The sequence below is a fragment of the Klebsiella sp. BIGb0132 genome, from assembly GCF_024810075.1.
Lineage (GTDB): Bacteria > Pseudomonadota > Gammaproteobacteria > Enterobacterales > Enterobacteriaceae > Klebsiella > Klebsiella terrigena.
Genome location: NZ_JANUDW010000020.1, coordinates 1 through 40,574, shown reverse-complemented (window position 1 = coordinate 40,574; position 40,574 = coordinate 1). Strand labels below are relative to the sequence as shown.

The window sequence follows — 40,574 nt, the reverse complement described above, 5'->3', positions numbered from 1 at the left end:
CCCTGAATGACCTGACGCCGGAGGAGTACCGGCTGATGGCTGAAAAAACGGAAATCTCAAAAAGTGTGTGGAACTAAAACGGGTATGCTTACAACTTCATCAGGGGTTATGTCAGACAGTGAAGTTTATCAGGATGATCATGTATCCGAAGGAGCGAGGCCGAACCGCTGGTGTGGTATGCAAGTACCTTGCTCCGCTGCACTTCGCAAGAAGCGTACCACCATAAAACCTGTTTATTCCCTGCGACGTCATCGGCGACGTGTGGCATGTGGGAGCATCGGCAAAAAATGCGCTTCATTGTAAGGTGATGAGAATCAATGCCCGGATCAGGCTTTGCCTTCACGTTGTGCTATCGCGGTGTGAGATTGGAACTGCCGCCGCCGAATAGTTATATTCTCATTTCCATAGTAACTATCCGTGACCACTAACAGTGAAATCCCCGTTGGTACTTCGCCGTTCATTGGTAGAACGATCGCGACAACTTATCTAAGGTAACTTGTTGAAAGAAAAATGAGTTTTATCGAGGTTTTGCCACAAGGGGGGAGATCTGGAGCGGGCGAAGGGAATCGAACCCTCGTATAGAGCTTGGGAAGCTCTCGTTCTACCATTGAACTACGCCCGCAAAGAGGTGCGAGGGTCATTATAGACCTTACGCACCGTCTGACAAGACTGAACCATGCTAACTGCTGATAAAATAACCCGTTAGCACTTAGGCTTACTGCCCTGCGGCGGTAAATAGCGCTGCGGATCGATGGCCGTGGCCCGGTAGCGTATCTGGAAGTGCAGACGCACGGAGTCAGCATCGGTGCTGCCCATCGTGGCGATCTGCTGGCCTATCTTCACGCTCTGGCCGTTATTGACCATCATTTTATCGTTGTGCGCGTAGGCGCTGATGTAATCATCGCTGTGCTTAATCATGATCAGATTACCGTAGCCGCGCAGCTGGCTGCCGACGTACACCACCTTCCCCGCTCCGGCCGCATACACCGGCTGGCCGCGCGTACCGGCGATATCAATGCCCTTATTGCCGCCATCGTTTGAGGAATAAGGCAGTATCACCTTACCGCTGGCCGGCCAGCGCCAGCAACGCTGCCCCACCGGCGGCCACGACACCTGCGGCAGAGCGGCCGGCGGCTTAGCCGCTGCGGTGCGGGTCGCGCTGCTTTTCTTCGCGCTCTTTCCGCCGCTCGTCCCCGAGGCGCTGTTCAGCTTCAGACGCTGTCCCACTTCGATGGTATAGGGAGGCGAAAGATTATTCAGCCGGGCCAGATCTTTGACGCTGGTGCCGGTGGTGCGGGAAATACGGTACAGCGTATCACCGCGTTTAACGGTATAGGCGGAACCAGAATCAGATGAACTGGAGCATCCGGCAATCACCAGGCTGCTAACCAACATCATCGTGATATAAAAGCGTTTTCTCATCAGGCGTCCTGCACTCAACACAAACTTTCACCTCGTCAGAATGGACGAATATCATACCAGCCCATAGCCGGATCCCCAATCGATACGCCTCTTATCCTTAAGGATTAAACACCCCGCTGACAGCCGCCAATATCGCGCCCTGCCGCTGTTCGCCAGGCTCCTGGGCTTGTTTTGGTAATGCCTTTCGTCCGCGAATGGTCTACCCTAACGGCCTGAGTACATGGCCCGGCGGGTTTGTACCGGGTCATTTATTATTTTCAGGAGTCGTTATGACCGGGGAACACGTCATTTTGCTGGACGAGCAGGATAAGCCTGCCGGCATGCTGGAAAAGTATGCCGCCCACACCTTCGATACCCCACTGCACCTCGCGTTTTCCTGCTGGCTGTTTGACGAACGGGGCCAGCTGCTGGTCACCCGGCGCTCGCTGGAGAAGAAAGCCTGGCCGGGAGTCTGGACGAATTCGGTCTGCGGACACCCTCAGGAGGGCGAAACCTTCGAGCAGGCCGTCACGCGGCGCAGCCGCTTTGAGCTCGGCGCCGAAATCACCGCTATCGCGCCGATCGCCCCGCGGTTCCGCTACCGGGCCGTGGCCCCCAACGGCATCGTCGAGAACGAAGTCTGCCCGGTATACGCCGCGCGGGTCACCGGCCCGCTGCGGCCGAATAGCGATGAGGTCATGGACTATCAATGGTGCCCGCTGCAGGACCTGCTCAACGCGCTGGCAATAACGCCGTGGGCCTTCAGCCCGTGGATGGTGCTGGAGGCCACGGATGCGGGTGCGGCACTGCAGAACTACGCCGCGTCGCTGCGCTGACGGCCGCCCTGACGTACTCCAGCGCCTCCTCATGCGGCCATCGCACAGGATCGCGGCGGCACCCATAAAAAAGCCCCGGCACGCAGGCCGGGGCTTTATCGTTCGCGGTGGTCGCGGTCGGTCTTATTTAACCGGGCGCATCGCCGGGAACAGGATCACGTCGCGGATGGTGTGGCTGTTGGTAAACAGCATCACCATACGGTCGATACCAATGCCCAGGCCAGCGGTCGGCGGCAGGCCGTGCTCCAGCGCGGTCACGTAGTCTTCGTCGTAGAACATCGCTTCGTCGTCGCCGGCGGCCTTAGCGTTCACCTGGTCGAGGAAACGCTGCGCCTGGTCTTCAGCATCGTTCAGCTCGCTGAAACCGTTACCGATTTCACGTCCGCCGATAAAGAACTCAAAGCGATCGGTGATTTCCGGGTTGTCGTCGTTACGACGCGCCAGCGGAGAAACCTCAGCCGGGTACTCGGTGATGAAGGTCGGCTGAATCAGGTGCGCTTCCGCCACTTCTTCAAAGATCTCGGTCACAACGCGGCCCAGACCCCAGCTCTTCTCAACCTTGACGCCGACGGCGGCAGCAATCGCTTTCGCAGAGTCGAAGTTATCGAGATCCGCCATCTCGGTTTCCGGACGGTATTTCTTGATAGCCTCACGCATGGTCAGCTTTTCAAACGGCTTGCCGAAGTCAAAGGTCTGATCGCCATAAGGCACCGCGGTGTTGCCGAGAATATCCTGCGCCAGGGTGCGGAACAGGGATTCGGTCAGCTCGATCAGGTCCTTATAGTCCGCATACGCCATATAGAGTTCCATCATGGTGAACTCTGGGTTGTGGCGGACGGAGATGCCTTCGTTACGGAAGTTACGGTTGATCTCGAACACGCGCTCGAAGCCGCCGACAACCAGACGCTTGAGGTACAGTTCCGGCGCGATACGCAGGTACATGTCCAGATCCAGCGCGTTGTGATGGGTGATGAACGGACGGGCTGACGCGCCGCCTGGGATCACCTGCATCATCGGGGTTTCAACTTCCATAAAGCCGCGACCGACCATGAACTGGCGAATGCCGGCCAGGATCTGCGAGCGCACTTTAAAGGTGTTGCGGGATTCGTCGTTGGAGATCAGATCCAGGTAGCGCTGGCGATAGCGCGCTTCCTGATCCTGCAGGCCGTGGAACTTGTCCGGCAGCGGGCGCAGAGCTTTGGTCAGCAGACGCAGCTCGGTGCAGTGAATAGAGAGCTCGCCGGTTTTGGTTTTGAACAGCTTGCCGCGCGCCGCGAGGATATCGCCGAGGTCCCACTTCTTGAACTGCTCGTTGTAGACGCCTTCCGGCAGATCGTCACGCGCCACGTACAGCTGAATGCGGCCGCCGACGTCCTGCAGAGTGACGAAGGAAGCTTTACCCATGATACGACGGGTCATCATGCGGCCAGCCACGGAGACTTCAACGTTCAGCGCTTCCAGCTCTTCGTTTTCTTTTGCATCGAAGTCAGCGTGCAGTTGGTCAGAGGTATGGTCACGACGGAAATCGTTCGGGAACGGGATACCCTGCTCGCGCAGCGCAGCCAGCTTTTCACGACGGCTTTTCAGTTCATTATTAAGGTCAATTGCCGCGTCAGCGCCCTGTGCTTGTTGTTCAGACATGTTGGTTCCTCATAACCCTGCTTTCAGACTTGCTTCGATAAATTGATCCAGGCTGCCATCAAGCACCGCCTGAGTGTTGCGGGTTTCCACCCCGGTGCGCAGATCTTTAATGCGGGAATCATCCAGCACGTAAGAACGGATCTGGCTGCCCCAGCCGATGTCTGATTTGGTATCTTCCATCGCCTGTTTCTCGGCATTTTTCTTCTGCATCTCCAGTTCATAAAGCTTGGCTTTCATCTGCTTCATGGCCTGGTCTTTGTTTTTGTGCTGCGAACGGTCGTTCTGGCACTGCGTCACTAACCCGCTTGGAATGTGGGTAATACGCACCGCGGATTCGGTACGGTTAACGTGCTGACCGCCCGCGCCGGAGGCACGGTAAACGTCAATACGCAGGTCCGCCGGGTTGATCTCGATGTCGATATCGTCATCGACTTCCGGGTAAACGAACGCGGAGCTGAAGGAGGTATGACGACGGCCGCCGGAGTCGAACGGGCTCTTACGCACCAGGCGATGGACGCCGGTTTCGGTACGCAGCCAGCCGTAGGCGTAATCGCCGATAATCTTGATGGTCACGGACTTGATGCCCGCCACTTCACCTTCAGACTCTTCGATAATTTCGGTCTTAAAGCCGCGCGCTTCGGCCCAGCGCAGATACATGCGCGTCAGCATGCTGGCCCAGTCCTGCGCTTCGGTGCCGCCGGAGCCGGCCTGAATATCGAGGTAGCAATCGGCGCTGTCGTACTCACCGGAAAACATGCGGCGGAATTCAAGCTGAGCCAGCTTCTCGTCGAGCACATCCAGCTCGGCGACGGCTTCGTTGAAGGTCTCTTCGTCTTCGGCTTCAACGGCCAGCTCCAGCAGGCCGGAAACGTCTTCCAGGCCCTGGGACATCTGATCGAGGGTGTCAACGATGGCTTCCAGTGAAGAACGCTCTTTGCCCAGCGCCTGTGCGCGCTCGGGCTCGTTCCACACGTCCGGCTGTTCCAGCTCGGCGTTTACTTCTTCCAGACGCTCTTTCTTGGCATCATAGTCAAAGATACCCCCTGAGAACGTCGGAGCGCTCCGTGAGGTCCTGAATACGGTTTTTTACCGGATTTATTTCAAACATGATCGATTTTCTTTTAATGGATTGGTCAAAATGCGGTGATAAGAGCGGAATTGTACCGGATCCCCGCTCTCTTTTATAGCCACTTCAGCCCTCAGGCGGCCTCTTTGTTGCCGGTTTTTTCGTCACACCGGCCAAAGATGGTCAATGATAAGCTGCAGGCTGCGGTTGCCGCGAAACTCGTTGATATCGAGCTTATAGGCGAGGGTCACTTCGCGCACGCCGTTATCCGGCCACATCGAGGTATCGACGTTAAAGGCAATCCCGTCCAGCAGCGGGCCGCCGCCAACCGGCTCGACCATCACCTTGAGGTGCCGCTCGCCCACCAGACGCTGCTGCAGCAGGCGGAAGCGGCCGTCGAACAGCGGCTCAGGGAACATCTGCCCCCACGGCCCGGCGTCGCGCAGCATCTGTGCCACCTCCATGCTCATCTCCCCGGCGTCCAGCGGACCATCGGAAACCACTTCCCCCTGCAGCAGCGCGGGATCCAGCCACTCGGTCACCAGCTCGCCGAAGCGCTGCTGGAACTCCTCGAAGCGGGCCTCCTCCAGCGACAGTCCTGCCGCCATCGCGTGGCCGCCAAACTTGAGGATCAGCCCCGGGTTGAGCGTGTCGAGACGCTCCAGCGCATCGCGCATGTGCAGCCCCTGAATAGAGCGGCCGGAACCTTTTAACAGCCCGTCTCCCGTCGGCGCGAAGGCGATAACCGGACGGTGAAAACGCTCTTTGATTCGCGAGGCCAGAATGCCGACCACGCCCTGATGCCACTGCGGGTGATACATCGCCAGCCCGCCCGGCAGCGCTTCGCTGCTGCGTTCAAGCTGCTGGCACAGGGTGAGCGCTTCCGCCTGCATCCCCTGCTCTATCTCTTTGCGCGTCTGGTTCAGGGCATCCAGCTCGTTGGCCAGCACCCGCGCTTCGCCGGCGTTATCGCACAGCAGCAGCGCCACGCCGACCGACATATCGTCCAGCCGTCCCGCCGCGTTCAGCCGCGGGCCAAGGGCAAAGCCGAGATCGCTGGCCGCCAGCTTCTGCGGGTCGCGGTTGGCAATCTCCAGCAGCGCCTTAATTCCCGGGCGGCACTTGCCCGCCCGAATGCGGCTCAGCCCCTGCCAGGTGAGGATGCGGTTATTGGCATCCAGCGGCACCACGTCGGCCACCGTTCCCAGCGCCACCAGGTCCAGCAGCTCAGCGAGGTTAGGCGCGGCAATCCCGCGCGTTTCAAACCAGTTTTTATCGCGCAGGAAGGTGCGCAGCGCCAGCATCAGGTAAAACGCCACCCCGACTCCAGCCAGCGATTTTGACGGGAAGCCGCAGTCGCGCAGGTTCGGGTTGACGATAGCCTCCGCCGCCGGCAGCGTATCGCCCGGCAGGTGGTGATCGGTAACCACCACCGGGATCCCCAGATCGTGCGCGCGATCGACGCCGCTATGCGAGGAGATGCCGTTATCGACGGTCATGATCATCTGCGCGCCGCGGGCGTGGGCCTGATCGACCACTTCCGGGCTCAGGCCGTAGCCATCTTCAAAGCGGTTCGGTACCAGATAGGAGACGTTGCCGTAGCCCAGCGCACGCAGCGCCAGCACGCTCAGGGCGGTACTGGTGGCGCCATCGGCGTCAAAATCGCCGACGATTACAATATGCAAATCCTGCTGGAAGGCGTCGTAGAGCATCTCCACGGCTTTGTCGATGCCGTTGAGCTGCGCCCACGGCAGCATGCCCTTAACGCCGCGCTCCAGTTCCTGCGCGCTGCGTACGCCGCGGCTCGCGTAGAGCCGCTGCAGCAGCGGCGAAAGGTCGGCGGGAAGCTCCGCGCCATCGACCGCCTCACGGCGGCGTAGTTGTGTCTGTTGTTTCACGCGAATTATTTACCGCTGGTTTGTTTTTGATGCTCATCGAGGAAGGCTTTCAGCTCTTTCGGTCCCTGATAGCCCGGCAGCACGTAGCCGTTGCTCAATACCATTGCCGGCGTGCCGTTGACGCCGAACTGCACGCCGAGCGTGTAGTGCTTGCTGATATCAACCTTGCAGCTGGCCGGCTGTACGCCTTTGCCGCCCATCGCGTCATCCAGGGCTTTGTTGCGATCTTTGGCGCACCAGATGGCCTGCATATCCTGCTCGGTCTGGCTCTGCAGCCCCTGGCGCGGGAAGGCCAGGTAACGCACGGTGATGCCGAGGGCGTTGTAGTCGCTCATCTCCTCATGCAGCTTGTGGCAGTAGCCGCAGGTGATGTCGGTAAAGACGGTGATGACATGCTTTTCCTGCGGCGCCTTGTAGACGATCATCTCTTTTTCCAGCGCGTTCAGCTTACCCACCAGCAGCGAGTTAGTGACGTTAACCGGCTGGGCGCCGCTGACGTCGTACATCGGCCCCTGAATAATGTGCTTACCGTCGTCGGTCACGTACAGTACGCCGCCGTCGGTCAGTACGGTGCTCATACCGCTAACCGGCGAAGGCTGAATGTCGGTGCTCTGCACGCCCAGCTTGGCCAGCGACTGCTTAATCGTCGCGCTATCGGCGTGCGCCGCGCCGGAGAGCGTTGCCGCCAGCAGGGTGAACATCAGTAAACCTTTTTTCATACTCAATCCTTTTTATTCAGCACTCACGCCCGCGGGTGGTGCTGTTGATGAAGTTGTCGCAGACGCTCGGTCGCCACGTGGGTGTATATCTGCGTCGTCGAGAGATCGCTGTGTCCTAACAGCATCTGCACCACGCGCAGATCGGCGCCATGATTTAGTAGATGCGTCGCAAACGCGTGGCGTAAAACGTGCGGGGAGAGCTTCGCGCTATCGATCCCCGCCAGCACCGCGTAGTGCTTAATGCGGTACCAGAACGTCTGCCGGGTCATTTGCTGCGCGCGCTGGCTGGGAAAGAGCACGTCGGAGGCGACGCCGTTCAGCAGCCAGGGGCGGCCGTACTCAAGGTAGTTCTCAACCCACAGCACCGCCTCTTCGCCAAGCGGCACCAGCCGCTCTTTGTTGCCTTTCCCCACCACGCGCAGCACGCCCTGCCGCAGGCTGATATCGCTCATCGTCAGGCCCACCAGCTCCGATACGCGCAGGCCGGTGGCATACAGCACCTCCAGCATCGCCTTGTCGCGCAGCTCCAGAGGCTGCTCCACCAGCGGCGCCTGTAGCAGGCGGTCCACCTGCGCTTCGCTGAGATCTTTCGGCAGGCGCTGCGGCAGCTTTGGCGACGCCAGCAGCGCGCTGGGATCGTCGGTGCGGATTTTTTCCCGATACAGATGCTGGAAAAAGCGGCGCACCGCGCTCAGCAGCCGCGCGGTGCTGGTGGCCTTGTAGCCGCCGGTTTGCCTTTCGGCCAGCAGGGACTGGAGATCCTCTCCGCTGACGCTGCCAAGCGTCAGCCCGCGATGGTGCAGCCACTCCACGACCATCGTCAGGTCCCGGCGGTAGGCGCTCAGCGTATTTTCCGCCAGGTTGCGCTCCAGCCACAGGGCATCAAGAAACTGCTCGATTTGTGCCAGATCCTGTTCCACATCGGCCTCTTTGCTCGTTAAATCGTCCCCAGTATACCCAAATAAGCCGCACGACTGGACAAAAACGGCGGCGGCGGGCTGCCTGAAGTATGACGGGTATCATCACCTTTCTGGTAGACTAGCCGCAAAGTCACAGCATGAATTGAGATGTTTACGTCATGAACATAGGCCTTTTTTACGGTTCCAGTACCTGCTACACCGAAATGGCTGCGGAGAAAATCCGCGATATTATCGGTCCTGAATTAGTGACCTTGCACAATCTGAAAGACGACTCCCCTGAGCTGATGACCGGCTACGATGTGCTGATCCTCGGCATCCCGACCTGGGATTTCGGCGAGATTCAGGAAGACTGGGAGGCTATCTGGCCGCAGCTCGAGACGCTGGATCTGCAGGATAAAATAGTGGCGCTGTACGGCATGGGCGATCAGCTGGGCTACGGCGAGTGGTTCCTCGACGCGCTGGGCATGCTGCACGACAGGCTGGCAACCCGGGGCGTGAAGTTTATCGGCTACTGGCCGACCGAAGGCTATGAGTTCACCAGCCAGAAGCCGATCGTCGCCGATGGCCAACTGTTCGTTGGCCTCGCGCTCGATGAAACAAACCAGTATGACCTAAGCGACGATCGTATCCAGAGCTGGTGCGAGCAAATCCTTGGGGAGATGGCCGAACAGTTCGCCTGAGTCGCCTGAGCTTAAGCAAGAGCCTGACGCTCCAGGCTCTTAGTCCTGCTAGTCCTGCGCTGGTTTGTTCAGCACCAGCCGGCGCAAATCGCGCCACTCCTTCGCATCCATGCTATCAGCCGCCACCCACAGGTGCTGGCTGCGACGCGTTTGCGGATGGCGCAGACGCAGCAGCATCCCGCTGTTAATGACCCACGGCATGCCGACTATTTCCCACTCCGCTTTTTGCCAGCGCAGTCGGGATTCGGTCATCAGCTTTATTTCTCCCTGGCAGGCGTGGATCCGCCGCTGGCTGCGTACGCTGTCAAACACCACCAGCGAGAGCAGCAGCAGCCATAGCGGGGTGTAGCTGAGCGGCCAGGGCATCAGCAGGACGATGGCCGCCACGACGCCGTGGAGCAACAGCGAAAACCACTGCGAACGCCAGGAAATGCGTAAATCAGATTGCCACAGGACCACGTTCCCGATTCCGAGTCTGGATTAATTTTACCATCCGCTGCAGCTGGGCATCGGAGGGTTCGCCGTGGTTCATCAACCAGTTGAACAGATCCGGGTCGTCGTTTTCTAACAACCGGATGAACAGCTGCTTGTCTTCATCGCTGAGCGTATCGTACTCATACTCGAAAAACGGCATGATGGAGATGTCGAGTTCACGCATACCCCGGCGGCATGCCCAGTGGATGCGGGCTTTATTAGTAATGTCCATGTTATCCTTCCAGCGTAAAGGGATATACCCGTCATACTTCAAGTTGTATGTGCGTTAGCCGCGTTCGTTCCCCCCAGCCACTTACCCGAGTAAGCTCCTGGGGACTCGCTCGCTTGCCGCCTTCCTGCAACTCGAATTATTTAGGCTATAGGTTAGTTTAACCCGTTTTTAGCACTTACTTTACAGCATTATCGAGAAGCGCGAGCAGCATTCCATAAAAACCACAAATTTATTATGGCTTTATCCGTTTCATTCGTTCACCCGTCTGCGCCCTTAGGGCACAAATGGCCTGCCGAAAGCGCTTGCATTGCACCATAGCTCTTTTACCATTAGTCATTCACTCTGCGTTAAGCTATTCAGGACATGACTATGGCTTTTACACCTTTTCCTCCACGTCAGCCCTCTTCTTCCGCGCGGCTGCCGTTAACGCTGATGACCCTCGACGACTGGGCGCTGGCGACAATCACCGGTCAGGATGCGGAGAAATATCTGCAGGGACAGGTCACCGCTGACGTCAGCGCGCTGGCTGACGATCGCCACCTGCTGGCCGCGCACTGTGACGCCAAGGGTAAAATGTGGAGCAACCTGCGCGTGTTTCGCCGCGACGGCGGCTTCGCGTGGATTGAGCGCCGCAGCCTGCGCGACGCGCAGCTGACCGAACTGAAAAAATACGCGGTGTTCTCTAAGGTGGCCATCGCCGCGGACGATGAACTCGTCCTGCTGGGCGTCGCCGGCTTCCAGGCCCGCGCCGCGCTGGCACCGCTGTTCAGCAAGCTGCCAAATGCCGACAAGCAGGTGGTGACCGACGGCGCGACCAGCCTGCTGTGGTTTGAACATCCGGCAGAGCGCTTCCTGCTGGTCACCGACGCTGACACCGCCGCCCGGGTGACCGAAGCCCTGCGCAGCGATGCCCAGCTGAATAACAGCCAGCAGTGGCTGGCGCTGAATATTGAAGCCGGCTTACCGGTCATTGATAGCGCCAACAGCGCGCAGTTTCTGCCGCAGGCCACTAACCTGCAGGCGCTGGGCGGCATCAGCTTTAAAAAGGGCTGCTATACCGGGCAGGAGATGGTCGCACGGGCAAAATTCCGCGGAGCCAACAAGCGGGCGCTGTGGTCTCTGACCGGGAAAGCCAGCCGCGTTCCGCAGGCCGGGGAAGATCTTGAGCTGCAGATGGGCGAGAACTGGCGCCGTACCGGCACCGTGCTGGCCGCCGTACAGCTAGATGATGGTCATCTGCTGGTACAGGTGGTGATGAATAACGACATGGAAGCGGACAGCGTGTTCCGCGTTCGCGATGATGCCGGCACGTTAAGCATCGCCCCGCTGCCTTACTCGCTGGAAGAAGAGTAGCTCTCCGCGAGCGAATAATGGCGCCAGCGCTCTGCCCTCAGGCGGCGCTGACGCTGCTATCCACGCCACGTAACCCGCGCGACAGGCCATCGCCGCGCGCCGGTTATTTAAACCTGCCCAACGTACAGATAGATCGCCAGGAAGTGACAAACGCTGCCGCCGAGCACGAAGCCGTGCCAGATAGCGTGGTTGTACGGTATCCGCTTGCAGACGTAGAAGATAACCCCCAGCGAATAGACAATCCCCCCGATCGCCAGCAGCGTTACCCCGCCAGCCGCCAGCTTAATCGCCAGCTGATAGACCACGATAAGCGACAGCCAGCCCATCGTCAGATAGGTCACCAGCGACAGAACTTTAAAGCGGTGTGCGATGGTCAGCTTAAACAAGATCCCCAGCAGCGCCAGGCTCCAGATAACGATCATCAGGCCGCGCGAAAGCGGCGAGTTGAGCCCCACCAGCAGAAAAGGGGTATAGGTACCTGCAATCAGTAGATAGATGGCGCAGTGGTCGAATTTTTTCAGCCATAGCTTTGCCCGCTGATGCGGAACGGCGTGATAGAGCGTAGAGGCGAGGAACAGCAGGATCATGCTGCCGCCGTAGAGGCTGTAGCTGGTAATCGCCATGGCGCCGGCGTTAGCGTCCACCGCCTGCACCAGCAGCAGCACCAGGCCGACGATACCAAACACCAGCCCGATCCCGTGACTGATGCTGTTGGCAATTTCCTCTGCCAGAGAATATCCCTGGGTGATTAATGGTTTGCGAACCATATTTGACTCCAAAAACGTGAAATCTTTCAACGCCCACCTAGGGTAACTGAGAATGATTCCAGTGAACACATGTTAGCTAAAATAAAACGATGAATATTTGTAATCATTTTAAAATCAAAATGTTACAGTTAAATTTCACCTAACAGTCGTTCACTATTTTCAAAGCAGTTTGAATTCAATCACATAAAACTGCTCTTCGTCCGGGTAGATCTCCGTGATGACCTGCCGCAGCTGCGCAAGGGTCATATTTTCCTGCTGCGCGTGCCGTTCACTCAGCGTGGCGAGGGTTACCGTGGAGGTCGCGACCACGCTAATCGTGCAAAAATAGCCGTCATCTTCATAGCGCCCGACGCGCAGCACGTCGCCGACCTTAAAATGCGACTCCGCGGCGTTGCGGATGGTGATCGTTTTGCGGCCGCTGAGGATGTCGTCCTGAAAGCGCTGAAAAAAGGTTATGTCATTCGGCTGCATGATATCATTCCGTCCTGGTCATTCTGAATTGTGAGTTATTACCGTGAGTATGTTCTCCCACGCCGCTATTGCCAGTCTCAATAATCTTGAGATGATGGTCTACCACTACGTCATTAAGAATCGTGACAAAGTGATGTATATGACCATCCGCGAGCTGTCGGAAGCCGCCGGCGTTTCCACCACCACCGTGCTGCGCTTCTGCCGCAAGCTGCAGTGTGAGGGATACTCAGAGTTTCGCGTCCGCTTTAAATTATATCTCGAGCAGAACCAGCCTCAACAGGCAAATATCGGCGCCAGCGAAATAATGAGCTTTTTTAAAAGCGTCAATAACGATGAATTTGATGATTTACTCGAGCGCGCGGTGGATATTATCCTCGCCTCGGAGCGTATTATTTTCGTCGGTGCCGGAACCTCCGGCGCGCTGGCGAAATATGGCGCGCGCTTCTTCTCGAACGTCGGGAAATTCAGTAATCACATCGACGATCCCTATTTCCCGGTGACGAACGATATGGCCCGCAACGCGCTGGCGATCGTCCTCTCCGTTTCCGGTGAAACCGAAGAGATCCTGCGCTTTGCCGGCCAGTTCAGTCTCCATCGCTGCAAGGTGATGTCGATAACCAGCCACGAACACTCGCGGCTGGCGAAGCTGGCTGATTTCAACCTCTCCTGGCACATACCGCAAACGCGCATCGGCGGCGTCTACGATATTACAACGCAAATTCCGGTCATTTATATTCTTGAAAGCCTCGGGCGTAAATTAGCCCGTAAAATAGCCTGAAAATAACACCCTGTTTTTTCGATGTAACATATTCCAGCGGCGGGAAATTGTTATATCGTGACATTTATATGCCCTTTGCTAGACTCGAAAACAACGGATCATCAAACGAGATTAGCAACCATGAAAAAAATATCCTTACCGCAAGATTTTTTATGGGGCGGCGCGGTAGCGGCGCACCAGGTGGAAGGCGGCTGGAATAAAGGCGGCAAAGGCCCGAGCATTTGCGACGTGCTGACCGGCGGCGCGCACGGCGTACCGCGCGAGATAACCCACCAGGTTGAGCCGGGTAAATATTATCCGAACCACGAAGCCATCGATTTTCACGGCCGCTACAAAGAGGACATCAAGCTGTTCGCCGAGATGGGCTTCAAATGCTTCCGTACCTCCATTGCCTGGACCCGCATCTTCCCGCTCGGCGACGAAGCTCAGCCGAACGAAGAGGGGCTGAAGTTCTACGACGACATGTTTGATGAGCTGCTGAAGTACAACATCGAACCGGTTATCACCCTCTCCCACTTTGAAATGCCTCTGCACCTCGTGCAGCAGTACGGCGGCTGGACTAACCGTAAAGTTGTCGATTTCTTCGTGCGCTTTGCCGAAGTGGTCTTCGAGCGCTATAAGCACAAAGTGAAATACTGGATGACCTTTAACGAGATCAACAACCAGCGTAACTGGCGCGCGCCGCTGTTCGGCTACTGCTGCTCCGGCGTGGTCTATACCGAGCATGAAAACCCGGAAGAGACCATGTACCAGGTGCTGCACCACCAGTTCGTGGCCAGCGCGCTGGCGGTGAAGGCGGCGCGCCGTATCAACCCCGAGATGCAGGTTGGCTGCATGCTGGCGATGGTTGCCCTCTATCCGTTCTCCTGCAAGCCTGAAGACGTGATGTTCGCTCAGGAGTCGATGCGTGAACGCTACGTCTTCACCGACGTGCAGCTGCGCGGCTACTACCCGACCTACGTGCTGAACGAGTGGGAGCGACGCGGCTTCAACATCAGGATGGAAGAGGGTGACGAGCAGATCCTGCGTGAAGGCACCTGCGACTACCTCGGCTTCAGCTACTACATGACCAACGCCGTCAAGGCCGAAGGCGGCAGCGCCGATGCCATTTCCGGCTTTGAAGGCAGCGTACCGAACCCGCACGTTAAGGCCTCCGACTGGGGCTGGCAGATTGACCCGGTGGGCCTGCGCTACGCGCTGTGCGAGCTGTACGAACGCTATCAGAAACCGCTGTTCATCGTAGAAAACGGCTTTGGCGCCTATGACAAAGTAGAAGAAGACGGCAGCATCAATGACGACTACCGCATCGACTACCTGCGCGCCCACGTTGAAGAGATGATCAAAGCGGTCACTTACGATGGCGTCGAGCTGATGGGCTACACCCCGTGGGGCTGCATCGATTGCGTCTCCTTCACCACCGGCCAGTACAGCAAGCGCTACGGCTTTATCTACGTTAACAAGCACGATGACGGCACCGGCGATATGTCCCGTTCGCGTAAAAAGAGCTTCGACTGGTATAAAGAAGTGATTGCCAGCAACGGCGAAAACCTCTGATTTCTTGCTCTGCCTCCTCCTCTCCCCCTGCCGGGAGAGGAGTCATGCCCCTCACGGACACCTGTTGCGGACACTTCTTTACAGCTTTCACATTGCCAAAACGCGTTCGCCCGCTAAGATAGGCCACGTGAATATTTGAGGCGATCATGATTAAGCGACAGCGAAAAGCCATTCTTCTTGTAGTCCTTGCCTGTCTGGTGGTGCTGGTATGCACCGCGCAGCGTATGGCGGGGCTGCACGCGCTGGTCATGAACGCCGCCGCCGTCACGCAGTCCGCCCAGCAGGGTTCGGACAGCGCCGAAGCGCCGGTCACCCCCTGCGAGCTGAGCGCAAAGTCGCTGCTGGCCTCACCGCCGGTGCTGTTTGAAGGGGCGCTGTTCATTTTCGCGCTTCTGCTGACGGTGCTGGCGGCGGTGCCGCCGCGCATCGAGCGGCTGTGGCCTCCCCGCGTTATCTCCCCTCCCCGGCTACGGGTGCATCTGCGGCTCTGCGTCTTCCGTGAATGAGAATTTTCCTGACAGTTCAGGTTAATCAATCATTTACGGAGAAAATTTATGCTTATGGTATTCAGGCGACTGCTGGTCTGCCTGCTTTGGCTATGGCTGCCCGCAAGCCAGGCCGCCGACAGCGGCTGGCTACGCGCCGCCGATAATCAGCACGCCAGCGTCAGGCTGCGCGCGCAAAACGAGGGCAGCGGCGACACCCGCCTGCTGCTGGACGTGGCTCTGGAAAAGGGCTGGAAAACCTACTGGCGCTCGCCGGGTGAAGGCGGGATCGCGCCCGCCATCGCCTGGCATCAGCCGCTGGAGGTGAGCTGGCGCTGGCCGGTGCCGCAGCGTTTTGACGTCGCCGGTATTTCGACCCAGGGCTATGGCGGCAACGTCAGCTTCCCGATAGCGATCCGCGGCCAGATCCCCGCGACGCTGAGCGGCGTGCTGACGCTCTCCACCTGCAGCAACGTCTGCATTCTGACCGACTATCCCTTTTCGCTGGATATGGCCGCCCCTGCGGGGAGCGACTTTGGCTACGATTACGCCCGCGCGATGGGCACGCTGCCGCTGCCCGACGGGCTGACGACGCACCTCTCCGCCGGCTACAGCAGCGGCAGGCTCACGGTGACCGCCGTTCGTGAAGCCGGCTGGCAGCAGCCCTCCCTGTTTATCGATAGCATGGATGACGTCGATTTCGCTAAACCCATCTTTACCATCAAGGGCGACACCCTCACCGCCACGCTGCCGGTGACCGACGGCTGGGGCGAGGCGGCGCCGGACCTGCGCAATAAGCGCCTCTCTCTGGTGCTGGCCGACGGCGGCCAGGCGCAGGAGAGCGCGCTCGTCATCGGCGCAGCCTCCCCGGTTCCCGCTACGTCGTGGTGGTGGGCGCTGCTGATGGCGCTGGCCGGCGGGCTGATCCTCAACGTCATGCCCTGCGTTCTGCCGGTGCTGGCGATGAAACTCGGCTCGCTGGTGCAAACCGACGTTCACCAGCGCGGCGCGGTGCGGCGGCAGTTCCTCGCGTCGGTAAGCGGCATCGTCACCTCTTTCCTCGCCCTGGCGCTGATGATGACGCTGCTGCGCCTCGGTAATCAGGCCTTAGGCTGGGGGATCCAGTTCCAGAACCCGTGGTTTATCGGCGTCATGGCGCTGGTGATGGTGCTGTTCAGCGCCAGCCTGCTGGGGCTGCTGGAGATCCGCCTCTCCTCCCGCGCCAGCACCTTCCTCGCCACCCGCGGCGGCAACGGCCTGATGGGGCATTTCTCCCAGGGCGCGCTGGCCACGCTGCTGGCAACCCCGTGCACCGCGCCTTTTCTCGGTACCGCGGTTTCGGTGGCGCTGGTCGCGCCGCTGCCTCTGCTGTGGGGCATCTTCTTCACCATGGGATTAGGCATGAGCCTGCCGTGGCTGCTGGTTGCCGCCTGGCCCGGGCTGGCCCTGCGCCTGCCGCGTCCCGGCCGCTGGATGAACGCCGTGCGGGTCGTGCTCGGGCTGATGATGCTCGGCTCGTCGCTGTGGCTGATGAGCCTGCTGACGGTGCACACAGGCCGCACGCCGGTGCTCGCGCTGACGGTGATTTTAGCGGTCGTACTGCTGATGGCGACGGCCTGGCGCTACCGCTGGCGTACGGCGCTGCGTGCCGGCGCGCTGGCCGTGGCCGTCGCGGCGGCGGTCGTCCTCGTTTTCCCGCAGGACGGTCAAGGGTCCCGGCGTGACCGGGTGAAGTGGCAGCCGCTCAGCGAGCAGGCCATTACCGCCGCCCTGGCTGACCATAAGCGGGTCTTTATCGACGTGACCGCCGACTGGTGCGTGACCTGTAAAGCGAATAAATACAACGTACTGCTGCGGGATGATGTGCAGGACGCGCTCTCTGCGCCCGACGTGGTGGCGCTGCGCGGTGACTGGAGCCGGCCGTCGGAAACCATCAGCCGCTTTCTGAACGCTCGCGGCAGCGCCGCGGTCCCCTTCAACCAAATTTACGGACCGGATTTAGCCCAGGGCCAGATACTCCCCGCGCTGTTAAATCGTGAAGCGCTGCTCGCCGCGCTCTCCGCCGCCAAAGGACAATAATGATGAGAACGATTACCGCCCTCCTGCTGCTGTGCATCTCAGCTTTCGCCTCCGCCGCTCCGGCGCCGCAGGCTGAATCATCCTCCGACGCTCAGCTGGCGAACCTGCTGTTTAACGATCCCAATAGCCCGCGCATCGGGGCCAAAGCGCCGCGTCTGACCATCGTGTCGTTTACCGACTACAACTGCCCCTACTGCAAGCAGTTCGACCCGCTGCTGGAAAAAATCGTCCACGATAATCCCGACGTCCTGCTGATCGTCAAGCTGCTGCCGTTTAAGGGACAAAGCTCGGTCAACGCCGCTAAAGCCGCGCTCTCAACCTGGCGTCAGCAGCCTGACAAATTCTGGGCGCTGCACCAGCGGCTGATGGCGAAAAAGGGGTATCACGATGATGCCAGCATTCTCGCCGCCCGGCAGAAGACCGCTACCGATGGCGTACAGGTAGATGATAAGACGATGGATTCGTTGAAGATGAACCTGATTTTGTCCCAGGTGCTGAACGTTCAGGGGACCCCGGCGACCATCGTCGGCGACCAGATGGTGGCGGGAGCCATTTCGTATGCCGACCTGGAGGGGCTGGTGAAAGAGCAGCTGGCACAATCCCATGCGCAGTAAACTGCGCCGCTGGCTGCGCGAACTGATGATTCTGCTGCTGCTCGCGGCGGCGACTATCGGCGGAATGGATTATCTGCGCCGACCCGCGCTGCCGCAGAGTTTTACCAGCACGCCGCTGCAGACCCTTGACGGCCGGACGGTCGATCTGCGCGCCATGAGCGAGGAGCGCCCGCTGCTGCTCTACGTCTGGGCCACGTGGTGCGGCATCTGTCGCTACACCACGCCGTCCGTCGCCGCGCTGGCTGCCGATGGCGGCAACGTGATGACGGTGGCGCTGCGCTCCGGCGATGACCCGGCGCTGGAGAAGTGGCTGGCACGCAAAAAAATGGCGCTGCCGACGGTTAACGATCCCGACGGCCGGCTTTCAGGCCAGTGGGACGTGCAGGTGACGCCCACCCTGGTGGTGATTTCCCGCGGCGAGGTGAAATCCGTGACCACCGGCTGGACCAGCGGCTGGGGGATGCGCCTGCGGCTGTGGCTGGCGTCATAGCTCCGTGAGCCCGGGCAGGACGCCGCCCGGGTTTGCGCTGGCCGGCGGCTATTTTCCTCCGGCCAGCTCGAGGAAGCTGCCGGTGACGTAGGAGGCTTTGTCGCTCAACAGCCAGGCGATCGCCTGGGCGACCTCTTCCGGCTGCCCGCCGCGCTGCATCGGCAGCGCCGCTTTCACCCGCTCTACGCGCCCCGGCTCGCCGCCGGAGGCGTGCATTTCGGTGTAGATAAAGCCCGGACGCACGCCGTTGACGCGAATGCCCTGCGCCGCCACCTCCAGCGCCAGGCCGGTAGTCAGCGTATCGACCGCCCCTTTCGACGCAGCGTAATCAACGTATTCCCCCGGTGAGCCCAGACGCGCTGCCGCCGAAGAGACGTTGACGATCGCCCCGCCCTTGCCGCCGTGACGGTGCGACATCCGCTTTACCGCCTCGCGACAGCAGAGGAAATAGCCGGTGACGTTGGTGCTCAGCACCCGGTTAATCCGCTCGGCGCTCAGGTCTTCGACAGCGCTCTGGGTAAACAGAATGCCGGCATTATTGACCAGCGCGCTCAGGGGTTCGCCAAGGCGGTCGATGCCGGCAAACATCGCCATCACCTGCGCTTCATCGCTGATATCCGCGCGCAGCGCGATAGCCTTGCCGCCCCGGGCAATAATCTCATTCACCACTTCCGTCGCCGCGTTCACGTTGAGATGGTAATTCACCGCCACGGTATAGCCTTCCTGCGCCAGCAGCAGCGCCGTCGCCCTGCCAATTCCGCGGCTTGCGCCGCTAATCAGTGCTACCGTCATCGCGTTCTCCCAAAAAATAAAGGCGCCGCAGCGCCTTTAAAAGATAGTCTAATCAGCTAATTACTGATATTCGCTCATCGGTACGCAGGAGCAGAACAGGTTACGGTCGCCGTAAACATCGTCCAGACGCTTCACCGTCGGCCAGTATTTATTCGCCAGGCCTGCCGGGAACACCGCCAGCTCGCGGGTGTACGGATGGCTCCACTCAGCAACCAGCTCGCCCTGGGTGTGCGGCGCGTTCACCAGCGGGTTATCCGCCAGCGGCCACTCGCCCGCTTTCACGCGCTCGATTTCGCCGCGGATCGCCAGCATCGCCTCGATAAAGCGGTCCAGCTCAACCTTGCTTTCCGATTCGGTCGGCTCAACCATCAGCGTACCGGCAACCGGGAAGGACATGGTCGGCGCGTGGAAACCAAAGTCGATCAGACGCTTGGCAATGTCCAGCTCGCTGATGCCGGTCTCTTCTTTCAGCGGACGAATATCCAGAATGCATTCGTGCGCCACGCGGCCATCGCGGCCGGTATAGAGCACCGGGAAAGCCTCTTTCAGGCGCGTCGCGATGTAGTTAGCGTTGAGGATAGCCACCTGGCTGGCCTGCTTCAGCCCTTCCGCGCCCATCATGCGGATATACATCCAGCTGATAGGTAAAATGGAGGCGCTGCCGAACGGTGCCGCGGAAACCGCGCCCTGACGGGTCAGCATGCCTTCAATTTGCACCACGCTGTGGCCCGGTACGAACGGAGCCAGGTGCGCCTTCACGCCGATTGGGCCCATGCCAGGGCCGCCGCCGCCGTGCGGAATGCAGAAGGTTTTGTGCAGGTTAAGATGCGACACGTCCGCGCCGATAAAGCCCGGAGAGGTGATCCCCACCTGCGCATTCATGTTCGCGCCGTCGAGGTAAACCTGGCCGCCGAACTGATGCACAATCTCGCACACTTCGCGGATGGTCTCTTCATACACGCCGTGCGTCGACGGGTAGGTCACCATGATGCAGGAGAGATTTTCCCCCGCCTGCTCTGCCTTAAGACGCAGATCGGCGAGATCGATGTTACCGTTTTTATCACAGGCCACGACCACGACCTGCATCCCTGCCATCTGCGCGGATGCCGGGTTGGTACCGTGCGCCGAGCTTGGGATCAGGCAGATATCGCGATGGCCTTCATTGCGGCTCTCGTGGTAATGACGGATAGCCAGCAGGCCCGCATATTCGCCCTGGGCGCCGGAGTTCGGCTGCATGCACACGGCGTCGTAGCCGGTCAGCTTCACCAGCCAGTCGGAGAGCTGGGCGATCATCTGATGATAACCTTCCGCCTGCTCTGCCGGGCAGAACGGGTGCAGCTCGGCAAACTCAGGCCAGGTGATCGGGATCATTTCCGCCGCGGCGTTGAGCTTCATGGTGCAGGATCCCAGCGGGATCATCGCCTGATTCAGCGCCAGATCTTTACGCTCCAGCGAGTGCATGTAGCGCATCATCTCGGTTTCGCTGTGGTAGCGATTGAATACCGGGTGGGTCAGGATCGCATCGTCGCGCAGCATGCTGGCCGGGATCGAACGGCTGTCGAGCGCAACGTCTTTGTCCAGGGTATCGATATCCAGCCCGTGCGCCTCGCCAACGATCGCGCGGAACAGGTTCAGCACGTCTTCGCGGGTGGTGGCTTCATCGAGGGTGATACCGACCGCATTGTGAATGTCGCTGCGCAGGTTAATTTCCAGCGCCTCGGCGCGCGCCAGCACCGCCGCTTTATCGGCAACGTCAACGCAGAGGGTGTCAAAGTAGTGCGCGTGGCGCAGCTTGAGCCCTTTCTTCTGCAGGCCGTCGGCGAGAATATCCGTCAGGCGATGGATGCGGCTGGCGATACGCTTCAGGCCAGCCGGGCCGTGGAAGACCGCGTACAGGCTGGCGATGTTGGCCAGCAGCACCTGGGAAGTACAAATATTGGAGTTCGCTTTCTCGCGGCGGATATGCTGCTCGCGGGTCTGCATCGCCATGCGCAGCGCGGTGTTGCCGGCGGCATCTTTCGATACGCCGATAATACGGCCTGGCATAGAGCGTTTGAATTCATCTTTTGCCGCGAAGAAGGCCGCGTGCGGGCCGCCGTAGCCCATCGGCACGCCGAAACGCTGGGCGGAACCGAAGACGATATCGGCGCCCTGCTTGCCCGGCGCGGTCAGCAGCACCAGGGTCATAAAGTCGGCCGCCACGCTCACCACGACCTTGCGCGCTTTAAGCTCGGCAATCAGGCCTGAGTAATCGTGCACTTCACCGGTCGTACCGACCTGCTGCAGCAGCACGCCGAAAACGTCCTGATGATCGAGCGCTTTGTCCGCGTCATCGACGATAACGTCAAAGCCGAAGGTTTCTGCGCGAGTGCGGACCACGTCCAGGGTTTGCGGGTGCACGTCGGCAGCCACAAAGAAGCGGTTCGCGTTCTTGAGCTTGCTGACGCGCTTCGCCATCGCCATCGCTTCCGCGCCGGCGGTTGCTTCATCCAGCAGCGAGGCAGAGGCGATATCCAGCCCGGTCAGATCGAGCGTAACCTGCTGGAAGTTGAGCAGCGATTCGAGGCGACCCTGCGATACTTCCGGCTGATAAGGGGTATACGCGGTATACCAGCCCGGGTTTTCCAGCATATTGCGCTGAATAACCGGCGGCAGCTGCACGGCGGTGTAGCCCATGCCGATGTAAGACTTAAAGCGCTTGTTACGCCCGGCAATGGCCTTCAGCTCCGCGAGCGCGGCGAATTCCGTCGTCGCATCACCGACCTGCGGCGGCGTTGCCAGCTGAATATCCTGCGGCACAATCTGGCCAATCAGGGCGTTAAGCGAATCGGCGCCAACGGTATTCAGCAGCTCCTGCTGTTGCTGAGCATCCGGACCGATGTGACGTTCAATAAAGGCGCCGCGGTTTTCAAGCTGACCTAAAGTCTGAGTCATGAGCGATGGTTCCTGAAACGTGCAGTGAATCGTAATTGTCTGACTGGTTTGCCCGGTTTTGCACGCATGCTCACCGGACCTTTCTACGCAAAACCGTTCACGCGGCTGGCAGCGACGCCAGCGGGCGGATTAGCCGGGAAGCTAACCCGCCCGCCGCGTGAAGGATGGACGTAGTTACTCGTCTTCTAACAGCGCAGCATAAGCCGTCGCGTCCAGCAGCGCCGCGACCTGAGCTTCATCGCTGGCTTTGATTTTGAAGATCCAGCCGTCGGCGTACGGATCGCTGTTAATCAGCTCCGGGGAGTCGTTGAGCTCTTCGTTCACCGCCACGATCTCACCGCTAATCGGAGCATAGATATCCGAGGCCGCTTTAACCGACTCCGCAACGGCGCAGTCATCACCGGCTTCAACCGCCGCGCCGACTTCCGGCAGATCGACGAAAACCATATCGCCAAGCAGCTCCTGCGCGTGCTCGGTGATGCCAACGGTGTAGGTGCCGTCAGCCTCTTTGCGCAGCCATTCGTGTTCTTTACTGTATTTCAGTTCTGCTGGTACGTTGCTCATCAATTCATCTCCAAAAGGGGGAATCACGCAACGGCTTTGCCGTTACGCACAAAAACGGGTTTAGTCACTTTTACCGGCATTTCGCGGTTACGGATTTGTACGACAGCCGTTTCACCGATGCCCGCCGGTACGCGTGCCAGTGCAATACTGTAGCCCAGCGTCGGGGAGAACGTCCCGCTGGTGATAATGCCCTCTTGCTGATTACCATCAGCATCGGTAAAGCGCACCGGCAGACCGCCGCGCAGTACGCCCTTCTCGGTCATCACCAGACCAACCAGCTGCTCGGTGCCTTTTTCGCGCTGCAGCTCCAGCGCTTCACGACCGATAAAGTTGCGATCGGCAGGTTCCCAGGCGATGGTCCAGCCCATATTCGCCGCCAGCGGGGAGACGCCTTCGTCCATCTCCTGGCCGTACAGATTCATCCCGGCTTCCAGGCGCAGCGTATCGCGCGCGCCGAGGCCGCAGGGCTTCACGCCCGCGTCCAGCAGGCTGCGCCAGAAATCTGCGGCCTGTTCTTTCGGCAGCGCAATCTCGTAGCCCGCTTCGCCGGTATAGCCGGTGGTGGCGATAAATAAATCCCCCGCCTGTACGCCAAAGAACGGCTTCATGCCGGCAACGGCCTGGCGCTGCTGCTCGCTAAACAGGGTGGCGGCCTTCTCTTTCGCCTGCGGGCCCTGGACGGCGATCAGCGACAGATCGTCGCGTACGGTTATCTCCAGGCCATAGGGTTCAGCCTGCTGGCCGATCCAGGCGAGGTCTTTTTCGCGCGTCGCGGAGTTAACAACAAGGCGGAAATAGTCTTCCGTCAGGAAATAGACAATCAGGTCATCGATAACGCCCGCCGAAGCGGTCAGCATTCCGCTGTATAGCGCTTTGCCAGGGACGGTCAGCTTCGCTACATCGTTAGCCAGCAGATAGCGCAGGAACTCGCGCACCCGGCTCCCGTGGAAGTCGACGATGGTCATGTGCGAGACGTCGAACATGCCGGCATCGCTGCGCACCGCGTGGTGTTCATCAATCTGGGAACCGTAATGCAGCGGCATCATCCAGCCATGGAAGTCCACCATGCGAGCACCGCACAGCGTGTGTTGTTCATACAACGGAGTCTGTTGAGCCATCTTTTCCTCGTCGAATAAAACGGAACCAGCTACTTTTTTGCGGCGATTTCGCCCCGCGAAATCCGGCGTCGAGGCCCTTCGCTGGCGCCGACGCAAACGTTATCTTTTGCCTGAACTTACCACCGAAACCGGCGCTAAACCATAAGGTAAATCAGGACATCACATTAGCTTATGACCAAAACTCGCCGAAAACTCTACAGAATTATTGACTGGGAAAAAGCGATTAACTCCACATAAAATTAACATAAATGCCGAACAAAGCAGGTCATGATGGTATTTTATGCGAAAAAATGGACCTATTTTCTTTAACAAAAAAAGAGAGGCATTAATAAAACTAATGCGAAAAAACGGGTGAGATTAGATTATTTCAAATGAGAGGGGAAAACCCGGCGCGAAGCCGGGTGAGAGAAGTGTGACGAGCTTAACGTAACCAGCCAGGAAGGTCGTTTAGCCCCATCGCCTGACGAATCAGCTGCGGCTTGACGCCCGGCAGCGTATCGGCAAGCTTGAGGCCGATATCGCGCAGCAGCTTCTTCGCCGGATGGCTGCCGGCAAACATTTCGCGAAAGCCCTGCATTCCCGCCAGCATCAGCGCGGCGCTGTGCTTGCGGCTGCGCTCATAGCGGCGGAGATACAGATGCTGGCCGATATCCTTGCCCTGAGCGTGCAGGCGCCTGAGCTCATCGATAAGCTCTGCGGCATCCATAAAGCCCAGGTTCACCCCCTGCCCGGCCAGCGGGTGGATGGTGTGGGCGGCGTCGCCAACCAGCGCCAGACGATGGGCGGCAAACTGCCGCGCGTAGCGGCCGGTCAGCGGGAAAACTTCGCGCTCGCTCTCAATCTGGCACAGGCCAAGGCGATTATCGAAGGCGATATTCAGCGCCTGATTAAACGTCGCCTCGTCCGCCTGCTGCATCTGCTCCGCTTCCTGCGGCGGTAGCGACCAGACGATCGAGCACAGGTGCGGATCGCTGAGCGGCAGGAAGGCGAGGATACCGTCGCCGTGGAAGGCCTGGCGCGCGATGGCCAGATGCGGCTCCGCGGTGCGGATGGTGGCTACCAGCGCGTGATGGCGATAGTCCCAGAAGGTCAGCGGAATATCGGCCTTGTTGCGCAACCACGAGTTGGCACCGTCGGCGCCGACCACCAGCCGGGCGGTGAGCATGCTGCCGTCCTGCAGGCTAAGGAAGGCTTCGTTCTCCCCCCATGCGACCTGCTGCAGCTGCGCCGGGGCCAGCAGCGTAACGTCAGAGCAGCGCTGCGCCTTTTGCCACAGCGCGTGGTGAACGACCGCATTTTCAATAATGTGTCCGAGGTGGCTGAAGCCCAGACTTTGGTCATCAAAGCTGATGTGGCCAAAGCTGTCTTTATCCCACACTTCCATCCCGTGATAGCAGCTGGCGCGGCGGGCGATAATTGCTGGCCAGACGTCAAGCTTGCTCAGGAGCTTCTCGCTGGCGGCGTTAATCGCTGAGACCCGCAGCGCTGGCCGCGCATCGGCGCTCAGCGGCTGTGGCTCAGCCTGCTCAAGGACGGCGACGCGCAGCCCGCTGCCCTGCAATCCGCAGGCAACCGCCAGCCCCACCATGCCACCGCCCACAATGGCAACATCAACACTTTGCACGTTCAACTCCTTAACGGGGGACCCAACCGAGGGTACGCTGCGCCAGCGCATCGCGCGCCGGAGTAAATAATTCCATCGCCATCAGGCCAAGGTTGCGCCCCGCAACCAGCGGCGCCCAACGGTTGGCAAACAGATGAACCAGGCCATCGGTCACGCCGATAGTCGCGGACTTATCATCCGCTCGCCGCGCCTGATACTGCTCAAGCAAGGCGTAATCGCCCGGATCGCGCCCGCCGGCCTCGGCCACAATTTCAGCCAGGCTCATCACATCGCGCAGGCCGAGGTTAAACCCCTGCCCGGCAATGGGATGCAGCGTCTGCGCCGCGTTGCCGACCAGCGCCAGGCGATGGGAAACGGCGCGGCTGGCGGTGGTTAACGCCAGCGGATAAACGCTGCGCGCCCCGGCGTGGGTAATCCGCCCCAGCCGCCAGCCAAACGCCTGCTGCAGCTCGTGGCAAAAACGTTCGTCCGACCAGCTCAGGACGTCGTCATAGCGGGACTGAGGGTGGCACCACACCAGCGAACAGCGGCCCTGCGACATCGGCAGCATCGCCAGGGGACCGTGCTCGGTAAAGCGCTCAAAGGCGCGCCCCTCGTGGGGCAAAGCGGTGCTGACGTTGGCAATAATCGCCAGCTGTTGGTAGGGCTGCTGCTGCCAGCTGATACCGCAGCGGGCGCCGATCGTCGAGCGCGATCCGTCCGCCGCCACCAGCAGCCTGCCGTCGATAGTTTCACTGCTGTCCAGGGTGATGCTGACGCTCTCCTCCCGGCGGCTGACGTTCTCTACTTTTGCCGGACAGTGCAGGGTAATACCCGGTGCCTCGCGCAGTTGCGCAAACAGGCGCTGGCCAATATCGTGCAGCTCAACGACCTGGCCCAGCGCTGCCAGGCCATAGTCCTGAGCGTCCAGCGTGACGAACCCCGCGTGGCCGCGGTCGCTGACGTGCACGCGCTGGATCGGCGTCGCGCAGTCGGCGATCTCCTGCCAGATACCGACGCGCGCCAGCTGCTGGCAGGTGCCTGCCGCCAGCGCAATCGCCCTGGCGTCAAATCCTGGATGCTTCGATGATTCCGGCGCCGCCGCTTCTACCAGATGGACCGGCAGCGCGCCGTCGGTCAGCCGGGAGATAGCCAGGGCCAGGGTCGCGCCGGTCATTCCGCCGCCAACGATCAGCACGCTCATGAGCGTCGCGCCGCCGCCATCAGCGCTTCGATATCGTCAGCGCGTTTCACCACCCCGGCGGTGAGATTTTCATTGCCGTCAGCGGTTATCACAATATCGTCTTCGATGCGGATACCGATACCGCGATACTGCGACGGCACGTCGGCATCGGTGGCGATGTACAGGCCGGGCTCAACGGTCAGCACCATGCCCGGCTCGAGGATACGCGAACGCTCGGCGTCGTAGCGGCCGACATCATGTACATCCAGCCCCAGCCAGTGGCTCAGGCCGTGCATAAAGAACGGGCGGTGCGCATTGCTGGCGAGCAGCTCTTCGACATCCCCTTTAAGGATGCCGAGGCGCACCAGGCCGACGATCATTATCCGCACAACTTCCTGATTAACCTCCTGAATAGAGGTGCCAGGGCGGTAGAGCGTCAGCGCGGTTTCCAGCGATTCGAGGACAATGTCATAAATCTCGCGCTGGGCCGGGCTAAATTTGCCGTTAACCGGGAAGGTGCGGGTAATATCGCCCGCATAGCCGCGGTATTCGCAGCCGGCATCGATCAGCACCAGATCGCCATCGCGCAGCTCGCACTCGTTTTCGGTGTAATGCAGAATGCAGCCGTTGTCGCCGCCGCCCACGATGGTGTTATAGGAGGGGAAGCGGGCGCCGTGACGGTTGAATTCGTGAAGGATTTCGCCCTCCAACTGGTATTCGTACATCCCCGGCTGGCACTTTTCCATCGCCCGGGTGTGGGCCAGGGCGGAGATCTCTCCGGCGCGGCGCAGCACCTCAAGCTCTTCTGGCGATTTGAACAGGCGCATCTCATGCACTATCGGCCGCCAGTCGATGACGGAGTTTGGCGCCTGCAGGTTCTGGCGCGAGCCCTTACGCAGCTTCTCCAGCGCCGTGAAGACGATTTTATCGGCGTAGGCATATTCGCCCTGCGCAAAATAGATGGCGTCAAGGCCGTTCAGCAGTTGGAACAGCTGCTGGTTAATTTCGCTGAACGCCAGGGCGCGGTCGACGCCGAGCTTCGCGGGCGCGGCCTCCTGCCCAAGGCGACGGCCGAACCAGATCTCTGCCGTCAGATCGCGGACGCGGTTAAACAGCACGCTGTGGTTATGGGTTTCGTCGCTTTTAATCAGCACCAGCAAGGCTTCAGGCTCATTGAAGCCGGTGAAGTACCAAAAATCGCTGTTCTGCCGGTAGGGATATTCTGAATCTGCGCTGCGTACCGCTTCCGGTGCGGCGAAAATGAGCGCCGCGCTGCCCGGCTGCATCTGCGCTAACAGCGCCTGGCGACGAGAAAGAAATTCCTGCTGTGTCATGACGCCCCCTCAACAAATTGTAATTAGTGTAGTGTCGGCTTGCGTACTTCTGGTGCGGTTGGCTGCTGGCGCGAGAAGTTTTCGTGGCACAGCAGCGCGGCAACGCGTACGTACTCGATAATCTCTTCTAACGACATCTCCAGCTCTTCCTGGTCTTCGTCTTCGTCGTAGCCCAGCTGCGCAATGTTGCGCAGATCGTCGATGGCTTCGCCGGTTTCATCTTTGACCTTATCCAGCTTCGGCTGAGTCACACCAAGGCCTAGCAGGAAGTGGTTAACCCAACCGGCCAGCGCATCGGCGCGTTCAAACACGGTCACGTTCTCCCCTTCCGGCAGATAGAGCTGGAACAGAAAGCCATCGTCTTCCAGCGAGTCGCTGGTCGCGGAATGCATGTTGCGCAGAGACTGCGCCAGCTCGTGGCCGAATGCGAGACCTTCGTTCGTCAGGTCGTGCACCAGCGGCTGCCAGCTGCTGTCTTTATTACCGCCGCACAGGATCCCGCTGATCAAACCGTGCATTTCGGCCGGGGTTAAGCCCACGCCCTGTTGGTTCAGTAACTGGTCTACGGCGTTGTAACCAGGCATTTCGTTCTGTATAGACATGCGCATTCGTCATCGTTGGGAGGAATATTCATGATATGCTACCACTTTGGACCCTGGTGAACCAGAATAGGGCTTGTACCTTCGCATCAGGGTAGCTATAGTGTCGCCCCTTCGTAGCCCCGGGTATGGGCGTGAAGGCCGCGCAGTCAATCAGCAGGAAGGTGGCATGTCTGCACAACCCGTCGATCTCCAAATTTTTGGCCGTTCACTTCGCGTGAATTGCCCGCCTGAACAAAGGGATGCCTTGAGTCAGGCAGCTGATGACCTGAATCAGCGGTTGCAAGATTTAAAAGAACGCACTAGAGTCACAAATACTGAGCAGCTGGTCTTCATCGCCGCGTTGAACATCAGCTATGAGTTAACTCAGGAAAAAGCGAAAACCCGCGACTACGCCTCCAGTATGGAACAGCGTATTCGGATGCTTCAGCAGACCATCGAACAAGCGTTGCTTGAGCAAGGTCGCATAAGCGAAAGAACCGGGCCAAAGTTTGAATAACACTTTGCAATTAACTGTGTTAGAGTAATCGCAAGAACAAAATTTCTCTGAGATGTTTGCAAGCGGGCCAGTCCCCTGAGCCGATATTTCATACCACAAGAATGTGGCGCTCCACGGTTGGTGAGCATGCTCGGTTCGTCCGAGAAGCCTTAAAACTGTGACGACGCATTCACCTTGAACCAAGGGTTCAAGGGTTACAGCCTGCGGCGGCATCTCGGAGATTCCCTTCTTTTAGCGCTTCATTTCGCACCACTTCAGATTCAGCATTACACCTACTCTGTATTACACTACGCCTACATGCATAACCGGCTCACGTCGTGACGTGATAATGCCAGATCAGGCGATCTTTCATGACCCAAATTTCTGATACCCGCTCAACCCGACAGCAGATTCGCCAGCACATCCGCCAGCTTCGACGCACGCTGACGCCTGGACAGCAGGCCAGTTTTGCCGCGCTGGGTGCGAACCGCATGATGGCCTATCCGCCGGTGACCCTCGCGCGAACCGTGGCGCTGTTTCTTTCCTTCGACGGCGAGCTGGATACCCGACCGCTGATTGAGCAGCTGTGGCGGGCGGGAAAACGCGTCTATCTCCCCGTGCTCCACCCTTTCAGTCCGGGAAACCTGCTGTTTTTACACTACCATCCGCAAAGCGAACTGGTGATAAACCGCCTGAAAATTCACGAGCCAAAGCTCGACGTGCGCGACGTGCTGCCGCTGTCGCAGCTGGATGTGCTGATTACGCCGCTGGTGGCCTTTGATGAGCTCGGCCAGCGTCTGGGAATGGGCGGGGGATTTTACGACAGGACGCTGCAAAACTGGCGCCAGTATCCTCTGCAGCCCGTCGGCTATGCTCACGATTGCCAGCAGGTTGACGTACTGCCGACGGAGCAGTGGGATATCCCGCTGCCCGCGGTGATCACGCCCTCAAAGCTGTGGCAGTGGGCGTAGGTTATTGGTAGCCGAGCGTCTTCAGCTGCCGGTTATGCAAGCCGCTTAGCAGGAAGAGAGTCGCCAGCGATCCCAGCAGCGCACAGAACATATCCGACTGGGTGTCCCACGGGTCGCCCTGGGTGCCGAGAAAATCGTCCGCCCCCTGCCCCATCGCCAGCGCCGCCCACCATTCAATCAGCTCGTAGGTCGCGCTGATGGCCAGCGCGATGCAGCACACCAAAAATGACAGCATCTTGCGCCCGCGGACGTAACCGCCGCGAATAAGGATTTCCCGCGCCGCCAGCGCCGGCACCAGCCCCTGAAAAAAGTGGCCGAGCTTATCGTACGGATTGCGGCTTAGGTTAAGCCACGCCTGCACGTCAAAACCAATCGGCACTTTGGCATAGGTATACATCCCGCCGACCATCAGAATGATGGCGTGAAAGAAGATAAGCGTGTACAGGAGCGGGGTGAGCGGATAGCGCGAACGCGTCGCCAGCAGCAGCGGAACGATGATAATGACCGGCGTCACTTCCATCAGCCACGTCAGGCGGTCGTGAGTTCCCCATCCCGTCCATGCAAGGATCAGCAGCAGGAGGAGAACGCCGGTATTCAGTAGTGATTTATGCATAGGTTAAAGGGATCCCCGCAGGGATCCTCGATATGAATCAGAACAACAGACGCGCGCGGATAGTGCCCGGGATCGCCTTCATTGCCAGCAGTGCCTGCTGCGCCACATCCTCTTCGGCTTCAATATCGATAACCACATAGCCCATCTGCGGGGTGGTTTGTAGATACTGCGCCGCGATGTTGATGCTCTGAGCGGCAAAGATCTGGTTGATGGCGGTCAGTACGCCAGGACGGTTTTCGTGGATATGCAGCAGACGGCGGCCGCCGTGCAGCGGCAGCGACACTTCCGGGAAGTTAACCGCGGAAAGGGTTGAGCCGTTGTCGGAGTACTTCGCCAGCTTGCCCGCCACTTCCAGACCGATATTTTCCTGCGCTTCCTGGGTAGAACCCCCGATATGCGGCGTCAGGATCACGTTGTCGAACTCGCACAGCGGCGAGGTGAACGGATCGCTGTTGGTGGCCGGTTCGGTCGGGAAGACGTCAATGGCCGCGCCCGCCAGGTGCTTGCTCGCCAGCGCATCGCAGAGGGCCGGGATATCGACCACGGTACCGCGAGAGGCGTTGATCAGCAGCGCGCCAGGCTTCATCAGCGCCAGCTCTTCCGCGCCCATCATATTTTTGGTGGAGGCATTTTCCGGCACGTGCAGGCTCACCACGTCGCTCATGTTCAGCAGGTCGGAGAGATGCTGCACCTGGGTGGCGTTACCAAGCGTAAGTTTACTTTCAATATCATAGAAATAGACGTGCATCCCCAGCGATTCGGCCAGAATGCCCAGCTGCGTGCCGATATGGCCGTAGCCGATAATACCGAGCTTTTTGCCGCGCGCTTCAAAGCTGCCGACCGCCAGCTTGTTCCACACGCCGCGGTGCGCTTTGGCGTTCGCTTCAGGGACGCCGCGCAGCATCAGCAGCAGCTCGCCAATGACCAGTTCGGCAACGGAGCGGGTGTTAGAAAACGGGGCGTTAAAGACGGGGATACCGCGTTTGGCTGCCGCGTTCAAATCGACCTGGTTAGTACCGATACAGAAGCAGCCAACGGCGACCAGCTTTTCTGCAGCAGCGAAAATCTCTTCCGTCAGATGAGTACGGGAGCGCAGGCCAATGAAATGGGCATCACGGATCGATGCTTTCAGCGCTTCGCTATCGAGCGCGCCTTTGTGAAATTCAATGTTGGTATAGCCTGCAGCGCGAAGGTTATCCACCGCCTTTTGATGCACACCTTCAACCAGCAGAAACTTAATCTTGTCTTTTTCCAGTGATACCTTAGCCATTTCCCCGTCCTGTTTTTGTCTTATCTGATGTCGTGTAGAACGACACTTCATCCCAGCAACATATCAAAAAAAACTATCGCAGCAATATGAACGTTTGCGTCGACGTCCTGAAGAAATATCACACAGAGGGAAATAGCAGGACAAAAAACCAGAAAGGGAAAGAAAGGTAGATTGTTACTCAGGCTAGTTGCATAAATGTGACAGAAGTCACCAAATTCAGCCTGGAGAAAAAATATTTGCGAGGGAGCGATTCGCTCCCTCCGAACGGATTATTTTACGATGGTTTTAACGCCATCGGCGGTGCCGATCAGCGCGACATCGGCGCCACGGTTGGCGAACAGACCCACCGTCACGACGCCAGGAATACCGTTAATGGCATTTTCCAGCGCGATAGCGTCGAGGATCTCGAGGCCGAAAACATCGAGAATGACGTTACCATTGTCAGTAATCACGCCCTGACGGTACTCCGGGCGGCCGCCCAGCTTCACCAGCTCACGCGCCACGGCGCTACGAGCCATAGGAATAACTTCTACCGGCAGCGGGAATTTGCCGAGGATATCGACCTGCTTTGAGGCGTCGGCGATGCAGATAAACTTGTCCGCAACCGAGGCGATAATCTTCTCGCGGGTCAGCGCCGCGCCGCCGCCTTTAATCATCTGCATATGGCCGTTGATCTCATCCGCACCGTCCACGTAAATACCTAAACGGTCGACGCTATTGAGATCGAAAACCGGAATGCCCAGGCCCTTCAGCTTTTCGGTGGAGGCATCGGAGCTGGAAACCGCCCCCTCAATCTGCCCTTTCATTGTGCCCAGTGCATCAATAAAATGCGCGGCCGTGGAGCCGGTGCCGACACCCACGATGGTGCCCGGCTGAACATACTGCAATGCCGCCCAGCCTACTGCTTTTTTCAGTTCATCTTGCGTCATGATTATGGTCCGAGATGTGAATACCTGAGGCGCATTATAGAACATCGGGGGTGTTATTGTCCCTGCGACGGGGATCACACATCTGAGCAGACTATTTTCGTCTTCATCAAAAAGAAATTTATGTCATAGTGCAAGTTAATGAAAAGTTATGGGGGTACGCCAGAGCAATGAAACGACCGGACTACAGAACACTACAAGCGCTGGACGCGGTGATAAGAGAACGTGGGTTTGAGCGCGCCGCGCAGAAGCTATGCATTACACAGTCCGCCGTCTCTCAGCGTATTAAACAGCTGGAAAACATGTTCGGCCAGCCGCTGCTGGTGCGTACCGTACCGCCGCGTCCTACCGAGCAGGGGCAGAAGCTGCTGGCCCTGCTGCGCCAGGTTGAGCTGCTGGAAGAGGAGTGGCTGGGCGATGAGCAAACCGGCTCGACGCCGCTGCTGCTGTCGCTGGCGGTGAACGCCGACAGCCTGGCGACCTGGCTGCTGCCGGCGCTCTCCAGCGTGCTTTCCGACTCCCCTATTCGCCTGAATCTGCAGGTGGAAGACGAAACCCGCACCCAGGAGCGCCTGCGCCGCGGTGAGGTGGTCGGGGCGGTCAGTATCCAGCCGCAGGCGCTGCCAAGCTGCCTGGTCGATCAGCTCGGGGCGCTGGACTACCTGTTTGTCGCCTCGAAAGAGTTTGCGCAACGCTATTTTCCCAACGGCGTAACCCGCTCGGCGCTGCTCAAAGCGCCGGTAGTCGCCTTCGATCATCTCGACGACATGCATCAGGCGTTTTTGCAGCAGAACTTCGATCTGCCGCCGGGCAGCGTGCCTTGCCATATCGTTAACTCATCGGAAGCCTTTGTGCAGCTCGCCCGTCAGGGCACCACCTGCTGTATGATCCCGCATCTGCAGATCGAAAAGGAGCTCAACAGCGGCGAGCTTATCGATTTGACGCCGGGCCTGTTCCAGCGCCGGATGCTCTACTGGCATCGCTTCGCGCCGGAAAGCCGGATGATGCGCCGGGTCACCGATGCGCTGATTGCTTACGGGCACAAGGTGCTGCGCCAGGACTAAATTTCGGGCATAAAAAAAAGCCCCTTCAGCTGAAGGGGCTTTTTTGCATCTGGCTTACTGCGCCGCTGCGGCCGGTTTCTCCGGCGCCGCCGGCTGGGTTGGCTGCAGCTCAAAGACCACATCCACCTGATCGTCAAACTGGATCGTCGCCTGCTCGTAGGTTTCCTGGGCGGAAACCGGCGCGGCATCGGCGGCTTTCATCATGCGCACCATCGGGCTCGGCTGATAGTTCGAGACGTGGTAGCGCACGCTATAAACCGGGCCCAGCTTGCCGTGGAATCCGGCAGCCAGCTCCTGCGCCTGGTGCACGGCGTCATCGATGGCCGCCTTGCGCGCCTTATCTTTATAGGCATCCGGTTGCGCAACGCCCAGCGATACCGAGCGAACTTCGTTCAGGCCGGCCTTCAGCGCGCCGTCCAGCAGGCCGTTAAGCTTGTCCAGCTGGCGCAACGTCACTTCGACGGTGCGCACGGCGCGGTAGCCCTTCAGGATGCTTTTACCGTTCTGGTAATCATAGTCAGGCTGGGTGCGCAGGTTCGCGGAGTTGATATCCTTCTTGGCAATGCCGTTCTTTTCGAGGAAAGAGAGGTATTGCGCAACGCGATCGTCGGCCTGCTTTTTCGCCGATGCGGCGTCTTTCGCGGCCACGTTAACTTCAATTGCCAGGGTCGCAATATCGGGCGCCGCAGCAACGCTGGCGGTACCCGAGGTCACAATGTGGGGACCATTTGGCAATTCATTTGCCTGAGCTGCCATTGAGCTGAATCCGATTGCTGCCGCCAGGGCCATGAGCTTTAACTTCACTGTCGTTTCTCCATCTACATTGGTCGCCCATATACGGACGCATGCCAGCAAGCTTAACGCGTATAAGCGAAAAGTCCATCGGACTAAGCCTGGTTGACCAGGGCCTGTACGTGTAAAAAGCCATCTTTCGCCAGCTGGACGGCGATCAGCCACATCACCAGGCCCACCAGCACGTTAATGATCCGCTGCGCCCGGGCGGTGCGCAAACGCGGCGCCAGCCAGGCCGCCAGCAGGGCGAGGCCGAAGAACCACAGGAACGAGGCGCTGATGGTGCCGAGCGCAAACCAGCGCTTCGGCTCAACCGCCAGCTGCCCGCCCAGGCTGCCGAGCACCACGAAGGTATCGAGGTAGACGTGCGGGTTGAGCCAGGTGACCGCCAGCATGGTGACAATAATTTTCCAGCGCCCCTGCTTCATCACCTCCGCGCTCGCCAGTTCCAGATTGTCGCTAAAAGCCGTTTTCAGAGCGCCGAAACCGTACCACAGCAGGAAGGCCACGCCGCCCCAGGTCACCAGCGCCAGCAGCCACGGCGACTGCATCAGCAGCGCGCTGCCGCCAAAAATACCGGCGCAGATCAGCAGCAGATCGCTAATCGCGCACAGCAGCGCAATCATCAGATGATACTGGCGGCGAATGCCCTGATTCATCACAAACGCATTCTGCGGACCGAGCGGCAAAATCATAGCCGCTCCCAGGGCAAGCCCCTGAAAGTAATACGATAACATAGTGGTTTTTCCGATGAGGTCGTTAATGCAGGGAAATATAGCGCGAACAAATCATTAGAGGAAATTGATAATATTAATCATGAATAAGCGATGCTAATAGTAGCGTTCTGCTAAAGGCCAGCGGGTGCTGGCCTTTATCGACTGCGGGCGCTGAACTACTCCGCCTGCTCCTGCGGACGGATCACGTGCACGTCCATCTGCGGGTACGGGAAGCTGATGCCGTTGGCGTCAAAGTCACGCTTGATGCGCTCCAGAACATCCCAGTAAACGCTTTGCAGATCGCTGCTCTGGCTCCAGACGCGGATAACGTAGTTAACCGACGACGCGCCCAGCTCGTTGAGGCGTACGGTCCTTTCACGATCTTTCAGGATGCGCTCGTCGGATTCGATAATATTGGTCAGCAGCTGCTTCACCTTATCGATATCGGCATCGTAGGCGACGCCAATAATAAATTCGTTGCGGCGAACCGGTTCACGCGAAAAGTTAATGATGTTACCGGCGATGATTTTACCGTTCGGGATCACCACAATTTTGCCGTCGGCAGTACGCATGGTGGTGGAGAAAATCTGCACGTTCAGCACGGTACCGGCCACGCCGCCGAGATCGACGTATTCACCCGCGCGGAACGGACGGAACATCACCAGCAGTACGCCGGCGGCGAGGTTGGACAGCGAGCCCTGCAGCGCCAGACCAACGGCTAAACCGGCGGCACCGAGTACGGCGATCACCGATGCCGTCTGCACGCCAACGCGGCCCAAGGCGGCAATCAGGGTAAAGGCGATAACGGCGTAGCGCACCAGCGCGGAAAGAAAATCGGCAACGGTGGCATCAATCTTACGCGCCAGCATCAGACGATTAACCGTGTTCGACACCATGCGCGCCACGATCATCCCGACGATAATAATCGCGATCGCCGCGACGATATTGACGGCATAGCTCAGGAGCAGCTCCTGATTACGCACCAGCCACGAGCTGGCGTTGTGTATGCTATCGGCAACGTTCAAATCTTCCATTTAACATTCCTTATAAATACCCGGGCGGGAAATAAAAACCAGGCCTGCAAAACGGCAGGTAGGTTAAGGGTAAACAATATGCGCCTGTTTTGCCAAGTCGATCACAGTTTCCCCCTGGTATATCCTTTTGCCTGGAAACGAAAAAGCCCGCAGTTAAGCGGGCTTCAGGGCAAGAAACAGAATTTTCTTACAGAACGTCGATCGCGTTCAGCTCTTTAAATGCCTGCTCCAGACGAGTCACCATGGATGTCTGAGCAGCGCGCAGCCATACGCGCGGATCGTAGTATTTCTTGTTCGGCTGGTCTTCGCCTTTCGGGTTGCCCAGCTGGCCCTGCAGGTAAGCTTCGTTAGTTTTGTAGTACTGCAGGATACCGTCCCAGGTTGCCCATTGGGTATCGGTATCGATGTTCATTTTGATCACGCCGTAGCTTACGGAGTCTTTGATTTCCTGAGCAGAAGAACCGGAACCGCCATGGAAGACGAAGTTCAGGCTGTTGTGCGGCAGGTTATGTTTCTTAGAAACATATTCCTGAGAGTCGCGCAGGATAGTCGGGGTCAGAACCACGTTGCCCGGCTTGTACACGCCGTGTACGTTACCGAAGGAAGCAGCGATGGTGAAACGCGGGCTGATCTTGCTCAGTTCAGTGTACGCGTAATCAACGTCTTCCGGCTGGGTGTACAGCGCAGAAGCGTCCATGTGGCTGTTGTCCACGCCGTCTTCTTCGCCACCGGTGCAGCCCAGTTCGATTTCCAGAGTCATGTCCATTTTGGCCATGCGCGCCAGATACTTAGAGCAGATCTCGATGTTTTCGTGCAGGGACTCTTCGGACAGGTCAATCATGTGAGAAGAGAACAGCGGTTTGCCGTGAGCGGCGAAGTGTTTTTCACCGGCGTCCAGCAGGCCGTCGATCCACGGCAGCAGTTTCTTAGCGCAGTGGTCGGTGTGCAGAATAACCGGCACGCCGTAGTGTTCAGCCATCTGGTGAACGTGATGTGCACCGGAGATAGCGCCGAGGATTGCCGCACCCTGAGGAACGTCGGTTTTAACCGCTTTACCCGCGATGAACGCCGCGCCGCCGTTAGAGAACTGAACGATAACCGGAGATTTAGCTTTTGCAGCTGCTTCCAGAACGGCGTTGATGGAGTCAGTACCCACACAGTTAACCGCTGGCAGTGCGAAGTTATTCTCTTTAGCTACCTGGAACACTTTCTGAACGTCATCACCAGTGATCACGCCAGGTTTTACAAAATCAAAAATTTTAGACATGTTACGTAGTCCTGTATCTTCGGCCGTTTCTGCTCGTCACAATTCGTGCTGCCGGTGCGTTGGCTTTCCTCGCTTACCGCCGCCGCTAACTTGCATAAGCCGCCGGGGTTCGCCGTGTCGCTGCCTTCCGGCAGCGCGAATTATTTAGAGCGACAATTGAATAGAATTTGAAAAACAGGCGGTGTTACCCGCCTGTACAAACTTACTTCTTAGCGCGCTCTTCGAGCATTGCTACTGCTGGCAGTACTTTACCTTCCACGAATTCGAGGAACGCGCCGCCGCCAGTAGAGATGTAGGAAATTTTGTCCGAGATGCCAAACAGGTCAATTGCAGCCAGGGTATCGCCGCCGCCTGCAATGGAGAACGCTTCGCTGTCGGCGATGGCGTTAGCCACGATTTCAGTGCCTTTACGGAAGTTCGGGAACTCAAACACGCCAACCGGGCCGTTCCACAGAATGGTTTTGGCATTTTTAAGGATATCAGCCAGCTTCTGTGCAGAAACGTCGCCGAGGTCCAGAATCTGCTCTTCATCTTTGATGTCGTTAACAGATTTCAGGGTTGCGGTCGCCGTTTCGGAGAATTCAGTCGCGACGCGAACGTCGGTTGGAACCGGGATATCGCAGGTCGTCAGCAGGCGCTTAGCTTCTTCAACCAGGTCAGCTTCGTACAGGGATTTGCCCACGTTGTGGCCCTGAGCGGCAACGAAGGTGTTGGCAATGCCGCCACCGACAATCAGCTGGTCAGCGATTTTAGACAGGGAGTCCAGAACGGTCAGCTTAGTGGAAACTTTAGAACCACCGACGATGGCAACCATCGGGCGAGCCGGCTCTTTCAGCGCTTTACCCAGCGCGTCCAGCTCTTCAGCCAGCAGAGGACCGGCGCAGGCTACGTCGGCAAATTTACCGATACCGTGGGTAGAAGCCTGGGCACGGTGGGCAGTACCGAATGCATCCATAACAAATACGTCGCACAGCGCGGCGTATTTTTTAGACAGCGCTTCGTCGTCTTTCTTTTCGCCTTTGTTGAAGCGAACGTTTTCCAGAACAACCAGTTCACCGGCGGCAACTTCAACGCCGTCCAGGTAATCTTTAACCAGACGTACCGGGTTGGACAGCTTGTCTTTCAGGTAATTAACAACCGGCAGCAGAGAGAATTCTTCGTTGTACTCGCCTTCGGTCGGACGACCCAGGTGAGAAGTGACCATCACTTTAGCGCCCTGCTTCAGAGCCAGCTCAATGGTCGGCAGAGAAGCACGAATACGCGCGTCGCTGGTTACTTTACCGTCTTTAACTGGTACGTTCAGATCGGCACGGATAAAAACGCGTTTACCAGCCAGATCCAGATCGGTCATCTTAATTACAGACATGGTGAATCCTCTCGTTGATTCATAAAGTTTTGCAAGCGCTCACGCACTTTACCTGAAACCTTGAGCGGCCATCGCTAACGTCGTGTCGAGCATCCGGTTAGCAAAGCCCCATTCGTTATCGCACCAGACCAACGTTTTGATCAAATGCGCCCCACTCACCCGCGTCTGGGTGCCATCAACGATGGCGCTGTGCGGATCGTGGTTAAAATCTGTCGAGACTAACGGTAATTCCGTATAGTCAACTATACCATGAAATGTTCCCTGCGCTGCTTTTTGCAGCAACTGGTTGACTTCACTAGCCTTTACCGGTTTTTTCACCGTCACGCTCAGGTCGATCGCCGTCACATTTATCGTCGGTACGCGAACCGCAATCGCTTCAAAACGGTCGTTAAACTGAGGGAAAATACGTGCGATCCCCGCCGCAAGTTTAGTATCAACCGGAATAATTGACTGACTGGCCGCACGCGTACGGCGTAAATCCGGATGATAGGCGTCGATAACCTGCTGATCGTGCATGGCGGAGTGGATCGTCGTTACCGTCCCTGACTCAATGCCCCAGGCATCATCTAATAGCTTAATGATCGGAATAATGCAGTTGGTGGTGCAGGAGGCGTTGGAGACAATACGGTGCTCTGCACGTAGCTCATCATGGTTAACGCCGAACACGACGGTGGCATCGAGATCGTTACCGCCGGGATGCGAAAAGATAACCTTCTTCGCGCCAGCCTGAAGATGGGCTTCGCCATGCTCACGGCTGCCGTAAACCCCGGTACAATCCAGTACGATATCCACCGCCAGCTCTTGCCAGGGTAGCGCCTCTATCGAAGCTTCGTGCAGCAGGCGAATGACGTCATCGCCAACGTAAAGCTGCTCCCGCTCCTGGCGAACGTCCCAGGCAAAGCGCCCATGGCTGGTGTCATATTTCAACAAGTGCGCAATGCCCGCAGCATCCGCCAGCTCGTTGATTGCCACCACGGTAATTTCCGCACGACGCCCGGATTCATATAAAGCACGAACCACGTTGCGTCCTATGCGACCGAAGCCATTAATCGCAATGCGTATGGTCATAGGTCTCCTGCAAGGTTATCCCTGATGTGAGGTGGCTGACAGAGTAATCCAGCAACGCCCGGAGGGAAACCTTACCCGTCGCAAACTGCGACTGATTGATTAATTGTCGAACATTTATACGACTGAAACGCTTCAGCTAGAATAAGCCAAACGCGGAATAAAAGGAATGCTTGTCCAGTACGAGAAGCGTGTAATCTGACATACATCACATTTTCACTGGAATAATATGCAGCCTCGTGACAGCCATCGGGAATAACAGCAACAAAAAAGCCGGGCGTTAGCCCGGCTCATTCTTCTGATGCCTTCGCGAAGCGCGTTGCTCAGAACTACAGCAGCGCTTTCGCCTTAGCGACCACGTTCTCAACGGTGAAGCCGAACTCTTCGAACAGCAGCTCAGCCGGCGCGGACTCGCCGAAGCTGGTCA

The 40,574-nt window shown here is 58.5% G+C and carries 39 protein-coding genes, 1 tRNA gene, 1 other RNA gene and 2 pseudogenes; 14 read left to right on the top strand and 29 right to left on the bottom strand.

What is annotated here, in order from left to right; translation table 11 throughout:
• Positions 1-77: pseudogene (locus tag M2416_RS26695) on the top strand (integrase); the annotation flags it as partial.
• Between the two features lie 471 nt (positions 78-548).
• On the opposite strand, the gene M2416_RS26690 reads toward M2416_RS26695, so the two are convergent.
• Both M2416_RS26690 and actS read right to left on the bottom strand, forming a co-directional pair.
• Positions 549-622 (bottom strand) — tRNA-Gly (locus M2416_RS26690).
• Positions 623-702: 80 nt separating this feature from the next.
• Complete coding sequence (gene actS, locus M2416_RS26685; RefSeq protein WP_041147137.1) at positions 703-1,422, bottom strand: amidase activator ActS; 720 nt, start codon at positions 1,420-1,422, stop codon at positions 703-705.
• A gap of 269 nt (positions 1,423-1,691) precedes the next feature.
• On the opposite strand from actS, the gene idi reads away from it, so the two are divergent.
• A complete protein-coding gene (gene idi / locus M2416_RS26680; protein WP_259227596.1) occupies positions 1,692-2,237 on the top strand; it encodes an isopentenyl-diphosphate Delta-isomerase in 546 nt (181 codons plus the stop codon).
• A 123-nt stretch (positions 2,238-2,360) separates the two neighbouring features.
• Here the strand turns inward: idi and lysS are convergent, their stop codons facing one another.
• The 5 genes from lysS to xerD form a co-directional block, all read right to left on the bottom strand.
• The gene (gene lysS / locus M2416_RS26675) at positions 2,361-3,878 is read right to left on the bottom strand and encodes a lysine--tRNA ligase (RefSeq protein WP_041147139.1); all 1,518 of its coding nucleotides are present in this window, start codon (positions 3,876-3,878) and stop codon (positions 2,361-2,363) included.
• Between the two features lie 9 nt (positions 3,879-3,887).
• Positions 3,888-4,986 (bottom strand): peptide chain release factor 2 gene (gene prfB / locus M2416_RS26670; protein WP_115191916.1). Its coding sequence is split into 2 segments (ribosomal slippage): positions 3,888-4,910 and positions 4,912-4,986, totalling 1,098 coding nucleotides; the frame shifts between segments, so codons are not numbered across the junction.
• Between the two features lie 122 nt (positions 4,987-5,108).
• Positions 5,109-6,842 (bottom strand): single-stranded-DNA-specific exonuclease RecJ, encoded by a 1,734-nt coding sequence (recJ, locus tag M2416_RS26665; RefSeq protein WP_076948123.1) that lies wholly within the window; start codon positions 6,840-6,842, stop codon positions 5,109-5,111.
• A gap of 5 nt (positions 6,843-6,847) precedes the next feature.
• Complete coding sequence (gene dsbC / locus M2416_RS26660; protein WP_134527718.1) at positions 6,848-7,561, bottom strand: bifunctional protein-disulfide isomerase/oxidoreductase DsbC; 714 nt, start codon at positions 7,559-7,561, stop codon at positions 6,848-6,850.
• A gap of 23 nt (positions 7,562-7,584) precedes the next feature.
• Positions 7,585-8,481, bottom strand: a complete 897-nt coding sequence (gene xerD, locus M2416_RS26655; protein ID WP_041147142.1) for a site-specific tyrosine recombinase XerD — start codon at positions 8,479-8,481, stop codon at positions 7,585-7,587.
• Positions 8,482-8,639: 158 nt separating this feature from the next.
• On the opposite strand from xerD, the gene fldB reads away from it, so the two are divergent.
• Positions 8,640-9,161: a flavodoxin FldB gene (gene fldB, locus M2416_RS26650; protein WP_041147143.1), complete on the top strand. Its 522-nt coding sequence runs from the start codon at positions 8,640-8,642 to the stop codon at positions 9,159-9,161.
• Between the two features lie 48 nt (positions 9,162-9,209).
• Here the strand turns inward: fldB and M2416_RS26645 are convergent, their stop codons facing one another.
• A complete protein-coding gene (locus M2416_RS26645; RefSeq protein WP_259227595.1) occupies positions 9,210-9,620 on the bottom strand; it encodes a protein YgfX in 411 nt (136 codons plus the stop codon).
• Complete coding sequence (gene sdhE / locus M2416_RS26640) at positions 9,601-9,867, bottom strand: FAD assembly factor SdhE (protein WP_045857153.1); 267 nt, start codon at positions 9,865-9,867, stop codon at positions 9,601-9,603. The genes M2416_RS26645 and sdhE overlap by 20 nt, the downstream gene beginning before the upstream one ends.
• Before the next feature lie 369 nt (positions 9,868-10,236).
• On the opposite strand from sdhE, the gene ygfZ reads away from it, so the two are divergent.
• Positions 10,237-11,220: a tRNA-modifying protein YgfZ gene (gene ygfZ / locus M2416_RS26635; RefSeq protein WP_259227594.1), complete on the top strand. Its 984-nt coding sequence runs from the start codon at positions 10,237-10,239 to the stop codon at positions 11,218-11,220.
• A 107-nt stretch (positions 11,221-11,327) separates the two neighbouring features.
• Here the strand turns inward: ygfZ and trhA are convergent, their stop codons facing one another.
• On the bottom strand, positions 11,328-11,987 hold the full coding sequence (gene trhA / locus M2416_RS26630; protein WP_259227593.1) for a PAQR family membrane homeostasis protein TrhA: 660 nt from the start codon (positions 11,985-11,987) through the stop codon (positions 11,328-11,330).
• Positions 11,988-12,146: 159 nt separating this feature from the next.
• Complete coding sequence (gene yqfB / locus M2416_RS26625; RefSeq protein ID WP_076948127.1) at positions 12,147-12,458, bottom strand: N(4)-acetylcytidine aminohydrolase; 312 nt, start codon at positions 12,456-12,458, stop codon at positions 12,147-12,149.
• 49 nt (positions 12,459-12,507) lie between these two features.
• On the opposite strand from yqfB, the gene M2416_RS26620 reads away from it, so the two are divergent.
• The 6 genes from M2416_RS26620 to M2416_RS26595 all read left to right on the top strand — a co-directional run bounded on the left by M2416_RS26620 (position 12,508) and on the right by M2416_RS26595 (position 18,458).
• Positions 12,508-13,236, top strand: a complete 729-nt coding sequence (locus M2416_RS26620; protein ID WP_045857150.1) for a MurR/RpiR family transcriptional regulator — start codon at positions 12,508-12,510, stop codon at positions 13,234-13,236.
• Positions 13,237-13,356: 120 nt separating this feature from the next.
• Positions 13,357-14,790 carry a 6-phospho-beta-glucosidase gene (locus tag M2416_RS26615; RefSeq protein ID WP_259227591.1) on the top strand — a complete coding sequence of 478 codons (1,434 nt, stop codon included), beginning with the start codon at positions 13,357-13,359 and terminating at the stop codon, positions 14,788-14,790.
• 146 nt (positions 14,791-14,936) lie between these two features.
• Positions 14,937-15,296, top strand: a complete 360-nt coding sequence (locus M2416_RS26610) for a hypothetical protein (RefSeq protein ID WP_041147150.1) — start codon at positions 14,937-14,939, stop codon at positions 15,294-15,296.
• 48 nt (positions 15,297-15,344) lie between these two features.
• Positions 15,345-17,354, top strand: coding sequence for a protein-disulfide reductase DsbD family protein (locus M2416_RS26605; protein ID WP_259227589.1), 2,010 nt, complete (start codon positions 15,345-15,347; stop codon positions 17,352-17,354).
• Between the two features lie 2 nt (positions 17,355-17,356).
• On the top strand, positions 17,357-17,968 hold the full coding sequence (locus M2416_RS26600; protein WP_041147152.1) for a DsbA family protein: 612 nt from the start codon (positions 17,357-17,359) through the stop codon (positions 17,966-17,968).
• Positions 17,958-18,458: a protein disulfide oxidoreductase gene (locus tag M2416_RS26595; RefSeq protein WP_135183992.1), complete on the top strand. Its 501-nt coding sequence runs from the start codon at positions 17,958-17,960 to the stop codon at positions 18,456-18,458. Before M2416_RS26600 ends, M2416_RS26595 begins: the two co-directional genes overlap by 11 nt.
• Before the next feature lie 48 nt (positions 18,459-18,506).
• Here M2416_RS26595 and M2416_RS26590 read toward each other — a convergent pair whose 3' ends face one another.
• The 8 genes from M2416_RS26590 to M2416_RS26555 all read right to left on the bottom strand — a co-directional run bounded on the left by M2416_RS26590 (position 18,507) and on the right by M2416_RS26555 (position 28,588).
• A complete protein-coding gene (locus M2416_RS26590; protein WP_259227588.1) occupies positions 18,507-19,250 on the bottom strand; it encodes an SDR family oxidoreductase in 744 nt (247 codons plus the stop codon).
• A 60-nt stretch (positions 19,251-19,310) separates the two neighbouring features.
• Positions 19,311-22,184 (bottom strand): aminomethyl-transferring glycine dehydrogenase, encoded by a 2,874-nt coding sequence (gcvP, locus tag M2416_RS26585; RefSeq protein WP_259227587.1) that lies wholly within the window; start codon positions 22,182-22,184, stop codon positions 19,311-19,313.
• A 174-nt stretch (positions 22,185-22,358) separates the two neighbouring features.
• A complete protein-coding gene (gene gcvH / locus M2416_RS26580; RefSeq protein WP_041147156.1) occupies positions 22,359-22,748 on the bottom strand; it encodes a glycine cleavage system protein GcvH in 390 nt (129 codons plus the stop codon).
• Positions 22,749-22,771: 23 nt separating this feature from the next.
• Positions 22,772-23,866 (bottom strand): glycine cleavage system aminomethyltransferase GcvT, encoded by a 1,095-nt coding sequence (gcvT, locus tag M2416_RS26575; protein WP_076948134.1) that lies wholly within the window; start codon positions 23,864-23,866, stop codon positions 22,772-22,774.
• A 421-nt stretch (positions 23,867-24,287) separates the two neighbouring features.
• Positions 24,288-25,490 (bottom strand): FAD-dependent 2-octaprenylphenol hydroxylase, encoded by a 1,203-nt coding sequence (ubiI, locus tag M2416_RS26570; RefSeq protein WP_259227586.1) that lies wholly within the window; start codon positions 25,488-25,490, stop codon positions 24,288-24,290.
• 10 nt (positions 25,491-25,500) lie between these two features.
• Positions 25,501-26,673, bottom strand: a complete 1,173-nt coding sequence (gene ubiH / locus M2416_RS26565; RefSeq protein ID WP_259227585.1) for a 2-octaprenyl-6-methoxyphenyl hydroxylase — start codon at positions 26,671-26,673, stop codon at positions 25,501-25,503.
• Positions 26,670-27,986, bottom strand: a complete 1,317-nt coding sequence (pepP, locus tag M2416_RS26560; RefSeq protein WP_259227584.1) for a Xaa-Pro aminopeptidase — start codon at positions 27,984-27,986, stop codon at positions 26,670-26,672. The genes ubiH and pepP overlap by 4 nt, the downstream gene beginning before the upstream one ends.
• A 23-nt stretch (positions 27,987-28,009) precedes the next feature.
• A complete protein-coding gene (locus M2416_RS26555) occupies positions 28,010-28,588 on the bottom strand; it encodes a YecA/YgfB family protein (RefSeq protein ID WP_123551966.1) in 579 nt (192 codons plus the stop codon).
• A 166-nt stretch (positions 28,589-28,754) separates the two neighbouring features.
• Here M2416_RS26555 and zapA point away from each other — a divergent pair, with 166 nt between their 5' ends.
• The 3 genes from zapA to M2416_RS26540 all read left to right on the top strand — a co-directional run bounded on the left by zapA (position 28,755) and on the right by M2416_RS26540 (position 30,034).
• Positions 28,755-29,084: a cell division protein ZapA gene (gene zapA, locus M2416_RS26550; protein ID WP_041147162.1), complete on the top strand. Its 330-nt coding sequence runs from the start codon at positions 28,755-28,757 to the stop codon at positions 29,082-29,084.
• A 41-nt stretch (positions 29,085-29,125) separates the two neighbouring features.
• Positions 29,126-29,309: non-coding RNA, 6S RNA (gene ssrS / locus M2416_RS26545), on the top strand.
• A 125-nt stretch (positions 29,310-29,434) separates the two neighbouring features.
• A complete protein-coding gene (locus M2416_RS26540; protein ID WP_259227583.1) occupies positions 29,435-30,034 on the top strand; it encodes a 5-formyltetrahydrofolate cyclo-ligase in 600 nt (199 codons plus the stop codon).
• A 1-nt stretch (position 30,035) separates the two neighbouring features.
• On the opposite strand, the gene M2416_RS26535 is transcribed toward M2416_RS26540, so the two are convergent.
• The 3 genes from M2416_RS26535 to rpiA all read right to left on the bottom strand — a co-directional run bounded on the left by M2416_RS26535 (position 30,036) and on the right by rpiA (position 32,846).
• Positions 30,036-30,647: a DUF2238 domain-containing protein gene (locus tag M2416_RS26535; RefSeq protein WP_259227582.1), complete on the bottom strand. Its 612-nt coding sequence runs from the start codon at positions 30,645-30,647 to the stop codon at positions 30,036-30,038.
• A gap of 37 nt (positions 30,648-30,684) precedes the next feature.
• Entirely contained in the window at positions 30,685-31,917 is a 1,233-nt protein-coding gene (gene serA, locus M2416_RS26530) for a phosphoglycerate dehydrogenase (RefSeq protein ID WP_041147165.1), read from the bottom strand.
• A gap of 269 nt (positions 31,918-32,186) precedes the next feature.
• Positions 32,187-32,846 (bottom strand): ribose-5-phosphate isomerase RpiA, encoded by a 660-nt coding sequence (gene rpiA, locus M2416_RS26525; RefSeq protein WP_041147166.1) that lies wholly within the window; start codon positions 32,844-32,846, stop codon positions 32,187-32,189.
• A gap of 167 nt (positions 32,847-33,013) precedes the next feature.
• On the opposite strand from rpiA, the gene argP reads away from it, so the two are divergent.
• Complete coding sequence (gene argP, locus M2416_RS26520; RefSeq protein WP_041147167.1) at positions 33,014-33,907, top strand: DNA-binding transcriptional regulator ArgP; 894 nt, start codon at positions 33,014-33,016, stop codon at positions 33,905-33,907.
• A 54-nt stretch (positions 33,908-33,961) separates the two neighbouring features.
• Here the strand turns inward: argP and M2416_RS26515 are convergent, their stop codons facing one another.
• The 7 genes and pseudogenes from M2416_RS26515 to M2416_RS27030 all read right to left on the bottom strand — a co-directional run.
• Entirely contained in the window at positions 33,962-34,711 is a 750-nt protein-coding gene (locus tag M2416_RS26515) for an oxidative stress defense protein (protein WP_076948139.1), read from the bottom strand.
• An 83-nt stretch (positions 34,712-34,794) separates the two neighbouring features.
• Positions 34,795-35,436: an arginine exporter ArgO gene (gene argO / locus M2416_RS26510; RefSeq protein WP_041147169.1), complete on the bottom strand. Its 642-nt coding sequence runs from the start codon at positions 35,434-35,436 to the stop codon at positions 34,795-34,797.
• A gap of 155 nt (positions 35,437-35,591) precedes the next feature.
• A complete protein-coding gene (mscS, locus tag M2416_RS26505; protein ID WP_041147170.1) occupies positions 35,592-36,449 on the bottom strand; it encodes a small-conductance mechanosensitive channel MscS in 858 nt (285 codons plus the stop codon).
• Positions 36,450-36,636: 187 nt separating this feature from the next.
• The gene (gene fbaA / locus M2416_RS26500; protein WP_041147171.1) at positions 36,637-37,716 is read right to left on the bottom strand and encodes a class II fructose-bisphosphate aldolase; all 1,080 of its coding nucleotides are present in this window, start codon (positions 37,714-37,716) and stop codon (positions 36,637-36,639) included.
• Positions 37,717-37,918: 202 nt separating this feature from the next.
• Positions 37,919-39,082, bottom strand: coding sequence for a phosphoglycerate kinase (pgk, locus tag M2416_RS26495; protein ID WP_076948140.1), 1,164 nt, complete (start codon positions 39,080-39,082; stop codon positions 37,919-37,921).
• Positions 39,083-39,130: 48 nt separating this feature from the next.
• On the bottom strand, positions 39,131-40,150 hold the full coding sequence (gene epd / locus M2416_RS26490) for an erythrose-4-phosphate dehydrogenase (protein WP_076948141.1): 1,020 nt from the start codon (positions 40,148-40,150) through the stop codon (positions 39,131-39,133).
• A gap of 326 nt (positions 40,151-40,476) precedes the next feature.
• Positions 40,477-40,574, bottom strand: a pseudogene (locus tag M2416_RS27030) (transketolase-like TK C-terminal-containing protein); the annotation flags it as partial.

Excerpts from the sequence above, each read along its gene's own strand:
- rpiA (WP_041147166.1), bottom strand. The coding sequence starts at position 32,846 with ATGACGCAAGATGAACTGAAAAAAGCAGTAGGCTGGGCGGCATTGCAG.
- argP (WP_041147167.1), top strand. The coding sequence starts at position 33,014 with ATGAAACGACCGGACTACAGAACACTACAAGCGCTGGACGCGGTGATA.
- M2416_RS26620 (WP_045857150.1), top strand. The coding sequence starts at position 12,508 with ATGTTCTCCCACGCCGCTATTGCCAGTCTCAATAATCTTGAGATGATG.
- fldB (WP_041147143.1), top strand. The coding sequence starts at position 8,640 with ATGAACATAGGCCTTTTTTACGGTTCCAGTACCTGCTACACCGAAATG.
- serA (WP_041147165.1), bottom strand. The coding sequence starts at position 31,917 with ATGGCTAAGGTATCACTGGAAAAAGACAAGATTAAGTTTCTGCTGGTT.
- yqfB (WP_076948127.1), bottom strand. The coding sequence starts at position 12,458 with ATGCAGCCGAATGACATAACCTTTTTTCAGCGCTTTCAGGACGACATC.
- fbaA (WP_041147171.1), bottom strand. The coding sequence starts at position 37,716 with ATGTCTAAAATTTTTGATTTTGTAAAACCTGGCGTGATCACTGGTGAT.
- pepP (WP_259227584.1), bottom strand. The coding sequence starts at position 27,986 with ATGACACAGCAGGAATTTCTTTCTCGTCGCCAGGCGCTGTTAGCGCAG.
- dsbC (WP_134527718.1), bottom strand. The coding sequence starts at position 7,561 with ATGAAAAAAGGTTTACTGATGTTCACCCTGCTGGCGGCAACGCTCTCC.
- M2416_RS26600 (WP_041147152.1), top strand. The coding sequence starts at position 17,357 with ATGAGAACGATTACCGCCCTCCTGCTGCTGTGCATCTCAGCTTTCGCC.
- M2416_RS26590 (WP_259227588.1), bottom strand. The coding sequence starts at position 19,250 with ATGACGGTAGCACTGATTAGCGGCGCAAGCCGCGGAATTGGCAGGGCG.
- M2416_RS26605 (WP_259227589.1), top strand. The coding sequence starts at position 15,345 with ATGCTTATGGTATTCAGGCGACTGCTGGTCTGCCTGCTTTGGCTATGG.
- M2416_RS26535 (WP_259227582.1), bottom strand. The coding sequence starts at position 30,647 with ATGCATAAATCACTACTGAATACCGGCGTTCTCCTCCTGCTGCTGATC.
- M2416_RS26615 (WP_259227591.1), top strand. The coding sequence starts at position 13,357 with ATGAAAAAAATATCCTTACCGCAAGATTTTTTATGGGGCGGCGCGGTA.
- ygfZ (WP_259227594.1), top strand. The coding sequence starts at position 10,237 with ATGGCTTTTACACCTTTTCCTCCACGTCAGCCCTCTTCTTCCGCGCGG.
- trhA (WP_259227593.1), bottom strand. The coding sequence starts at position 11,987 with ATGGTTCGCAAACCATTAATCACCCAGGGATATTCTCTGGCAGAGGAA.
- M2416_RS26595 (WP_135183992.1), top strand. The coding sequence starts at position 17,958 with ATGCGCAGTAAACTGCGCCGCTGGCTGCGCGAACTGATGATTCTGCTG.
- mscS (WP_041147170.1), bottom strand. The coding sequence starts at position 36,449 with ATGGAAGATTTGAACGTTGCCGATAGCATACACAACGCCAGCTCGTGG.
- argO (WP_041147169.1), bottom strand. The coding sequence starts at position 35,436 with ATGTTATCGTATTACTTTCAGGGGCTTGCCCTGGGAGCGGCTATGATT.
- pgk (WP_076948140.1), bottom strand. The coding sequence starts at position 39,082 with ATGTCTGTAATTAAGATGACCGATCTGGATCTGGCTGGTAAACGCGTT.
- actS (WP_041147137.1), bottom strand. The coding sequence starts at position 1,422 with ATGAGAAAACGCTTTTATATCACGATGATGTTGGTTAGCAGCCTGGTG.
- sdhE (WP_045857153.1), bottom strand. The coding sequence starts at position 9,867 with ATGGACATTACTAATAAAGCCCGCATCCACTGGGCATGCCGCCGGGGT.
- idi (WP_259227596.1), top strand. The coding sequence starts at position 1,692 with ATGACCGGGGAACACGTCATTTTGCTGGACGAGCAGGATAAGCCTGCC.
- M2416_RS26610 (WP_041147150.1), top strand. The coding sequence starts at position 14,937 with ATGATTAAGCGACAGCGAAAAGCCATTCTTCTTGTAGTCCTTGCCTGT.
- lysS (WP_041147139.1), bottom strand. The coding sequence starts at position 3,878 with ATGTCTGAACAACAAGCACAGGGCGCTGACGCGGCAATTGACCTTAAT.
- gcvT (WP_076948134.1), bottom strand. The coding sequence starts at position 23,866 with ATGGCTCAACAGACTCCGTTGTATGAACAACACACGCTGTGCGGTGCT.
- gcvH (WP_041147156.1), bottom strand. The coding sequence starts at position 22,748 with ATGAGCAACGTACCAGCAGAACTGAAATACAGTAAAGAACACGAATGG.
- ubiH (WP_259227585.1), bottom strand. The coding sequence starts at position 26,673 with ATGAGCGTGCTGATCGTTGGCGGCGGAATGACCGGCGCGACCCTGGCC.
- zapA (WP_041147162.1), top strand. The coding sequence starts at position 28,755 with ATGTCTGCACAACCCGTCGATCTCCAAATTTTTGGCCGTTCACTTCGC.
- M2416_RS26540 (WP_259227583.1), top strand. The coding sequence starts at position 29,435 with ATGACCCAAATTTCTGATACCCGCTCAACCCGACAGCAGATTCGCCAG.
- epd (WP_076948141.1), bottom strand. The coding sequence starts at position 40,150 with ATGACCATACGCATTGCGATTAATGGCTTCGGTCGCATAGGACGCAAC.
- gcvP (WP_259227587.1), bottom strand. The coding sequence starts at position 22,184 with ATGACTCAGACTTTAGGTCAGCTTGAAAACCGCGGCGCCTTTATTGAA.
- M2416_RS26555 (WP_123551966.1), bottom strand. The coding sequence starts at position 28,588 with ATGTCTATACAGAACGAAATGCCTGGTTACAACGCCGTAGACCAGTTA.